This is a genomic window from Actinomadura sp. NBRC 104412, assembly GCF_030269515.1.
Lineage (GTDB): Bacteria > Actinomycetota > Actinomycetes > Streptosporangiales > Streptosporangiaceae > Spirillospora.
This window is the reverse complement of the sequence record NZ_BSTM01000013.1, coordinates 112,636-170,306: the sequence shown is the minus strand read 5'-3', so window position 1 is coordinate 170,306 and position 57,671 is coordinate 112,636. Positions and strand designations below refer to the sequence as shown.

47 protein-coding genes and 2 pseudogenes (2 of these 49 only partly in view) are annotated in these 57,671 nt (G+C 72.0%); 22 read left to right on the top strand and 27 right to left on the bottom strand.

The genetic code is table 11. The features are described from left to right. Nucleotides 1-3,494, top strand: partial view of a tetratricopeptide repeat protein gene (locus tag QSK21_RS18505; RefSeq protein ID WP_285697336.1) — the 3' portion only. 52 nt of this gene lie to the left of the window's left edge; the window shows 3,494 of its 3,546 coding nt (coding positions 53-3,546); its start codon lies off the left edge, out of view; its stop codon occupies nucleotides 3,492-3,494. A 6-nt stretch (nucleotides 3,495-3,500) separates the two neighbouring features. Here QSK21_RS18505 and QSK21_RS18500 read toward each other — a convergent pair whose 3' ends face one another. Next, nucleotides 3,501-4,097, bottom strand: a complete 597-nt coding sequence (locus tag QSK21_RS18500; protein WP_285697333.1) for a helix-turn-helix domain-containing protein — start codon at nucleotides 4,095-4,097, stop codon at nucleotides 3,501-3,503. Nucleotides 4,098-4,332: 235 nt separating this feature from the next. Here QSK21_RS18500 and QSK21_RS18495 point away from each other — a divergent pair, with 235 nt between their 5' ends. Continuing rightward, on the top strand, nucleotides 4,333-4,584 hold the full coding sequence (locus QSK21_RS18495) for a hypothetical protein (protein WP_285697331.1): 252 nt from the start codon (nucleotides 4,333-4,335) through the stop codon (nucleotides 4,582-4,584). A gap of 57 nt (nucleotides 4,585-4,641) precedes the next feature. Here QSK21_RS18495 and QSK21_RS18490 read toward each other — a convergent pair whose 3' ends face one another. Then, nucleotides 4,642-5,655, bottom strand: a complete 1,014-nt coding sequence (locus QSK21_RS18490) for an aldo/keto reductase (protein WP_352231293.1) — start codon at nucleotides 5,653-5,655, stop codon at nucleotides 4,642-4,644. Nucleotides 5,656-5,777: 122 nt separating this feature from the next. Here QSK21_RS18490 and QSK21_RS18485 point away from each other — a divergent pair, with 122 nt between their 5' ends. Then, nucleotides 5,778-6,638, top strand: coding sequence for a helix-turn-helix transcriptional regulator (locus QSK21_RS18485; RefSeq protein WP_285697329.1), 861 nt, complete (start codon nucleotides 5,778-5,780; stop codon nucleotides 6,636-6,638). Nucleotides 6,639-6,650: 12 nt separating this feature from the next. Here QSK21_RS18485 and QSK21_RS18480 read toward each other — a convergent pair whose 3' ends face one another. Next, the gene (locus QSK21_RS18480) at nucleotides 6,651-8,057 is read right to left on the bottom strand and encodes a hypothetical protein (protein WP_285697327.1); all 1,407 of its coding nucleotides are present in this window, start codon (nucleotides 8,055-8,057) and stop codon (nucleotides 6,651-6,653) included. A gap of 146 nt (nucleotides 8,058-8,203) precedes the next feature. Further along, nucleotides 8,204-9,301, bottom strand: a complete 1,098-nt coding sequence (locus tag QSK21_RS18475; RefSeq protein ID WP_285697326.1) for a winged helix DNA-binding domain-containing protein — start codon at nucleotides 9,299-9,301, stop codon at nucleotides 8,204-8,206. A gap of 190 nt (nucleotides 9,302-9,491) precedes the next feature. Between QSK21_RS18475 and QSK21_RS18470 the strand changes: the two genes are divergently transcribed. Next, a complete protein-coding gene (locus QSK21_RS18470; protein WP_285697325.1) occupies nucleotides 9,492-9,731 on the top strand; it encodes a hypothetical protein in 240 nt (79 codons plus the stop codon). Nucleotides 9,732-9,823: 92 nt separating this feature from the next. Here the strand turns inward: QSK21_RS18470 and QSK21_RS18465 are convergent, their stop codons facing one another. Further along, nucleotides 9,824-11,209: a tannase/feruloyl esterase family alpha/beta hydrolase gene (locus QSK21_RS18465; RefSeq protein WP_285697324.1), complete on the bottom strand. Its 1,386-nt coding sequence runs from the start codon at nucleotides 11,207-11,209 to the stop codon at nucleotides 9,824-9,826. 426 nt (nucleotides 11,210-11,635) lie between these two features. On the opposite strand from QSK21_RS18465, the gene QSK21_RS18460 reads away from it, so the two are divergent. Continuing rightward, entirely contained in the window at nucleotides 11,636-13,543 is a 1,908-nt protein-coding gene (locus QSK21_RS18460) for a helix-turn-helix domain-containing protein (RefSeq protein WP_285697323.1), read from the top strand. 39 nt (nucleotides 13,544-13,582) lie between these two features. Beyond that, nucleotides 13,583-14,266, top strand: coding sequence for a DNA alkylation repair protein (locus QSK21_RS18455; protein ID WP_285697322.1), 684 nt, complete (start codon nucleotides 13,583-13,585; stop codon nucleotides 14,264-14,266). Here QSK21_RS18455 and secD read toward each other — a convergent pair. The 12 genes from secD to QSK21_RS18395 form a co-directional block, all read right to left on the bottom strand. After that, nucleotides 14,235-16,517: a protein translocase subunit SecD gene (secD, locus tag QSK21_RS18450; protein WP_285697321.1), complete on the bottom strand. Its 2,283-nt coding sequence runs from the start codon at nucleotides 16,515-16,517 to the stop codon at nucleotides 14,235-14,237. The two genes, QSK21_RS18455 and secD, sit on opposite strands and share 32 nt — an antisense overlap. After that, complete coding sequence (locus QSK21_RS18445; RefSeq protein WP_285697320.1) at nucleotides 16,514-16,972, bottom strand: GreA/GreB family elongation factor; 459 nt, start codon at nucleotides 16,970-16,972, stop codon at nucleotides 16,514-16,516. The genes secD and QSK21_RS18445 overlap by 4 nt, the downstream gene beginning before the upstream one ends. Nucleotides 16,973-17,065: 93 nt before the next feature. Beyond that, nucleotides 17,066-18,343 (bottom strand): NAD(P)/FAD-dependent oxidoreductase, encoded by a 1,278-nt coding sequence (locus QSK21_RS18440; protein ID WP_285697319.1) that lies wholly within the window; start codon nucleotides 18,341-18,343, stop codon nucleotides 17,066-17,068. Nucleotides 18,344-18,460: 117 nt separating this feature from the next. After that, entirely contained in the window at nucleotides 18,461-20,023 is a 1,563-nt protein-coding gene (locus QSK21_RS18435) for a PucR family transcriptional regulator (RefSeq protein WP_285697318.1), read from the bottom strand. Between the two features lie 57 nt (nucleotides 20,024-20,080). Beyond that, the gene (locus QSK21_RS18430; RefSeq protein WP_285697317.1) at nucleotides 20,081-20,860 is read right to left on the bottom strand and encodes an IclR family transcriptional regulator; all 780 of its coding nucleotides are present in this window, start codon (nucleotides 20,858-20,860) and stop codon (nucleotides 20,081-20,083) included. 16 nt (nucleotides 20,861-20,876) lie between these two features. Continuing rightward, the gene (locus QSK21_RS18425; protein ID WP_285697315.1) at nucleotides 20,877-21,833 is read right to left on the bottom strand and encodes a PDR/VanB family oxidoreductase; all 957 of its coding nucleotides are present in this window, start codon (nucleotides 21,831-21,833) and stop codon (nucleotides 20,877-20,879) included. A 214-nt stretch (nucleotides 21,834-22,047) separates the two neighbouring features. Further along, on the bottom strand, nucleotides 22,048-23,103 hold the full coding sequence (locus QSK21_RS18420) for a Rieske 2Fe-2S domain-containing protein (RefSeq protein WP_285697313.1): 1,056 nt from the start codon (nucleotides 23,101-23,103) through the stop codon (nucleotides 22,048-22,050). 142 nt (nucleotides 23,104-23,245) lie between these two features. Continuing rightward, the gene (locus QSK21_RS18415; protein ID WP_285697312.1) at nucleotides 23,246-23,725 is read right to left on the bottom strand and encodes a GyrI-like domain-containing protein; all 480 of its coding nucleotides are present in this window, start codon (nucleotides 23,723-23,725) and stop codon (nucleotides 23,246-23,248) included. A 105-nt stretch (nucleotides 23,726-23,830) separates the two neighbouring features. Next, nucleotides 23,831-24,586: an endonuclease/exonuclease/phosphatase family protein gene (locus QSK21_RS18410; RefSeq protein ID WP_285697311.1), complete on the bottom strand. Its 756-nt coding sequence runs from the start codon at nucleotides 24,584-24,586 to the stop codon at nucleotides 23,831-23,833. Next, a complete protein-coding gene (locus QSK21_RS18405) occupies nucleotides 24,583-25,125 on the bottom strand; it encodes a flavin reductase family protein (protein WP_285697309.1) in 543 nt (180 codons plus the stop codon). The genes QSK21_RS18410 and QSK21_RS18405 overlap by 4 nt, the downstream gene beginning before the upstream one ends. 8 nt (nucleotides 25,126-25,133) lie before the next feature. Beyond that, nucleotides 25,134-26,291 (bottom strand): LLM class flavin-dependent oxidoreductase, encoded by a 1,158-nt coding sequence (locus QSK21_RS18400; RefSeq protein WP_285697307.1) that lies wholly within the window; start codon nucleotides 26,289-26,291, stop codon nucleotides 25,134-25,136. Nucleotides 26,292-26,442: 151 nt separating this feature from the next. Next, the gene (locus QSK21_RS18395; RefSeq protein WP_285697305.1) at nucleotides 26,443-27,594 is read right to left on the bottom strand and encodes a class I tRNA ligase family protein; all 1,152 of its coding nucleotides are present in this window, start codon (nucleotides 27,592-27,594) and stop codon (nucleotides 26,443-26,445) included. 270 nt (nucleotides 27,595-27,864) lie between these two features. Here QSK21_RS18395 and QSK21_RS18390 point away from each other — a divergent pair, with 270 nt between their 5' ends. The 6 genes from QSK21_RS18390 (at nucleotide 27,865) to QSK21_RS18365 (ending at nucleotide 34,173) form a co-directional block, all read left to right on the top strand. Further along, nucleotides 27,865-29,466: an ABC transporter substrate-binding protein gene (locus tag QSK21_RS18390; RefSeq protein WP_285697302.1), complete on the top strand. Its 1,602-nt coding sequence runs from the start codon at nucleotides 27,865-27,867 to the stop codon at nucleotides 29,464-29,466. Nucleotides 29,467-29,492: 26 nt separating this feature from the next. Then, a complete protein-coding gene (locus QSK21_RS18385; protein ID WP_285697299.1) occupies nucleotides 29,493-30,470 on the top strand; it encodes an ABC transporter ATP-binding protein in 978 nt (325 codons plus the stop codon). Continuing rightward, nucleotides 30,467-31,468: an ABC transporter ATP-binding protein gene (locus QSK21_RS18380; RefSeq protein WP_285697297.1), complete on the top strand. Its 1,002-nt coding sequence runs from the start codon at nucleotides 30,467-30,469 to the stop codon at nucleotides 31,466-31,468. The genes QSK21_RS18385 and QSK21_RS18380 overlap by 4 nt, the downstream gene beginning before the upstream one ends. Further along, on the top strand, nucleotides 31,465-32,427 hold the full coding sequence (locus QSK21_RS18375) for an ABC transporter permease (RefSeq protein WP_285697295.1): 963 nt from the start codon (nucleotides 31,465-31,467) through the stop codon (nucleotides 32,425-32,427). Before QSK21_RS18380 ends, QSK21_RS18375 begins: the two co-directional genes overlap by 4 nt. Further along, on the top strand, nucleotides 32,424-33,335 hold the full coding sequence (locus QSK21_RS18370) for an ABC transporter permease (protein ID WP_285697294.1): 912 nt from the start codon (nucleotides 32,424-32,426) through the stop codon (nucleotides 33,333-33,335). Before QSK21_RS18375 ends, QSK21_RS18370 begins: the two co-directional genes overlap by 4 nt. Nucleotides 33,336-33,462: 127 nt before the next feature. Then, a complete protein-coding gene (locus tag QSK21_RS18365) occupies nucleotides 33,463-34,173 on the top strand; it encodes a DUF1275 family protein (RefSeq protein ID WP_285697291.1) in 711 nt (236 codons plus the stop codon). A gap of 134 nt (nucleotides 34,174-34,307) precedes the next feature. On the opposite strand, the gene QSK21_RS18360 is transcribed toward QSK21_RS18365, so the two are convergent. Then, nucleotides 34,308-34,694: a winged helix-turn-helix transcriptional regulator gene (locus QSK21_RS18360; RefSeq protein ID WP_285697289.1), complete on the bottom strand. Its 387-nt coding sequence runs from the start codon at nucleotides 34,692-34,694 to the stop codon at nucleotides 34,308-34,310. Between the two features lie 93 nt (nucleotides 34,695-34,787). On the opposite strand from QSK21_RS18360, the gene QSK21_RS18355 reads away from it, so the two are divergent. The 3 genes from QSK21_RS18355 (at nucleotide 34,788) to QSK21_RS18345 (ending at nucleotide 39,801) form a co-directional block, all read left to right on the top strand. Beyond that, nucleotides 34,788-35,462 carry an NAD(P)-dependent oxidoreductase gene (locus QSK21_RS18355; protein ID WP_285697287.1) on the top strand — a complete coding sequence of 225 codons (675 nt, stop codon included), beginning with the start codon at nucleotides 34,788-34,790 and terminating at the stop codon, nucleotides 35,460-35,462. A gap of 289 nt (nucleotides 35,463-35,751) precedes the next feature. After that, nucleotides 35,752-37,539: an HSP90 family protein gene (locus tag QSK21_RS18350; protein ID WP_285697286.1), complete on the top strand. Its 1,788-nt coding sequence runs from the start codon at nucleotides 35,752-35,754 to the stop codon at nucleotides 37,537-37,539. 3 nt (nucleotides 37,540-37,542) lie between these two features. Next, entirely contained in the window at nucleotides 37,543-39,801 is a 2,259-nt protein-coding gene (locus QSK21_RS18345; protein WP_285697285.1) for a hypothetical protein, read from the top strand. A gap of 97 nt (nucleotides 39,802-39,898) precedes the next feature. Here the strand turns inward: QSK21_RS18345 and QSK21_RS18340 are convergent, their stop codons facing one another. Further along, entirely contained in the window at nucleotides 39,899-40,555 is a 657-nt protein-coding gene (locus QSK21_RS18340) for a TetR/AcrR family transcriptional regulator (RefSeq protein WP_285697284.1), read from the bottom strand. Nucleotides 40,556-40,718: 163 nt separating this feature from the next. Here QSK21_RS18340 and QSK21_RS18335 point away from each other — a divergent pair, with 163 nt between their 5' ends. From QSK21_RS18335 to QSK21_RS18320, 4 genes are all read left to right on the top strand, one after another. Then, a complete protein-coding gene (locus QSK21_RS18335; protein ID WP_285697283.1) occupies nucleotides 40,719-41,975 on the top strand; it encodes an outer membrane protein assembly factor BamB family protein in 1,257 nt (418 codons plus the stop codon). A gap of 141 nt (nucleotides 41,976-42,116) precedes the next feature. Next, nucleotides 42,117-44,294: a BTAD domain-containing putative transcriptional regulator gene (locus tag QSK21_RS18330; protein WP_285697281.1), complete on the top strand. Its 2,178-nt coding sequence runs from the start codon at nucleotides 42,117-42,119 to the stop codon at nucleotides 44,292-44,294. A gap of 105 nt (nucleotides 44,295-44,399) precedes the next feature. Then, nucleotides 44,400-45,785 carry an endo-1,4-beta-xylanase gene (locus QSK21_RS18325; RefSeq protein WP_285697279.1) on the top strand — a complete coding sequence of 462 codons (1,386 nt, stop codon included), beginning with the start codon at nucleotides 44,400-44,402 and terminating at the stop codon, nucleotides 45,783-45,785. A gap of 36 nt (nucleotides 45,786-45,821) precedes the next feature. Further along, nucleotides 45,822-46,634 carry a hypothetical protein gene (locus QSK21_RS18320; RefSeq protein WP_285697278.1) on the top strand — a complete coding sequence of 271 codons (813 nt, stop codon included), beginning with the start codon at nucleotides 45,822-45,824 and terminating at the stop codon, nucleotides 46,632-46,634. A 29-nt stretch (nucleotides 46,635-46,663) separates the two neighbouring features. Here QSK21_RS18320 and narI read toward each other — a convergent pair whose 3' ends face one another. From narI to QSK21_RS18295, 5 genes and pseudogenes are all read right to left on the bottom strand, one after another. Next, nucleotides 46,664-47,425, bottom strand: coding sequence for a respiratory nitrate reductase subunit gamma (narI, locus tag QSK21_RS18315; protein WP_285697276.1), 762 nt, complete (start codon nucleotides 47,423-47,425; stop codon nucleotides 46,664-46,666). After that, on the bottom strand, nucleotides 47,422-48,099 hold the full coding sequence (gene narJ / locus QSK21_RS18310; protein ID WP_285697275.1) for a nitrate reductase molybdenum cofactor assembly chaperone: 678 nt from the start codon (nucleotides 48,097-48,099) through the stop codon (nucleotides 47,422-47,424). Before narJ ends, narI begins: the two co-directional genes overlap by 4 nt. After that, nucleotides 48,096-49,766, bottom strand: coding sequence for a nitrate reductase subunit beta (gene narH / locus QSK21_RS18305; RefSeq protein WP_285697274.1), 1,671 nt, complete (start codon nucleotides 49,764-49,766; stop codon nucleotides 48,096-48,098). The genes narJ and narH overlap by 4 nt, the downstream gene beginning before the upstream one ends. A 2-nt stretch (nucleotides 49,767-49,768) precedes the next feature. Next, nucleotides 49,769-53,440: a nitrate reductase subunit alpha gene (locus QSK21_RS18300; RefSeq protein WP_285697414.1), complete on the bottom strand. Its 3,672-nt coding sequence runs from the start codon at nucleotides 53,438-53,440 to the stop codon at nucleotides 49,769-49,771. Between the two features lie 66 nt (nucleotides 53,441-53,506). Further along, a pseudogene (locus tag QSK21_RS18295) lies at nucleotides 53,507-54,643 on the bottom strand (MFS transporter); the annotation flags it as partial. Between the two features lie 307 nt (nucleotides 54,644-54,950). Between QSK21_RS18295 and QSK21_RS18290 the strand changes: the two are divergent. Beyond that, entirely contained in the window at nucleotides 54,951-55,511 is a 561-nt protein-coding gene (locus QSK21_RS18290; protein ID WP_285697273.1) for a DUF2243 domain-containing protein, read from the top strand. A 14-nt stretch (nucleotides 55,512-55,525) separates the two neighbouring features. Beyond that, nucleotides 55,526-56,332, top strand: a complete 807-nt coding sequence (locus QSK21_RS18285) for a cytochrome c oxidase assembly protein (RefSeq protein ID WP_285697272.1) — start codon at nucleotides 55,526-55,528, stop codon at nucleotides 56,330-56,332. Between the two features lie 50 nt (nucleotides 56,333-56,382). Here QSK21_RS18285 and QSK21_RS18280 read toward each other — a convergent pair whose 3' ends face one another. After that, complete coding sequence (locus QSK21_RS18280) at nucleotides 56,383-56,640, bottom strand: hypothetical protein (protein ID WP_285697418.1); 258 nt, start codon at nucleotides 56,638-56,640, stop codon at nucleotides 56,383-56,385. Here QSK21_RS18280 and QSK21_RS18275 point away from each other — a divergent pair. After that, nucleotides 56,630-56,791: pseudogene (locus QSK21_RS18275) on the top strand (acetyl-CoA C-acyltransferase); the annotation flags it as partial. The gene QSK21_RS18280 and the pseudogene QSK21_RS18275 sit on opposite strands and share 11 nt — an antisense overlap. A 9-nt stretch (nucleotides 56,792-56,800) precedes the next feature. On the opposite strand, the gene QSK21_RS18270 reads toward QSK21_RS18275, so the two are convergent. After that, nucleotides 56,801-57,187, bottom strand: coding sequence for a VOC family protein (locus QSK21_RS18270; RefSeq protein WP_285697269.1), 387 nt, complete (start codon nucleotides 57,185-57,187; stop codon nucleotides 56,801-56,803). An 11-nt stretch (nucleotides 57,188-57,198) separates the two neighbouring features. Beyond that, on the bottom strand, nucleotides 57,199-57,671 hold the 3' portion of the coding sequence (locus QSK21_RS18265) for an arsenate reductase/protein-tyrosine-phosphatase family protein (RefSeq protein WP_285697268.1). 307 nt of this gene lie beyond the right edge of the window; the window shows 473 of its 780 coding nt (coding positions 308-780); the start codon falls outside the window, past its right edge; the stop codon is at nucleotides 57,199-57,201.

Genomic DNA, 57,671 nt, shown 5'->3' with positions numbered 1-57,671 from the left:
CCCGGCACCTGGCGGAATGGGCGGACGGGCAACGGATCCTCCTCGGTCACCGGGGATGGTTCACCGACGGCCGCAGCGGTTCCCCCGTCGCCCGCGCCGTGCGCGTGCGCGAGAACGGCGACACCGACCAGGTGGTCCTGAAGTTCTTCTCGCGCGACGGGCGCACGAAGGCCGACGCCATCCGCCGAGGGTGGGAGGACGCGGGGGACTTCCAGAAGCGGCTGGCCGCCGCGGAGGAGCAGATCGTCCGCCTCGGCACCTGGTCCATGGTCTTCCTGCACATCGCCGGCGGCGACCTCGGTGACATCCGCCCGCTGGGGGACGACTTCGACCATGTCAAGTTCCCCAAGCGATGCGCGGCCATCGTCTGCTCGATCATCTCGCGGTGGAACGAAGGCAGGCTCCGCACCGATCAGCAGGCCCTGGTGATGGTCGGCGAACTGCTGAACGGCATCATGCGGCATCGCAAAGAGGCCGCCGAGCGATGGGCCCGCGATCACATCGACTCCCGCATCCCGCTCGACGGCGCCCTGCCCAGCGTGCGGCGAGCCGGCTGGCCGGCGCCGCTGGCCAATCCCTTCCGGCTCGTCCATGGCGCGGAGGGCGGCCGGGAGGTCGAGGACCTCATCATCGGCAAGGCGCACGGAGACCTCAGCGGGCGCAACATCCTCGTCGTCAACGGGTCGAAGAGGCCGGCCGACGAGTATTTTCTCATCGACTACGACCGCTACTCCGACAAGGCGCCCTTGGCGCGCGACCCGATGCACCTGCTGGTCGCGCTCACCCTGGACAGGTTCCACCAGTTCCATCCGGATTTCCGCCGGGCGCTCGCCGAGGTCGTCGTGGCGCCGGACACGAGGGACACCCCGCAGGCCGTCCGCCACATCAAGAAGCTAAGCGAGGCCCTCCGTACGGAGACCAGAGGACTGGCCCGTGCGAAGGGAATGGGTTCGCAGTGGGAGGAGCAGCGCCTGCTGTCGCTGGTGGGCGCGGGCCTCGTACACCTGGGCCGGGATCTGCGCACCGAGGATGAGGACGCGGCGAAGGAATGGTGCTTCCACGTGGCGGCGCTCGCCGCCACGCACTATCTCGGGGAACGCCCGGAGTCGGACCTCGGTGAGCCTGTCGGGGCACGGCCGCGTGTCGCCGTCCAGGAGATACCGGGGCTGGTGGATCGCCACGGTGATGTACGGAACCTGGTCGCCAGGCTGACCAGAGGCCCTTGGGGCGTCGTCGTGGTCCGCGGGACCCGCGGCATCGGCAAGACGAGGCTGGTCGACGCCGCCCTGGGCGCGCTGCCGGCCGACGCGTCCGGCGGTGCCGCCCCGCGTGTCCACCGGCACGACGTGCGCACGGCCGATCGGCTGGACGTGAGCACGTTGATCCGCTACGTCCGCGACGACGATGCCTCCAGGACCGCTCGGCGGCCACGGCCGGTCGCCGGCGGGCCGCGGGGTTCCTCGCTCGTCCGGTTGGAGCTCGCGCTGCGCGAGAACGGCGGAACGCCTGTGGTCGTCGCCGTGGACTCCGCCGAGAAACTGCTGGACCCGGCCACCGGCACGCTGGCGGACCCGGATCTGGACGACGCGCTGGAACTGATCGCCGGCGAGCGGGGACACCGCGTCGCGGTGCTCCTAGTGAGCCGTCACGAGCCGGCCTCCCCCGCCAACGCGACATGGCCCACCGCCGCGGACCCCATTCACGTCGGCGAACTGCCCGGACGCGAGTTCTTCCGCTACCTCGCGAGCCTGGACCGCGCCCGCCGGACGGATCCGGAGATGCTGTCCGAGAGCGGCCGCGCGGTGCTGTACGGCCGACTGCGGGGCAATCCCCGGCTCGCCGAACTCGTGCACGCGGTGGTCGTGGTCGTGGAAAGCGGTCTCGACCTCCCCGCCCTCACCGAGCGGCTGCGCGGCCGGGACGCCGACGACGTGCCCGCGTTCCTGACCGGGCTCATCGTCGAGCATGCCACCGAACTGCAACGGAGCGTGCTGGAGGCCCTCGCCGCGTTCGACACGCCCGTACCCGAGGAGGCGGTCGTCGGGCTGCTCGAGGAGATCTCACCGGGTCGCCACCGCCCGGGGAAGGTGCGGCAGGCGTTGTCGACCCTCGCGGCCGACCAGGTCGTCCACCGCCTGGAAGGCGACCAGTACGCCATCCCGTCCGAGGACGGCCGGCTGATCCTCGGCCGGATGGCGAGCGAGGAGACGCGGGCCGACCGCTACCTCTTCGCGGCCCACGTCCTGCGGCGGTTCCGGAACGACGACCCGCGAGGTGTCGCGGACCTTCGCGTCCACTTCGCCGAACTCCGGGCGCTGCTGTGCGCCGGTGAGCCGGGCGCGGCCCACAACCAGATCGAACTCCTGCACGAGCTGCTGGCCAGGTGGAACAGTCGGCAGTTGCTCCTCCCGCAACGCGAAGAGATCAGAGGGCGGCTCGCGCACGAACATCAGGAGATGGCCAACGAGAGCGCCCTCGGCTGGATCTACGCGTCACTCGGCGCATTCGGGAAGGCGAACGCGGCCTACGGCAGGGCCATGAAGCTCGCCGACGATCTGAAGGACCCCGGCAGCAAGCTGAAACTCCACGGGAACCTGGCGGGGATGTGCTGGGAGCGCGACGACGTCCTCGGCGCGCTGAGCCACTACGAGTTCGCGCGGGACGAGGCCACGCGGCTGAACCTGATGGACGACAGGATGACCGCGCTGGAGGGCATCGCCGACTGCCACCGGCGTAACGGCGACTACGACGAGGCGGTCCGCTGCGCCGAGGAGGCCCGGTACCTCGCCGGAACTCCCGGCGTCAGGATCGCGCTCAAACTCGCGCGCTGGTCCGCCGAGCGTGGACGGGCGCACCAAGCCGAGACGCTGCTGGAGAGCGCGCGGAGAGGACTCGAATCCGACGACCGGCTGCGCGCCTCCTACCTGGACGTGCGCGCGGACCTGCTCTTCGACCGGGACGACCTCGAAGCGGCCGAGCGGGCGGCGCTGGAGGCCGAGAGCGAGGCGCTCCGGGCGCAGGACCCGGTCACCCTGATGCAGGCGCGGACCACGCTGGCCTTCATCTACCTGAAGTGGGGCGAGCGCAGGGGGGTCCATCAGGCGATCAATGGCGCATGGCGCTACCGGCGCAACCGCCGCTCGCTCGTCGTGCTGGCGTTGCGCGCTCTTGTCGCGCGGCAGAGGCGCGACCCGGAGGCGGAGCGGCTCTTCCAGCGGCTCGGCGACGAGGCGTCCGCTCGCATCGACCACAACGAACGGGACTTCACCGCGTGGCATTACAGGAGCTTCGCCGTTTGCGGGCGGCACCTGCACAGCGAGTACGCCCTGGACGAGGCGGTCGATGAGGCGCTCACGGCGCTGGGCAAGGCGCGCGAGATCGCCCCGCCCGTCCCGGCGCTGGAGAAGCGGCTGAAGGTCCTCTTCACACGGCTCGACCAGTGCGGCAGCCGCCCGGGCGGGCTGAGCGGGGTCATCGACGATCTCCCCGGCTGAGGACGCTCAGAACCAGCCCGCCTCCTTCGCGCGCATGATCGCCTGAAGCCGGGTCTCCACGCCAATCTGCCGGTACGGCGACTGCAACAACCGGAACATCGCGCGCTCGGAGTACCCGGCCTCGTCCGCGAGCTGGGCGACCGTCGAGCCCGCCGCCAGCCGCCGGAGCCAGGACACCTGGTCCGCGGACGGGATCCGCTCCGCCGAGCGCGGATCCGCGGCGAGGGCCACCGGGACGGCCGCGGGCAGCACCGCCTGACCGTCGATCGTCGCGGCCACCGCGCGACGCAGCGTCGCGTCCGGGACGTCCCGGGGCAGCACGGAGCGCGCACCGGCCCGGACCGCACGGGCACCGGCCACCGCGGACGCGTCGTCCATCAGCGTGATGACGGATCCCCCGCCTTCGACGGCGCCGAGCCGCCCCAGCATCTCCCAGTCGCGTTCCGACACCACCGTGAGCAGGACGAGCGCGCCCTCCCAACGGCGGGACCACGCCACCACGTCCGCGGGGGTCTCCACGGTGTGCCCGTCCGCCGCCAGGACGGCGGCGACCCCGCGCCGGAACATCGGCAGGGGGTCGACAACCGCGATGCGTACGGCCACCGGTCCGGCGAGTCCTTCCCTCTCGGCAGTCCTCTCGGCAGCCGAGTCCCGCCGGCGGCCGGTGCTGCGCCCGGTCCCGGCTCCTCAGCGTGCGCCGTGGATCCTGCCATCCCGGGTGGCACGCCGATGGCTTAACGGGCGGTGACACGCCAAGGGTCGGCACGGTCATGCCGTCCATCCGTCGTGGACCCGCGGCGTCCGCCGTTCCTAGCGTCGTGAACGGGAGGCGATGGTCATGGTCCACGACGACGACACCGGCGAGCGCCCCGAGTTCGTCGTGCGGGCGCAGCGGCCGGCGCCTCCGGTGCCGCCGGAACTGCTTCCGCCGCAGTGGATCCAGGAGGAGATCGTCCGGCTGGCGCACGATCCGGGCTACGGTGTGGAGCGCATCCACGCCTATTGCCGTCGCAAGTACAAGGGCTTCGACATAAGCGAGGACGCGATCACGTACATCCTGGCCCAGGCCGGTGTCGGGCGGCAACGCTGACGGCACCCGCCCGCCCCGCCGAGGGCGGGCACCGCCCAGACCGCCTTCCGGGCCGGCTCAGTTCCCCACGCCGAGGCCCGACATGAACGCGGACGGGTACCGGTCGCCGCGCGCCGAGCCCGGCGGCACCGCCTTCTCGATCTCGGCGAGGTCGTCGGCGGTGAGCTCCAGGTCGAGCGCGGGCAGCGCCTCGTCGAGCCGCCGGCGGGTACGGGCGCCGACCAGCGGCACCACGTCCTCGCCCTGCGCGGCCACCCAGGCGATGACGAGCTGGGCGACGGAGCACCCCCTGGCCTCGGCGACCGGGCGCAGCGCGTCCGCGAGGGCGAGGTTGTGCTCCACGTTCCCGCTGGAGAACCGCGGGCTGGAGGCGCGGGCGTCGCCGGGGGCGGCGGCGCGGCCGGGGGTCCAGTGCCCGGAGATCAGGCCGCGGCCCAGGACGCCGTAGGCGGTCAGCCCGATGCCGAGATCCCGGAGCGTCGGCAGCACCTCCGCCTCCATCGCCCGGGAGATCAGCGAGTACTCGATCTGGAGGTCGGCGATCGGGTGCACGGCGTGCGCGCGGCGGATCGTGGCCGCGTCCACCTCCGAGAGGCCGATGTGCCGCACGTATCCGGCCTCCACCATCTCCTTGATCGCGCCCACCGTCTCCTCGATCGGCACCGCCGGGTCCAGCCGGGCGGGACGGTAGATGTCGATGTGATCGACGCCCAGCCGGGTCAGCGAGTAGCCCAGGAAGTTGCGCACCGCCTCGGGACGGCCGTCGTGCCCGCCGAAGTGCGGACCTGGACCGCGCAGCATGCCGAACTTGACGCTCAGCACGTAGTCGTCGCGATTCCGGCCGCGCAGCGCCTCGGCGAGCAGCAGTTCGTTGTGGCCCATGCCGTAGAAGTCGCCGGTGTCGATCAAGGTGACGCCCGCGTCCAGCGCGGCGTGCACGGTGGCGATGCTCTCCGCGCGGTCGGCCGCGCCATAGGCCCCCGACATGCCCATCGCGCCCAGGCCCAGCGCGGAGACGGCCGGCCCGATCCGGCCCAGGTTCCGTATCTGCATCATGCTCTCCTCGTTCACGCTGTCGTCCGTTCTGCTGCCGTTCCACCCTGTGCCCTTGGTGGGGACGCGTGAAAGCGGAGCGTTCATCATGGGAGAGCCGCTCCCTGCCTGGACCGTCAGCCGCGAGGCAGGATGGAGGCATGCAGCGTGACCTGCTCGCCGACTTCCTGCGCCGCCGCCGCGAGGCGATCCGTCCGGCCGAGGTGGGCCTGCCCGACGGCCCGCGGCGCCGGACCGCCGGCCTGCGCCGGGAAGAGGTGGCGATGCTCGCCGGCATGTCGGTGGACTATGTCGTGCGCCTGGAGCAGGGCCGCAGCAGCCAGCCGTCCCCCCACCTGCTGGGCGCGCTGGCCAGGGCGTTGCGCCTGTCCGGCGACCAGCGCGATCACCTGTTCCACCTGGCCGGTCACCGGCCGCCGCCCAGCGACGCGGTGGCCCGCCTGGCCAGGGCCGGGCTGATGCGCATGCTCGACCTGCTCGGCGACACCCCTGCCCTGGTGCTGTCCGACCTGGGGGAGGTCCTCGCCCAGAACCGGGCGTCCGTCCTGCTGATGGGCGACCACACCGGCTTCTCCGGAGACCGGCGGTACGTCGTGTACCGCTGGTTCACCGACCCCGCCGCCCGCGCCGTCTCCCCGCGCGAGGATCATGATCATCACTCCCGTGAGCTCGTGGCCGGCCTGCGCGCGGTCGCCGGCCGGCGGGCCGGCGACCGCACGGTCGCGGGGCTCGTCGACCGCCTGCGGGCCGCGAGCGCGGAGTTCCGCGGGCTGTGGGCCGAGCACGAGGTCGCGATCCGGCGCGCGGACCGCAAGACCCTGCTGCACCCGCGAGTGGGCACCCTGGTGCTGGACTGCGAGACCCTGGTCACTCCCGACCAGGCCCAGCAACTTCTGGTGCTGACCCCGGCCGACGCCGAGACCCGCGAACGGCTGGAACTGCTGCGGGTCCTCGGCATCGAGGAGTTCCCCGCAGGGAGCGCGGACACGCCCGTACGGTGAGGCGGGCGCCGCTCATGCCCGGGGCCGGTTCTCGGGGACGTACAGGCGGATGTCGTCGACGTACGCCGAGCCCTCGTAGTAGTTCAGGTGCGGGTCGCCGATGATGAACGAGTCCGGGTAGGCCGAGCCCTTGGGCCAGGTGTGCTCGGTCGTGTAGGTCCCTGCCGGGCCGGTGTGGGTGAGCCTGCGGTCGAAGCGGCCGTCGTACTCGCCGGGGGTCTGGTTGTAGTGCCAGATCGGACGGCCGTCCTCCACGAAGTCGTGGTGGACGCGCAGTGTGGCCTGCCCGATGTGCAGGAACGGCCCGCTCATCTCGAGCGTGTAGCCGGTGCGGTCGCGTTCGACGGCGAAGCGGTAGGCGGCCTTCGGCAGGAGTTCCGGGCGCAGTTCGGCGCTGGTGAGGTGCCCTCGGAAACGCCCGCCCGGTCCGTACGGCCCGTCCATGGAGACGTTCCCGCAGCGGGTCTTGATGTAGTACTCGTTGCTGACGTTGTTGTTGGCGGTCTCGCGGAACCTGTCGCCGCGTGCGAACAGCGCGTTGACGCCGTTGAAGGTGCCCTCGAAGGTCCGGTAGATCCGCCCGGTCCTCGGGTCGCAGGTCCCGGCGTTCTTCCAGCGGTCGTCGTCGCTGTAGTAGCCGTCCATGATGACCTTGCGCCGGTAGTGGATCCCGGGGTTGCCGTGCGGTGCGGGGGTCGCGTAGTCGAGGATCGTCAGGTAGTAGAACCCGTTCTCCCGTGTCACGTCGGGGTACTCGCAGCGCGTCTTGCCGGGAAGCGCGCCTTGGAACGTCCACGGGTACCGGGTCTTGCACGGCTCCCTCGTGTAGCCGTTGTGCTTGCCGTCGTAGTCGAAGGTGCCGCCCCGCTTGCCGCCGAAGTCGATGCCGCGCAGCGTCATCTCCACGCGGTAGCGGGGAGGCAGCGGGCGGGTGGGCCGGATCAGCACCCCGGCGTCCCAGCTCGGCTCGTGGATCCTCGCGACCCGCTGCCCGTCCGGCAGGGTCGCGGCCGACAGGCCGGGCCGCGAGTCGGGACGGCCGTCGCGGTCCTTGTCCACGGCGGCGACCTCGGCGGTCAGCCACCCGTCGCGGCCGAACGCGACCCGCTTGCGGAACACCCCGAACCGGCCGAGCTGCCGTGCGAACAGCGGCCCGCTGATCGCCTTCCACGCCTCACCGTCGTCGTCGAACGCGTCGACGTGCCACGGGCTGCGAGGTCCGTGAGGGTCCCGCCGCCACGGGGCGCGGTCCACCCCCGGCGACCGGTCGAAGCCCTCGTGCCGGACGAGGACCCAGCGCTCGCCACCGTCCGCCCGCCCGCTGGTGCCGGACGCGGCGGTTCCGGCGGCGACAGGCCAGGCCGTCACGGCGGCGATCGATCCGGCCGCCGCGAGGGCGGCCTTCCAGCGTCGGCTCAAGACGTCCCCCCACCTCGTCGTCGCGCCCGCATGGGCCACGCCAGCGGACCCTACGGACGACGGGTCGCAGGGTGGAGGGACTTGCCCATTCCTTGGGCGGCTCTAAGACGACGCCTTCCTGACAGCGCACGGCGGATGCTCGCCGCTCAGTGGGGAGACGCGTCGATCCGTACGCGGTCGCTCTCCCCGTTGGAGAGGAACGACGCGAGCGCCCGTCCCTCCTCCTCCACGGCGGCGCAGTCGGCCAGGGAGAAGCGCCGCAGCGGGGCGACCACGACGGTACCGGCCTCGACGCTCCAGGTCGCGGCGACCCGGCCGTCGACCAGGACGACGCGGGCCCCGGCGACCGACAGGCCGCGATGGGCGTCGTCGATGATCCGGCCGCGGTCGTGATAGCCGAGGATCGCGTTGTCGAACGCCGGCAGGAACCGCACGGGGGCGGGTGTGTCGGGGTCGGGGCGGGGCGCGTCCGGAAGGTCCAGCAGCTCCCTGCCGCGCTCGTCCTTGAAGGTGACGAGCTCCCCTCGTACGGCGGCGACCGCGGCCGGCAGCCCCGCGAGCCCGCACCAGGCGCGCAGGTCGGCCGACGCGGCGGGGCCGTACGCCGCCAGATAGCGCCGTACCAGCGCCTGGCCGACCGGGTCGGAGCCGTCCGGCGCCGGCGGGTCGGCCTCGCGCCCCAGCCAGCGGGAGATCGCGACGTTGCGCACGCCCGCGCTCGTGCGCCACAGCCCGCGCGGCGGCGCCTGCGCCATCGGGACGAGGGCGAGCAGCATCTCCCCGAGGGCGCGCGGCCCCGGCTCCGGCCAGCGGTCGGCGAGCTCCCGCGCGAGCTCGCTCACGGAGCGTGGCTCGCCGTCGGCCACGACCGCGCGTCCGGCCGCCGCGAGCTCGTCGAGGTCCACTCCGGCGAGTTCGCGTCGGTAGACCCCGAGCACGCGCTGCCGCAGCATGGCGTCGTGCCGCGACCGCCAGGCCAGGACGTCCTCGGCGGTGACCAGGTGGACGGTGCGCCGCATGAGGTGGGTCCGTACCACGCGCCGCTCGACCAGCAGGTCGGACAGCGCCGACGGGTCGAAGGCGCGCAGCCGTGACCAGAGCCCCACGAACGGTTCCTGCGGCTCCTGCGCCTGGAGCCCGCCGAGGTGCGCGACGGTGTCGAGGACCGGCAGGGCGGCGCGGTCGAGGAGCAACTGACGGGCGAGCGTCGCGCGGTTGAGCGCCCGTGAGTCCAGAACGGTCACCGCGCCTCGCCCATCGGCCGATCATCGGGCATCGTGACCCCTTTCTCCCGATCGTCTCGGTCACGACCAGGGTCGCAGGAGAAGCGGTCAGAATTTGACCGCTTCAGCCCGGGATACGGCGATGCCTCAACGGGACGTGACCCGGAAGGAGCCGCCCAGGCCCGCCGTGGAGCTGTCGCCGACGTAGACGTTGAACGTCCCCGGCTCCACCAGGAAGCGGCCCCGGCTGGTGCGCAGCGGCTACGGCGCGGGCGCCGACAAGCTGCACGGGCTCGCCGACGTCGTCTCCTTCGACGTCGGCGAGGGCGGCGTCGTGATCGCCGGGACGCAGGTCACGTATCGCACCTGGTCGCGTGGCACCATCACCATGCTGTTCAACGCCATGTACCACGGGCCGTCAGAGGAGGTGGACGCCCCGAAGTTCGGCTGACGGCCTTGGGAGGGACGCACCACTGACGGCGGCGTGCCCGGCGACCATCACCTGGCGCCGGGTACGCCGCCGTTGTCGTCGTACCGGTCGGGTCAGCCCAGGGAGCAGCTGTTCACCACGTCGCCCGAGGTCTGGCGCGGGATGGTGGCGCTGCGCGGCGGCGCCTGGCCGCCGCCCGGTGCCGTCCAGCGTTCGAGGGCCTCGAAGGCGGTCCGCATGCAGGGCAGCAACGGCCGCATCCTGTCGGGGAACATGTCGTACTCCAGGTCCAGGTGCGACGCCCCTTCGATGCGGTAGTAGCGATGCCGCGCCCCCGCCCCCCGTGAACGGATCAACGCGGCGTACGCGTCCCCATGGACCTTGATCGGCAGCAGGGCGTCCAGCGTCCCCTGCACCGTGATCAGCGGCTTGCCGATGCGGCCCGACATGGACGCGCGCTTCACGGCCTGATGCACGCTCCTGGGACGCGAGTGGTAGTCGTAGTCGGCGTCGCAGTTCGGCGTGCCGCTCTGGCAGAACGGGATGCCCGCCTCCAGGTCGCCGTCGTAGGCCGGGTCGACCTCCTCGCGGTAGATGCGCTGCGTGCCGTCCCAGAGGAGCTGGTAGTTGAAGTCCCACAGGAACTCCGACCCCGGCGCGAAGCCCGCCCTGATCATCGCCGCGTGCGCCGCCGGATCGCCGGTCGCCTTGTACTTGGGGTAGTTGCGCAGCGCCACCGGCAGGTAGACCAGCGCGTTCGACACGCCGTGGCGCGGCCAGAACGTGCCTTCGGAGTCGACGCCGCCGTCGTACAGCTCGGGATGGTTCTCCAGGGCCCAGCGCACCAACTGGCCGCCGTTGGAGATGCCCGCCGCGTACGTCCTGCGCGGGGACCTGCCGTAGTGGCGGGCGACGGTCGCCTTGGCGGCGACGGTGAGCTGGGTCATCCGGTGGTACCACTCCAGGACGGCGTCACCGGGGCGCCTGCCGTCCTTGAAGAACTCGGCGCCGTTGTTGCCCTTGTCGGTGGACGCGAACGCGTACCCCTTGGCCAGGACCCAGTCGGAGATGGTCGCGTCGTTGGCGTACTGGCGTCGCGTCCCCGGCGCGCCCGAGACCACCAGCCCGCCGTTCCAGCGCTTCGGCAGCCGGATCACGAACTGGGAGTCGTGGTTCCAGCCGTGGGTGGTGTTGAACGTGGAGGTGTCGGGGAAGTAGCCGTCGATCTGGACACCCGGGACGCCGCTGGGGTTCCGGGTGCCGGCGGCGTGCAGCCCGTCCCATTGGGTGCGATCGGTGTGCCCGGAGGCGACCGTGCCGGCGGTGGTGAGGTCGTCCAGGCAGGCGGCGACCTGCCGCTCGGCGCCTGGGACGCGGACCTTGTGCGGGTTGGCGCAACGGGAGTCGGCGTGCGCGGGCGGGACCGCCGTGACCAGAGGGACCGCGAGGAGCGACCCGAGCAAGGCCGAGACGACGGATGATCTGCGAAGCGTCGGCATGTGCAGCTCCCAGGGGGGTGGGACACCGGACTGGTGGATCAAGCCCGTGTTGGACGCCACGCTGCTCGACCGGGACGGGCGCGGCTACGTGGTGGGGGCCACTCTTCGCCGTCGTCCTGTGGTTCCGTTCGGCGCCCGGGCCTGGGCGCGAGGCTGCACGGTATCGAGCTTCTCCCTCCACAGCTCGCGGGAGTGGTCCCGAAGCCGGGGGTCCACCGCCAGCTCCTGCGGGGTGAACCGGGCCTTCCGTCTGGCCATCCGCGACCCTCGCCTCCCTTGAGCCCGATGCGCCTCCCAAGAAATGGAGGCATGGTGGGGATGCCGCCGCTCGCGATGAGCCTTGACAAAAGCATCCTCACCAGTGACTATGCGCTCAGTCATTGCTGGCGGGGGGCGACGAGCCCGCGTTGGCAGGAGCGAGGGGTTGTGAACGGGCGCAGTTTTCTCCGGCTTCTCGTTGAGGGGGCGCCGCTTCCCCTCTATGACGAGGTCCTCCGCGACGCGGTGGCGGAAGCCGCCTCACCCGAGGAGGCGGAGGAGCTGCAGGCCGAGCACACGCTCGCGCTCCAGCTCCACGACACGCTGGAGAAGCAGCGTGCCCGCCATGAGCAGCAGCGCGCGCTGGTCGAGTGCGCGAAGGAGCTCGCGGAGGACCGCGATGACCCCGACGCCGTCCTGACCCTGATCGTCGGGCAGGCGCAGCGGCTGCTCGGCTGCGACATGGCCTATCTCAGCCTGAACGACGACGAGGACCGGGCGACCCGCATGCGGGTGATGGTCGGCGCGACGTCCTCGGCGTGGAAGGACGTCCGGATCCCGTTCGGGGTCGGCATCGGGGGCAGGGTCGCCGCGACGGGAACGCCGTTCTGGACGCCCGACTACTTCAAGGACGAGCGGCTGACGCACGATCCGGTGGTCGACGCGTCGGTCAGGGCGGAGCGGCAGGTGTCGATCGTCGGCGTGCCGCTGCGCAACGGCAAGGTCATCGGGGTGCTCTTCGCCTCGAACCGCACACCGGGCCGGTTCTCCCACGACGCCATCGCGCTCCTGGGGTCGTTCGCCGAGCTCGCGGCGGCGGCCATCGAGCGGGCGCGGTCGAGGCAGGAGCAGAACCGGGCGCTGGCGGCGCTGCGGCAGGAGAACGAGGACCTCCTCCGGCGCACGGCCGACCAGGACCGGGCGGTCGCGGCGCACGACCAGAGCATGGACATCGTGCTGCGCGGCGGCGGCCTCCAGGAGGTCGTGACCGCCGTGAGCGACCGGCTCGGCGGCGCCCTCGCCGTCTTCGACGAGTTCGAGACGCCCGTCGCCTGGACGCCCGGGGCGTCCGAGGAGGCCCTGAAGGAGATGTCCGTCGCGGCGGTGGACTCCGGCGGAACGGTCGGCGGCGTCCACGACGGGACGCACTGGGTCACCGGCCTCGCGGCCGGCACCGAGACACTGGGCACCCTGGTCTGGGCGCCGCCCGCCACGTCCAGCGAGGTCGGCGACCTGGACAGGCGGCTGCTGGAACGGGCGGCCGTCGTCGCGTCCCTCCTCCAGCTGTTCCGCCGCAACCTCGCCGCCGCGGAGGCCAGGGTGCGCGGCGAGCTGCTCGACGACCTCCTCATGCCCAACCCCGGCACGTACTCCTCGCTCGCCGAGCGGGCCCTGCGGATCGGTTACCGGCCGCGGCGGCGGCACGCCGTCGTCGTCGCGCACGTCCGGGTGGAGAACCGGCGGAGCCTCGCCTCGGCCGCCGCCGACCTGGCGGCCGCCAGCGACGGTCTCAGCACGGTACGGGACGGCCGGGCGGTGCTGGTCGTCCCCTCGGACGACCCGTCCATGACGGGCCGCCGGATCGCGCGCTCGATGACCACGCGCCTGGGGGCGCCGGTCACCGTCGGCGCCGCGGGACCCGTCGACGACCCCGCCGACCTGCCCGCCGCCTACGAGGAGGCGCTGGCCTGCGCGCACGCCCTCCTCAGGCTGGAACGGGTGGGCACCGCCGCCACCGCCGCCGACCTCGGGTACGCGGGGCTGCTCCTGAGCGGCGGCGCGTCCGCCTCCGAGTTCGTCACCCGGACGCTGGGCCCGGTCATCCAGCACGATCGGCAGCGCTCGACCATGCTGGTGGAGACCCTCGAAACGTACTTCGCGACCGGGCAGAGCCTCGCCGCCAGCGCCAAGAGGCTGCACATCCACCCCAACACCGTCACCCAGCGCCTCGACCGCGTGAAACGCCTCCTGGGCGTGGACTGGAACAGCCCGGACCGCACCCTGGAAGTGCAACTGGCCCTGCGCCTGCACCGCCTCAGCCGCGAACTCGAAACCAGCACCGCCGCCCGCCCGTAGGTTTACGCTGTTGGCTCCGGCGACGGATGGGAGGCTGAGATGGCCGAGACGACGTTGACCGAGACGACGGTCGCCGAGGTGATGGCCGAGCTGGCCGCGCTGGAGGACCCGAAGGTCCGCGCGGTGAACGAGAGGCACGGCGACGATCACGGTGTGAACCTCGGCAAGCTGCGGGCGCTCGCGAAGCGGCTGAAGACGCGGCCGGACCTGGCGCGCGGGCTCTGGGAGACCGAGGACACCGCCGCGCGGCTGCTCGCGATCCTGATCTGCCGCCCGAAGGCGTTCGAGCGCGACGAGCTGGACGCCATGCTGCGCCAGGCGCACGCGCCCAAGGTGCACGACTGGCTCGTGAACTACGTGGTGAAGAAGAACCGGCACGCCGAAGAGCTGCGCGTGGCGTGGCTCGCCGATCCGGATCCGGCGGTCGCGAGCGCCGGCTGGGCGCTGACCACCGAACGCGTGGCGAAGAAACCCGAGGGCCTCGACCTGGCGGGACTGCTCGACGTCATCGAGGCGGAGATGAAGGACGCCCCGGAGCGCCTGCAATGGGCGATGAACCACTGCCTGGCGCAGATCGGGATCGAGCATGCCGAGCACCGCGCCCGCGCGATGGACATCGGCGAGCGCCTGGAAGTGCTCAAGGACTACCCGACGCCCCCGGGCTGCACGTCCCCGTACGCACCCATCTGGATCACCGAGATGGTCCGCCGGCAAGGCGGGTAGAGGCCCGCGGGGCGGGCTCCGGGACGTCCCCTCCCGGCCCTGGCCGATGGCGTGAGGCCCGGTTCTGGAGGACGACTGCCAGCGGGGTCGCGGTGAAGACGCTGGAATACGTGCCGACGACGATGCCGATCAGCAGGGCCACGGCGAAGTCGGTGAGCGAGTCGCCGCCCAGCACGGCCAGCGCCGTCAGGATGAAGAGCGCGCCCATGCCGGTGTTGACGGTGCGCGGAGCGGTCTGGAGCGCGCCGCGCCCGGCGATCCGGGCGAACGGCGCCGCGGGATCGGCCCGTCGCAGCTCCCGGACGCGGTCGAACACGACGACCGAGTCGTTCACCGAGTACCCGATGATCGTCAGCAGCGCGGCCAGGATGATCCCGTCGATCGGCTTGCCGAGCCAGGCGAACACGCCGGTGACGATGGCGATGTCGTGCAGCATCGCCAGCACCGCGCCCGCCGCGTACGTCCAGCGGAACCGGATCGCCAGGTAGGCGAGCTGCGCCGCGAGCGCCACGGCCAGGGCGATCACCGCCTGGCGGCGCAGGTCGGCGCCGAGGGTGGGGCCGATCAGCTCATCGCGCTGCTTGGTGACCGTGCCGCCCGGTCCGGACAGCGCGTCGTGGATGCGTCTCTCCTCGGCGTTGGTGAGCTCCTGGGTGCGCACCGTGATCTCGGCGGTGCCGGAGGTCTGCACCACCGCCCGCGGGAACCCGGCCGAGGACACCGCGGCGCGGGCGTCGTCGATGTCGACCGGACGGCTGGTCGAGTACTCCACCAGCCGCCCGCCGGTGAACTCCACGCCGAGGTCCAGGCCGCGCACGGCGATCCCGGAGACCGCCGTCACCGCGACCAGCGCGGAGATCGCCAGCCAGAGCCGCCGGTGGCGCATCAGGTCGGGGTCGCGGCGGTCCAGCCAGGCGCGCAGCCGTCCGGGCCCGCCCAGTCCGGTCGCCGCGAGACGGCGCGCCACGGCACGGCGGCCGATGACGGTCTCGGTGAGGGCGCGGCCGAGCACCATGGCCGAGATCATCGAGGCGATGACGCCGATGGTCAGCGTGACGCCGAAGCCGCGCACCGGCCCGGAGGCCAGGAAGAACAGCAGCGCGGCGGCCAGCAGGGTCGTGACGTTGGAGTCGGCGATCGCCGACCATGCCCTGTCGAACCCGGTGACCAGGGCCGCGCGCACGCCGCGGCGTGGCCGCGCCCGGTACTCCTCCCGTGCCCGCTCGAACGCCAGCACGTTGGCGTCGATCGCCATGCCGACGGCCAGGACGAACCCGGCCAGCCCCGGAAGCGTCAGCGTGGCGCCCAGCATGACCAGCGCCGCGTACGAGATCAGCGCGTAGCAGGCCAGGGCGACGGTGGCGAGCAGTCCCGCCAGCCGGTACACGGCGACGATGAACAGGCCGGTCAGCGCGACGCCGATGACCGCTGCCCGCCAGCTCGCCTCGATCGCCTCCGCGCCGAGCGTGGGGCCCACCACCCGCTGCTCGATGATCTTCACCGGGACGGGCAGCGAGCCGCCCTGGATGAGCGCGGCCAGATCGCGCGCCCGCGCGGCGGTGAAGTCCCCGGTGATCCGGGTGCTGCCGCCCGTGATCCCGACCCGGCACGGCACGTCCTCCGCGACCTGCGGGGACGAGATGACCTGGTCGTCGAGGACGAAGGCGATGCGCCGTTCGTCCCCCGAGGCGCAGGCGGCGCGTGCGGTGAGCCGCTCCCAGGCGCGGCCGCCGTCGCCGCGGAACTTCACGGTGACGTACCAGCCCGCCAGGTCCTGCGGGTCCGATCCGGCGTCGGCCGAACCGATGCCGTCGCCGGTGAGGGCGGCCGGGCCGAGCAGCACCGGCCGCCCCTGCTCGTCCGGCAGGACCCGTTCCCCCGCGCGGGGCGCGCCGCCGTCGTGGGCGCGAAGGGGGTGGGCGGTGAGCTGGGCGGTCCGGCCGAGCGTCTCGGCGGCGCGGGCGGGATCCTGGACGTCGGGCAGTTCCACGATGATGCGCCGCTCACCGGAACGGGTGAGCGACGACTCCGCCACGCCCAGGGCGTTGACCCGGCGCTCCAGCACCTCGCGGGCGCGATCGGTGGACGCCGCGTCCGCCTTGGCGCGTGGCGTGTCCTGCGTCTCCAGCACGATCTGCGTGCCGCCGCGCAGGTCGAGGCCCAGCTTGGCGGGCTCGGTCAGCGCGAAGAGCACCGACAGGGCGAGCACCGCCACCGCCAGCAGGCCGCGCACGATGTTGGCGCGGGTCAACGAGCCGGCCTCGGAGCTTCCCCGGACCGGTGCCGCCCGTAGGGCACGGCCCTGAGCAGGGTGACCGACAGGACCGCGCCGCTGGGGACGTGGAAGGTGCGCCGATCGCCCTGGCGCGCCCCGGTCAGCGCGGCGCCCAGCGGCGAGTCGGGGGAGTAGACCTCCAGGTCGCCGTTCTCGGCCCCGCGGATGCCGAGCAGGAACGTCTCGGTGTCACCGGTGTCGTCGTATCGGACCGTGAGCACCATCCCGGGCTTGGCCACCCCGTCGTCCGGCGGCTCCTGGCCGATCACCGCGTCGTCCAGCAGATCGCGGATCTGCTGGATGCGGGTTTCGCGTTCGTGCCGCCAGGTGAGGTCCTCCTCAGCGGAGTCCGGCGTCCGGCCGGGGGTGGTCAGCGCCGCCAGCTCGTTCCGCAGCCGGTCGGCGGCCTCCGGTGTCAACCATGCGGGCATGAGCCCTCCTCTTCGGATCAAAGACGTACGGGAACGCTCCCGGAACCGGATGGACCGGGGGTGTGCGGGTGTTGGGTGCGGCTTACCGCTCGCTCAGCGGAGGCGCTCCAGCAGGTGCAGGGCCGGTGGGCGCTCACCGGTGACGATCTGTTCGGCGAGCAGGCGTCCCGTGGCGGGGCCCTGCGTGACGCCCCACATGCCGTGGCCGCCCGCGACGTAGACGCCCGGCCGGGGCAGCGCCCCGATCAGGGGACGGCCGTCCGGGGTGACCGGACGCGGCCCCACCCACAGATCGTGCCGTTCGTCCCAGCGCACGCCGTCCAGCAGCGGGCGGGCCGACGCGACGATCGCGTCCACCCGCGCCCGGTCCAGCGGCGCGTCCGGGCCGCGGAACTCCATCGTGCCCGCGACGCGCAGCGCTCCCCGGTACGGCGTGCAGGCCACCCGTTCGGCCGGCAGGTACACCGGCGCGGGGACGGGACGGTCGACCGGCACGGTGAAGGAGTAGCCGCGTCCCGCCCGTACCGGCACGCGCATGCCCAGCGGCGCCAGCAGCCGGGAGATCCACGCCCCCGTCGCGATCACCACGGCGTCGGCGCTCAGCACCGTGTCCTCGCGCGAGCGCACCCGCGCCCGGCCCTGGCCGTCGTGACCGCGGACGTCCACGACGTCCATCCGGTCGATGCGCCCGCCCCGGGCGGCGACCGAGTCGGCGAGGGCGTTGACGAAGGCCCCGGGGTCGAGGCGGCGCTGCCCGTCGATGCGTACGCCCGCGGTCACCTCCCGGGAGGCGAGCGGCGCGAGCTCGCGCAGGTCCCGCTCCGGCACCGCGTCGTACTCGACCGGCTGCCCGGCCTCCCGCATCCGGGACAGCTCCGCCAGCAGCTCCCCGGCCTGCTCGGACGTGCGGAACGCCGCGATGATCGGTTCCTGGACGGTCGTGGCGCGCACGCCGCCGGCCGTCATCGTGTCGTAGGCGGCCAGCGCGTCCGCGTTGAGCTGGAGGCCGGCCTGGACGGCCCGCGTCCAGGCCGACTTGCGGCAGTGCGCCGCGAACCGGGCCAGGAACCTCCACAGCCCGGGGTCCGCGGTCAAGGGGATGTGCAGGGGAGCGGCGGGGCGCAGCATCGAGCGCAGCCCGTACCGCAGGGTCGCGGGCTCGTTCAGCGGGATGGTCAGGCCAGGCGCGAGCCAGCCCGCGTTGCCCCAGGACGCGCCCGCGGCCACGCCGGTGCGGTCGACGACGGTCACCTCGACCCCGTGCTCCTGGAGGAACCACGCGGTCGACAGGCCCACGACGCCCGCGCCGACCACGATGGCCGAACGGGGCGCCCCGCCGGTACGTCCGCCGGCCTGTCCGTCGCCGACCATTCCGAGACCTCCACGACCTTCACCGCGAGCGATGCCCTACTCAACGAGTGTCGTCCAGACACGGCCCAACGTGGCTGTGGAAGTCCCACAATCGAGGACCCTGCCGGTGTGGGATCTCTACTCCTCCGGCGGCCCGCCCTCGTCCGCGATGGCGAGCTCGACCATCATGGCCAGGCGCTTGCGGGCGTCCCGCAGATCGAGGGAGGTCACCGCCTCCATCTTGCGGAGCCGGTTGCGCACCGTGTTCTCGTGCACGCCGAGCCGCGCCGCCGCCTGCGCATGGTCGCCCTGGGCCTCCAGCCACGCCCGCAGCGTCGGCAGGTATCGCGTCGCGTGCTCCTCGTCGTACCGCCGCAGCTCGGCCACCGGTCCCCGGGCCGGGACGCGGCCGGTACGCGCGGCGGTGCGGAGCCGTTGCAGCAGGATGTCGTTCCACGCCTCGTCATAGGCGGGGGGCGCCGCGTCCGGCGAGCGGCGCTCGTGCAGGGCGAGGCACTCGTCGGCCTCCTGCCGGGCCGCGGGCAGGTCGGGGGTCGCCGCCGTGGCGCTGATCCCGGCCGACACCGTCACCTGCGCCGGCAGCGTGGCGCGCAACTGGGCCACCCAGCGCCGTCCGGCGGCGGCGTCCTCCCCGGGCAGCAGCGTGTACAGGGTGTTCCCCGCCAGGGCGCTCCGCCCCGGCCGCGACCAGCCGAAGCCCGTCGTCGCCCGCTCGAACGCCAGCAGCAGCGCCGCGTGGTCGTCATCCGGGCGCGTGGCGTGCCGCTCGGCCGCCATCCGCGGGCGGACGGCGATCGCGCGCACCGGTCCCGGTGGCAGCCCGAGCCTGCTGACCACGGTCGCCGCGTCGGCCGTCCCCTCCAGCAGGCGGATCACCAGGTCGGATTCGACCTGCCGCTCCAGGTCCGCGCTGGCCCGCGACCGCAGCAGATGCAGCGCCACCGTCCGCGCCCCCTCGACCAGCGCCCGGCGCCGCGGGCCGTCCAGTGGCTCGTCGCACGCCACCCACACCGATCCCAGCAGTTCCCGCCCGGCCCGCGCCGCGACCGCCATCCGGCCCGTCAGCCCGTACTTCGCGTCCGCGGCCACGAACAACGGCTCGTCCGACACCTCCAGGTGCGCGAACACGCCACGTGCCTCGAACTCCGCGCGCAACCGCTCCGGGACCTGCCGTCCCAGGATCGTCTCCACGCGCGCGGGGTCCGCGTGCTGCTGGAGGCTCGAATAGGCCAGGACGCGCGACAGCCGGTCCTCGATGGTCACCGCGCCGTCGACCGCGTCCGCCAGGCTGTCGGCCAGCGCGAACAGGTCGGTCGGCCCACGCCCGGACTCGGTCTCGCGTCCCTCCAGCACCAGCCCGTACACGACCCCGGCGAGCTCGCTCCAGGAGACCTCCGAGTCGACCACCATCACCGCGACGCCTTCCGCCTCCCCGGCGGACGCGTCGCCCTCCCCGGCCCGTACCAGCACCACGACGGCCTTCGCCGCGACCCCCCAGCGCACCGCCTCCTCCACGGACCCGGCGCCCACGGCCAGCAGGACGTCGCCGACGACGACCCGGCCGGCCGGTCCTTCGGGGATCACCACCCCGCGCAGCTCGGTGGCTCGGGGGACCGGGCAGCAGACCAGCCGGACCCCGTAACCGCCCAGCACGTTCACCAGGCGATCCAACCTGACCACGCACGCACCCCCCGTTCCGGCCTCATCCCATCCTGGCACCCGCCGGGCGGGCGGAGGTCACGCGCGGGAGATGGCCCGGGAGATCGCGCGGGCGCTGGTGCGCAGCAGAGGGGCCAGGGTGCGGGGCTGGGCGGTGCCGTGGCGGACGACCAGGGACAGCGCCGCGATGACCTCGCCTTGAGTGTCATGGATGGGGACGGCGACGGAGAGGGCGTCCATGGTGACCTGGCGGTCGCTGACGGCGTACCCGCGGGCGCGGGCCTCGGCGAGCGCCGCGCGGATCCGGTGCGGATCGGTCATCGTCAGGGCGGTGTACCGCGTGATCGGCCGGGCCAGGACCTCCTCCTGCACGTCCGCGGGCGCGTGCGCCAGCAGGACGAGCCCGACCCCGGTCGCGGTCAGCGCGAAACGGCCGCCGACGCGGGTCAGCACCGGCACCGCCCGGCTGCCGGCGATCCGCTCGACGAACACCAGCTCGATGCCCTCGCGCACGGCGAGCTGCACGTTCTCGCGGGTGACCTGGGACAGGTCCTCCAGGTAGGGGAGGGCGCGCTCGCGCAGGCCCAGGCCGCGCGGAGCGAGTGAGCCGATCTCCCACAGGCGCAGCCCGATGGTGTACCGGCCGGCCTGGTCGCGTTCCAGGGCGCCCCAGGCCACCAGCTTCGTGGCCATGCGGTGGACGGTGGAGACCGGCAGCCCGGTATGCCGGGCCAGGTCGCTGAGCGTCAGCGCGCGCCGGTCCGTGGTGAACGCGCCGATGATCTGCAGCGCGCGGTCCAGGACGGGCCCGGGCCGTTCGGCGCGTACGGCCGCGCCCTGCGGAGCGGATACCGGCATGGGGGCTCCCGGAGGGTCACAGCTCCAGCAGGAGCTTCGGGCAGGTGGCGCGGGAGACGCAGATGAACATGGTGTCGTTGGCGTCCCGTTCCTGCGGGGTGAGGAGGGAGTCGCGGTGGTCCACCGTCCCGCCGAGGACGGTGGTCTCGCAGGTGCCGCAGGTGCCCTCCCGGCAGGACGACAGGACCTGGACGCCCGCCTCCTCCACGACCTCCAGGATCGATCTTCCCGGCGGCACGGTCAGCGTACGCCCGGTGAGGGTGAGCTCGACCTCGAAGGACTCGGCCCGCACCGGATCGCCCGCGTCCTTGGGGACGAAGCGCTCCATGTGCACGGTGCCGGACGGCCTTCGGGCGCACCGCTGCTCGACGGCCTGCAACAGGGGTTCGGGTCCGCAGCAGTAAATGAGCGTGTCCTCCGCGGCGTCGGCCAAAAGGGCGTCCAGGTCGAGCAGCCCGTATCTGTCTTGGGGACGCAGCTCGACCCGATCGCCGTAAGCGGTCGCGAGTTCTCCGGCGAACGCCATGGACGCGGCCGTACGCCCCCCGTAGACCAGCCGCCACTCCGCGCCCGCCGCGTCCGCGGCGCGCAGCATCGGCAGGAGCGGGGTGATGCCGATGCCCCCGGCGATGAACAGGTAGCCGGACGCCGGGTGAAGCGGGAAATGGTTGCGGGGGCCGCGGCCGATGGCCGCCGTCCCGGGATGGAGCTCGTCGTGAACGGCCGCCGAGCCGCCCCGGCCGTCCGGTTCGCGCAGGACGGCGATACGCCACGCCGTGCGGTCGGCGGGGTCCCCGCACAGCGAGTACTGGCGCACCAGGCCGTCACCGAGGACCAGGTCGATGTGCGCGCCCGGTGTCCAGGCGGGCAGCTCGGCGCCGTCCGGATCGGCCAGGTCGAGCGCCACGACCCCGTCGGCGACCCGCTCCCGGCCGAGGACCACGAGCTTGCGATCGGGAGCCTCCAGGCTCATCGGACGGCTCCAGCGCCCACGGGTTCCGGCAGGCCGGAGTCCCGCGCGTGATGTCCGTCCGGGTGGCCCAACAGCCACGCCCACACGTCGAGGGGACCTTCCGCGACGTACGAGGCCCCGCAATGACAGGTGCCCTCCAGGAGGTCGCTGCCGGGCAGCCACACCACGCGCATCACGGCGCGTCCGGACAGCATGCGGACCGGGTCCATCGCCGTCACGTCGGCCGCGCGGCGGGTGCCGCGTCCCGCCCGGCCATCCTGGCCAGCATCCTGCGGGCGGCCAGGCCGCCGGTGTCGATGTTGATCGACAGCTCCTGGTACCCCTCCGGCTCGTTCGCGATCACCTGTTCCAGGACGTCGAGCGCCTCCACGTCCTGGAGGACGACCGTCCGGTTGCTGTCCTCGAGGAAGTCGGACACGGCCTGGTCGTCGAGGGCGAAGTCGCGGGCGACGGCCCAGAAGTCGTGGGTGGAGTGCTCGGTCTCGGGGGTGATCGCGTACACGACCTCGACGTGGAAGGCGTCGGGGTCGCCGTCGGGGCCGGGCAGCACCCCGAGAGGCGCGATGCGCGAGTGCAGCTTGTACAGGCAGGGCGGGGTGTACTCGATGTCCTGCCAGCGCATGATGCGCCCGGTCAGGCCGGTGGACTTGGCGTAGAAGGGCGGGCACTCCGCGTCGTCCATGTGCCGGGAGACGTGGACGATGCCGGCCTCCTCGTCCACCTCCGTGGTGATCGGGGTGGCGGCGACCTCCGGGGTGCCGATGTAGCCCCCGTGCAGGTACGTTTCGTGCGAGAGGTCGAGCAGGTTGTCCACCAGAAGCCCGAACCGCGCCTTGAGCGGCTCCATGCCGGACACCGTGGTGTAGTCGGGCGAGTCCAGCCAGGGCGCCCGCGGGATGCGCGCCGGGTCCGCCTTGGCCGGGTCGCCGATCCAGACCCACACGAAGCCGTCCTGCTCCACGATGGGATACGTCTTCAGCCGGGCCGTCCGGGGCACCCGCGTCTGGCCGGGAACGGCGACGCAGACGCCATCGGCCCCGTAGGTGAAGCCGTGGTAGCCGCACACCACCTGGTCGTCCACCAAGCGGCTGGGCGCCTGCGACAGCGGGAAGCGGCGATGCACGCATCGGTCGGACACGGCGGTGACCGTCCCGGCCCGGGTACGCCAGAACAGCAGCGACTCGCCACAGATCGTCCGGCTGAACAGCTCGTTCCCGATCTCGTACCCGAACGCGGCCACGTACCACTGGTCCCGCGGAATACTCGACACAAGCGCTCCTTCCGATTCGGCAGGAACGATCGTGACCCCGCGCACCGACCAGGCGGAACACCCCTTCCCACATGCTGGAAAACCGGAGCGCGCACCCCACCGCCGGCGTCCACCGCCGCGTGGGCCGCCGGACGGGTCCGGCCTACTTGATGGGCTGGACGATGTCGGTGCGCCAGTCGTCCGGCGCGGGCCAGGAGGGGATGTCCGGCTCCCGCGTCAGGTCGATCCAGTGGTAGACCTCCCAGGCCGGCCCGCCGGCCTCGCCGTTGGCGGCCAGCCACTCCTCGATGCGCTGGTACGCCTCGCCGAGGCGGTCGTGACCGCCCAGATGCTCGGTCACCACGGCACGTCCGCCGGGCAGCTCGCCCGCGGTGACCGGCCCCTCCCCGGTGATCTCCGCGTCCACCGGCACGCCGGTCTCGACGTCGGTGTGCGTGTCGCCGAAGGTGTGGTAGCGGACGAAGGGCGGACCGGCGGGCGTCACCCCACGGTCGCGCAGCAGGCGCCACAGCCGATGCAGGCTGTCGCCCTGCTCCTTGGTCAGGTCGGCGATCGGTATCGTCTTCCGGACGCTGATCACCCGTTGCGGTCTGCGCTCCTCGACCTGGACGTCCGTCATCATCCGGCCCCTTCTCCTCGGTTCGACGGCCGTGACCATCCTCCGGCCACGCGGCCTCGCGCGGGTACGGAATGATGAGAAACGACCAGGGGCGCCGGAGAAAAGCGTTCAGGCGAAGGTCGCCGCTATTCCGAAGTGGTCGGACAGGTACATGGACCGGCCGTCGGGAAGCGGAACCTCGTCTTGGAAGACCAGGCGTGTGGTCGCCGCCATGGCGGGCCGGGTGAAGATCTGGTCCAGGGGCTTGGTGTCGGGGTATTCGGGGGTCGGGCGGAAGGTGGGCTCGGTGTCGCCCATCAGAACGTCATGGAGCCCGGCGGAGCGGGCGAAATCCCGGAGGAGACCGGATCCGCGGGGGACGTTGAAGTCGCCCAGGACGACCAGAGGGTCGGCGGGGCCGAGCCGGGCGATGAGGGCCGCCAGCTCGTCCAGTTCGGAGCGCTGCGCCTTGGCGTAGGAGTTGGACGGGGACCAATCGTCGTTCATGTTCGCCGACAGATGCGTATTGAGGATCGTGACGGTCCGGTCCGCGAATTGGACGCGGGCCACGAGCATCCCCTTGCGCATGACCCACTCCTTGCGGGCCGGACCGGCGAAGGTGAAGGCCCGGAACCGATGTTGGACGACCGGCAGCCGGGACAGGATCACCAGACCTCCCCTGACCAGCGGAAACGATGTGCCGTGAGCGACATGCGTGAAGGACCTCGCCGTGCGGCGCAGCAAGGCGAGGTTGGCGGGCGACATCACCTCCTGCAGGCAGACGACATCGTAAGAGGAGTCCTCAAGAAGGCGCCCCAGAGCGCCGATGCGGGCTCGGGAATGGCCACGGAAAAGCGTGTTGAACGTCAGGATCCGGGCTTTCATGGCCGCTCTTTCGTGGGGAGGAAACGGCCGTACCTGCCCCGATGGTAGAGGAGGGGAAGGTCGTTTTCGTGGGCCTCGACCGCGGTGACCAGGCCGACGACCAGAATGTGGTCGCCCACGTCCAGGGTGGTGTGCAGGCGGCACACGATCTGGGCGCAGGTGCCGTCCAGGAACGGGAGGCCGTGCGCCTCGTCCAGGTGCCAGGCGGTCGGCGCCGCGAAACGGTCGATGCCCCGGCGCGCGAAGCGGTCGGCCAGCACGGACTGGTCGCCCGCCAGGATGTTGACGGCGAAACGGTCCGCGGTGCGCAGGGACGGCCAGGTCGTGGACGAGCGGTCCACGTAGAACGACACCAGGGGCGGGTCCAGGCTGGCGGAGGAGAACGACGTCGCGGTCAGCCCGACCGGCGCGCCGTCGCCGGAACGGGACGCGGTGATGACGACGACGCCCGCCGCGTGCCGGGCCAGCGCCCCGCGGAAGCTGTCCGCGTCCACGGCCTGGCCGGGCAGGATCCGCGAGTTCACGGTCTCCGATGTCATGCGGCGGCTCAGGAGGCTGCGAAGGGGACGGCGGCGGGGGCGGTGTCCTCCGTGTTCCGGGCGGGGTGCTTCCACAGGCCGCGGCGGCGCAGGATGGGCAGGACGCCCTCACCGAACCAGTACGCCTCCTCCAGGTGCGGATGGCCGGACAGGATGAACTCCTCCAGCCCGAGTTCGGCGTACTCGGCGATCCGGTCGGCGACCTCCTCGTGGCTGCCCACCAGCGCGGTCCCGGCGCCGCCGCGGACCAGGCCGACGCCCGCCCACAGGTTCGGCGCGACCTCCAGCTCGCGCAGGCCCTTGGCGGTGCCGCCGTGCAGTTCGAGCATCCGGCGCTGACCCTCGGACTCGCTGCGGCGCAGGTTCGCCTGCACCTGCTCGATGGCCTCGTCCGAGATGCCCGACAGCAGGCGCCCGGCCTGCGCCCACGCCTCCTCGGCGGTGTCGCGGGAGATGACGTGCAGCCGGATGCCGAACCGCGGCTCGCGTCCGTGCTCGGCGGCGAGGCGGCGGATCCAGGCGATCTTCTCGGCGACGGCGGCGGGCGGCTCGCCCCAGGTCAGGTAGACCTCGGCGTGCCGGGCCGCGACCTGACCGGCCTCCGGGGACGAGCCGCCGAAGTAGATCGGCGGGACCGGGTCGGGGACCCGGACGAGCCGGGCGTTCTCGACCCGCAGGTGGGCGCCCTCGAAGTCGACCTGCTCGCCCCGCCACAGCGACCGGACGATGTGCAGGAACTCGTCCGTGCGCGCGTAACGTTCCGCCTTGTTCAGGAAGTCGCCGTAGGCGCGCTGCTCGTGCCCTTCGCCGCCGGTGACCACGTTCAGCAGCAGCCGCCCGCCCGAATGCCACTGGTAGGTGGCGGCCATCTGCGCGGCCAGCGTCGGGCTGAGCAGCCCGGGACGGAACGCGACCAGGAACTTCAGCCGTTCCGACGCCTCCACCAGCAGCGCGGTGGTCAGCCAGGCGTCCTCGCACCACGCCCCGGTCGGGGTCAGCGCCCCCTCGAATCCGACCTCCTCGGCCGCGCGCACCAGTTGCGTGAGATAGCCCAGCGACGCCGGGCGGTCGCCGCCGGCCGTGCCCGCCGGCAGGCCGTGCCCGCCGCCGACGATGTAACGGCTGTCGCCGTAGGTGGGCAGGAACCAGTGGAAGGTCAGGGTCACGGGGGTCTCCCTCTCGGCGAACGGTCAATCCCTATCAAATCAGTAGATTATAGGGAAAATCGGCAGGCAGGGAGCGCCCGGGTCGTGGGAGCGGCGAAGATCACTCCGGTGCGCCCGCGTGCCGACCTCGGACGACCCCGGCGGACCGGGCTCAGCCGAGGGCGAGCACGTTCATGACCAGCCGGGCCGTGCGGCCCCCTTCCTCCTCGGCGATCGCGAGGCCGGTGGCGACGTCCAGGTCGTCCAGGAGCGCGCGGGTCACGGCCGCCTCCGCGGCCGTCGAGGATCCGGGACGCCCCGCGGCGCGGTGCAGCCGGTCCAGCCGTGCCGCGGCCGAGACGAGCAGGCCCGGCGAGTAGTCCCAGTCCTCCGACCAGGCGGCGCCCGTGAGGAGCATGAGCCGCACGGCCGTGGCCGGATGGTCCTGGATCAGATCGCCGACCAGGATCAGGTTGCCGTCGGACTTGGCCATCTTGGCGCCGTCCCTGCGGACGACGCCCACGTGGAACCAGGTGCGGGCGAACGGCCGCACGCCCGTGAGCGCCTCCGCCATCGCGGCCTCGTACGCGTGGTGGGGGAACCGCAGGTCGGCTCCTCCGGCGTGCAGGTCGAGGGCGGGACCGAAGGTCGTCATGGCCATCGCGGCGCACTCGGCGTGCCAGCCCGGACGTCCCGAGCTCCAGGGACTGGGCCAGGCGGGCTCCCCCGAGGTGGAGGGACGCCACAGGGCGACGTCCAGCGGGTCGTCCTTGCCGGGGTCCTCCGGGGCGTCGTCGAATTCGGCCAGGAGGCGAAGCGCGCCCTCGGTGTCGATGCCCGCGCGTGACGGCACGTCGGCGCCGCGGAAGTACACCGTCCCGTCGCGGACGTAGGCGCGGTCCAGGGCCAGCAGCCCTTGCGTGAGCGCGATGACCTCGCGGATGTGGTTGTGCGCGCGTGGCTGGTGATCGACGGCGTGGACGCCCAGGGCGGCCAGGTCGCGTTCGAAGTAGAACTGCTGGACGGCGGCGAAGCTGTCGTACGGGCTGCCGGAGCGGTGCGCGGCGCGGTTGAGCACGTCGTCGACGTCGGTCACGTTCCGGCACACCCGCACCTTGCCGCCCACGTGCCGCAGCACCCGGGCCACGACGTCGGCCCACACGAAGGTGCGCGCGTGCCCGAGGTGGGTGGCGTCGTACGGGGTGATCCCGCAGACGTACATGCGGGCCGGGCCGACGACCGGGATCGGGCGCCCGGCGATGCCGAGAGTGACGGCGCCGGTCGCGAAGGCGCCGTCCGCGTTGGTGTCAGGGAATCCGGACATCGCCGTGGCGGGCCTTCCTGAGCTGGTCTTTCGCAATAGCGATCATGACTTTCCGCTTGTGTTCGTCGGGTCGCGCACGGTCACGCGAACGAAAAAATCCATGGGGCGGCGGAGCCATCGTATGCACGCCGGCGGGCCCGGCACGCCGGCGCTTCCCGCCTCCGGGGGCGCGGTGGTTGTCTTCCGCCTCCCGGGAAGCGGGGTAGGAGATGTCCGATTTTCGTGGTGCTCTCCGACAGACAGCTCAGCGTGATCCGGAGGGAGCCGCTCGTGACCACTGGTGTGTGGAGGCCCGATCTCAGCCGGCGTGAGGCCCTGCTCTTGGGCGGCGGTCTCGTGTCCACCTCGTTGCTGAGCGCATGCGGGGGCGGTTCCGGTGACAGGACGGACGGCGGCGGCGCTCCCCAGAGAGGTGGCACGCTCACGTTCGCGTGGAACACGCCGGTGTACGAGAGCCTCGACCCCCACAAGACCCAGGACCCGGCGACGTACCGATATATCACCCCGCTCTACAGCAAGCTGCTGGAGATCAAGACCGGGCCGAACGTGACCGGCTACCAGCTCACGCCGGACCTGGCGCGCGAGTGGACGGTCTCCAAGGACGGGCTCACCTACACCTTCCACCTGCGCGACGACGTGGTGTGGCACGACCTTCCGCCGGTGAACGGGCGCGGCTTCACCTCCGACGACGTCGTGGCCACGTTCCAGCGGATCATGAGGCTCCCCGGCGACAACGCGTGGATGTTCGAGCGGGTCGCGTCGGTGGAGGCGCCGGACAAGTACACGGTCGTCGTCAAGCTGAAGAAGCGGTACGGGCCGTTCCTGGAGTACATGGCCCACCCGTGGAACGTCATCATCCCGCGTGAGGGCGCCGAGGGACGCTATGACCTGGGCAAACAGGTCATCGGGACCGGGCCGTTCGTGCTGAAGTCCTGGTCGCGCGAAGAGGAGATGACCCGGGTCCGCAACCCGCGCTACTTCATCAAGGGCCGCCCCTACCTGGACGAGCTCAACCACGTCGTCCTGGCCGAGCCCGCCGCGGTCGCCGCCGCCCTGCGCAGCGGGCGCGTCGACATGGGCGTCCTCGACCACCGCCTCGCCGCCGAGCTGACCCGCGGTGGACGGCACCGGACCTACAGCGTCCTGAATTATCCGCAGCAGCTCAACCTCAACACGCAGCGTCCCCCCTTCGACGACCTGCGGGTGCGCCGTGCCGTCGCGCTGGCGGTCGACTGGGACGGCGTGGGCAAGACGATCTTCGGCAAGTACCAGCTGTCGTCGATCGTGACCCCCGCCTCCGGGCCGTACGCGCTGCCGCCCGACCAGATCAGGAAGGTCAGGCCGTACGACCCGGCGCAGGCCAGGCGGCTGCTCGCGGAGGCCGGCCTCGGCTCGGGATTCGGCACCGAGATGATCGTGCAGAAGCTCTCCCCGTCCGACGTGCAGGTCGCCGAGTACATGGCGCAGGACCTGAAGAAGGTCGGCATCAACGTCACGCTCCGCATCCTGGACACCGCGACCGCCGTGCAGCGCCGCCTGAACGGGCAGTTCACGATGGCCAAGTCCATGCGCGGGCTCATCCACTACGACATCTTCCTCAGCGACCTGGAGCCGGACGCCCGGCTGAACGTCTCCAGGATCAAGGACCCGAGGCTGGGGGAGATGATCGAGGCGTCCCGGGACATCGTGGACGACGCCAAGCGCGCGAAGGCCGTCCAGGACATCGCCCGCTACGCGGAGCAGAACAACTCCGCGGCCATCTATCCGCTCTGCACCTACCAGCACTACGTCCACGGGGCGCATGTGCACGACCTGTATCCCAGCCCCGAGATCACCGGGCGGTACTGGGCCGACGTCTGGGTCTCCAAGTGATGGACCGCCACGCGGATCTTCTCGAGGTGAAGGATCTCCGGGTCCGGTTCGGCACGCCGCAGGGCCGGGTCGAGGCGGTCCGGGACGTCTCGTTCAGCGTCGGGGAGGGCGAGACGGTCGCGCTGGTGGGCGAGTCCGGGTGCGGGAAGTCGGTGACGGCGCTGTCGGTCATGCGGCTGCTGGACACGGCCGCCGAACCGGACGGCGCCGTGCTGTTCCGCGGCCGCGACCTGCTGAAGTGCTCCGCCGCGGAGATGCGCGCCGTCCGCGGCAGGGACATCGCGATGGTCTTCCAGGACCCGATGACCTCGCTGGACCCGCTGTACACGGTGGGGGAACAGATCGGGGAGGCGCTGCGCGCGCACGAGCCCGTGTCCCGCCGCCAGGCGCGGAGCCGGGCGATCGACCTGCTGCGGGAGGTCCGGCTGCCGGACGCCGAACGCCTCGTCCGCGCCTACCCGCACGAGCTGTCGGGGGGCCAGCGGCAACGCGTCATGATCGCGATCGCCCTGGCCTGCGAGCCGGCACTGCTGGTCGCGGACGAGCCGACCACCGCCCTGGACGTGACCGTCGAGGCGGAGATCCTCCAGTTGCTGCGCCGGCTCCAGGAGAAGTACCGGATGGCGCTGCTCCTGATCACCCACGACATGGGCGTGGTCGCGGAGATGGCCGACCGGCTGGTGGTCATGTACGCGGGCCGGATCGTCGAGCAGGGGCGGCCCGGCCAGGCGTTCGCCGACGCCCGGCACCCGTACACGCAGGCCCTGTTCCGGTCCATCCCCCAGCCCGGCACCGACCGTGACCGGCCGTTGCCGGCGATCCCCGGCGCGGTGCCGCGCCTTCAGGAGATGCCGGACGGATGCCGCTTCCACCCCCGATGCCCGCACGCCGAGGACCGCTGCCGCACCGCCGAGCCGCCCCTGCTGGACCTCGGCGGCGGGCGGCGGAGCCGGTGCTGGCTGCGCGAACCCGTCCTGGTCGAGACCGGAGGAGAGAACGCATGACGCTCCTGGAGGTGCGCGACCTGACCAAGCACTTCCCGATCACCAAGTGGGGACGGAACGTGGGGGCCGTCCGCGCGGTCGACGGCGTGTCGTTCACGGTGCCCCGCGGCCGGACCGTCGGCCTGGTCGGGGAGTCCGGGTCGGGGAAGTCGACGACGGCCCGGCTGGTGCTGCGGCTGCTGCGGCCGACGTCCGGCGGGCTCCGCTTCGACGGCACCGACCTGATCGCGAAGGGGCCAAGAGAGCTCAAGCCGCTGCGGCGCCGCATGCAGATCGTCTTCCAGGACCCGTTCGCGGCGCTGAACCCGAGGATGCGCATCGTGGACGCGGTCGGCGAACCGCTGGAGGTGCACGGCCTCGCCACCGGCAGGCGGAAGAGGAACAGGGTCGGGGAACTCCTGGAACACGTCGGTCTTCCGCCCGGCGATATGGACAAGTACCCGCACCAGTTCTCCGGTGGCCAGGCGCAGCGCATCGGGATCGCCAGGGCCCTCGCCACCGGCCCGGATCTCATCGTCTGCGATGAGGCGGTGTCGGCCGTGGACGTGTCCGTCCAGGCGCAGGTGCTGAACCTGCTGAAACGGCTGCAACGCGAGCTCGGCCTGGCGTACCTGTTCATCGCGCACGACCTCAACGTGGTCCGCTACGTGTCGGACGAGATCTGCGTGATGTACCTCGGGGAGATCGTGGAGCGGGGCGAGGCCGAGACGGTCTTCTCCGCCCCGGCCCACCCGTACACCGAGGCGCTGCTGGCCGCCGTCCCCTCGCCCGACCCGGCGAAGGCGCGGAGCCATGCCAGGGTCATCGCGCCCGGTGACCCGCCCAGCCCGCGCCGCCCGCCTCCAGGGTGCCGCTTCCACACCCGCTGCCCGCACGCCTTCGACCGCTGCCGTACGGAACGGCCCGTGCTCCAAGAGGTGTCGCCGGGCCACCACGCGGCCTGCCATCTGCGCGACCCCCTGGGCGGGTCACCGCGCGGACGGGAGGAGGCGTCATGATCGAGTACGCCCTCCGCAGGCTCGGGTACGGCGTCATGGTCATCCTGCTGGTCACCGTGCTGGTGTTCCTGCTGATGCGGCTGCTCCCCGGGGACGTCGTCGCGATCCTCATGCAGAACGGCGCCAACGTCACCGCCGAGCAGGCCAGGCGGATGGAGGCCGAGTTCGGGCTGGACGACCCCGTGTGGGTGCAGTTCACCGACTGGCTCGCGCACGCCGTCCGGGGCGATCTGGGCCGGTCGTTCTACACCGACGAGCCGGTCACGGGCATGTTCGCCGAACGGGTGCCGGTGACCCTGGAGCTGACCCTGCTCAGCTTCGCGGTCGCCACCGTCGTCGGCATCGCGTTCGGCGTCGTCTCGGCGGTCAAGCGGGGGAGGTCCGTGGACGCGGCCGTCCGGATCACCGCGGTCGCCGGCCTGTCGGTGCCGAACTTCGTGGTGGCGACGCTGTTCCTCACCTTCTTCGCCCTCTGGTTCTCGTGGTCCCCACCCCTGGTCTACAAGGGCCCGACCGAGGATCTGCGCAGCCACCTGGAGCAGATGGCCATGCCCGCGATCGCCCTCGGCATCGCGTCCCTGGCGGGCCTGACCCGGCTCACCCGCTCGGCGATGCTGGAGGCGCTGGGCTCGAACTTCATCCGCGCGGTGCGGGCACGCGGGGTGCGCGAGAGCGTCGTCCACGTCAAGCACGCGCTGCGCAACGCGAGCATCCCCGTGCTGACCCTCGTGGGCGGCTACCTGGCCACCATCCTGGGCGGGACGGTGATCCTGGAGTCGATGTTCTCCATCGACGGGACCGGCCAACTGCTCTACAAGGCCGTCCAGCAGCGCGACTACCCGGTCGTCGTCTCGTGCACGATCTTCTACGCCGCCGTCTACGTCTTCGTGATCGTCCTTGTGGATTTGATGTACGCGGTGCTCGACCCGCGGATCCGCTACGGGAGGAGCAAGGCATGAGCCGGGAAGCCGTCGCCGACCCCCGTCCCGTCCCCAAGACAGGTGAGGCGGCGCACGCCGCCACCCGGCGCCGCTCGGTCGCCGCGATCGTCGCGTTCGCCCGCGCGCAGCCGACCGGCGCGGTCTGCCTCGTCCTCATCCTGCTGTTCGTCCTCGCCGCGATCGCCGCCCCGCTCGCCGCGCCGTACGACCCGCTGCAACAGCATCGCGCCGACCTGCTCGCCTCGCCGGGAGCCCGCTACCCGCTGGGCACCGACGCCCTGGGGCGGGACGTGCTCAGCCGGATCCTGTACGGCGCCCGCACGTCCCTGCTCATCGGCGTCGCCACGATCCTGCTCAGCGTGGTGATCGGCACGTTCTTCGGCATCCTGTCCGGCCTGCTCGGCCGCGGGGTGGACATCGTCGTCCAGCGCGTCATGGACGCGGTGCACGCGATCCCGCCGATCGTGCTCCTGCTGTTCATCTCGGCGACCCTTGGCCCGAGCCTGCCCAACGTCATCATCGCCCTGGTCGTGGTCATCACGCCGGGCTTCAACCGGCTGGCGCGCGGTGAGACCCTCCGCATCCGCGAGGAGACCTATGTCGAGGCGGCCCGCGCGACCGGTGCCGGGCTGCTGCGGATCATGGGGAGGCATGTGCTCCCGAACCTGCTCGCGTCCATGTTCACCCTCGCCACCGTCTCCTTCGCCGGCGTGATCATCGCCGAGTCGGCGCTGAGCTTCCTCGGCCTGGGCGCCCCGCCGCCCACCCCGTCCTGGGGCGGCATGCTCTCCGACGGCCTTCAGTACGTGACGGAGGCACCGTGGCTCGTCCTGGTCCCCGCCATCGTCCTGTCCCTGGCCGTCTTCGCCTTCAACCTGGTGGGCGACGCCCTGCGCGACCACCTCGACCCCCGGATGAAACGCTGAACAGGAGGACATGCACACGAGGCGAATATCGGCATTACCCATGGGCGGCCACCCATGGTAAAAGAAAGGAAATCCCAGGCCGTGGAAATCGCATTCCATGGTGGCCGCCCGCATATGATCTCCGCTCATGGGCCGCACGAGCGGGGACGGGCGCGCCGACGCCGGGGCCCTGCGAACGGCGTGCATGCTCGCACTGACCTTCTCGGCGGGCGTCGCCGACGCCGCCGGGTTCCTCGCCCTCGACCGGGTGTTCGTCGGCAACATGACCGGCAACCTCCTCATCCTGGGCATGGCGGTCGGCCGCCCGGACGGCCTGCCCGTCGCCGGGCCGCTCGCCGCGCTCGCCGCCTTCATGGCGGGCGTCGCGATCGGCGGGCGCGTGCTGCGGACGGCCGCGGGCGGATGGACGAGCCGGGTGACCGCCCTCCTGGGCGTGGTCGCGGGCATCATGGCGGCCTGCGCGACCGTGGACCTGGTGCGGCCCGTCGCCGGCGGCTCGCCCGAGGGCGTCCTGCTCGCGGCGATGCTGGCGTGCGCGCTGGGCATCCAGGCCGCGACCGCCCACCGGGTGGCGGTCCCCGACGTCACCACCGTGGTCATCACGTCCACCATCACCGTCCTGGCCTCCGCGTCGCGCTCGGCCGCCGGGAGCGGTCAGGCGTGGGTCCGGCGGTCATCGGCCATCGCCGCGCTCGCCCTCGGCGCCGTGGCAGGCGCTCTCCTCCTGCGCGTCGGCCTCGCGGCGTGCGTCGGGCTCGCGGTGCTGGTCACCGTGCTCAGCACGGCCGCCGGCCACGCCACGCGCGCGCGTCGGGCGATGCCGCCCCCGGCCGGATGACCGGCCGGGGCACGACCCGGGCGCGGCCCACCGCGACGTCCAGCGGAACGCCCGCCGGAACCCGGGCATGGCCCGGCCCCTCGAAGCCAGCTCATGAGGATGAGATCGATCGCCGGGCCGCGGAGGCGCAGTGGTCATCCTGGGGGTGACCGGTCTGGTGTGGAGTCGTGCGCCGCGCGGGCCTGAAGGAGAGCTGGGAGATGCTCCCTGCTCCATGCGCGGGTGGCCTCGATGAGGGTCAGCAGGCTTCGCCCGAGCGGGGTCAATTCGTATTCGACCCGCGGTGGATTCTCGTCGTGGGCGGTACGCGTCACCAGTCCGTCGCGTTCCATGGCTCGCAGGGTCTGCGTGAGAACCTTCGGCGTGATACCGCGGAGCGGGCCTTTGATCTCGTTGAATCGCCGGCGGCCTCCTTCGAGGCAGAGCACGACCATCGCCGTCCACTTGTCGCCGATCTGGATGGGCATGGCGCTGGACGGGCACACCGGATCGAACATCTCCGGGTCCAAGGGCTCGGCCATGGGGGGAGGCTATCCCAGTATCGTTGAAGTAACCAGTATCCGCTGGATACCGTCCTGGTCGGGCGGCGAGATACGCGGCCGGGCGGGAGCGGGATGAGCGGCATCGTCATCTTCGGGGCGGGCGGTCGGGCCGGGCGGGCCATCACGGGCGAGGCTCGTGAACGCGGGCATCTCGTCACGGCGGTCGTCCGTGACCCGGCTCAATACGGTGATATCGAGGCGGAAGGCGTCACGCTGATCCGGGGCGATATCACCGCGGCGGAAGGCATTTCCTCGATCGTGCGCGGTCATGACGCGGTGGTCCATGCGGTGACTCCTTTCAAAGGCCCGGAACAGGGTTTCGCCGACCTCGATCCCGATTTCTTCGTCCGTGCCGCCGAAGGTCTGCTCCATGGCCTGGCGGAAACGGGCGTCCCCAGGCTCGTGGTGGTGGGGCTCTTCGCGAACCTGATAGGCGCCGACGGGCGCCCGGTGATGGACGATCCCTCGGCCTTCCCAGCGGAGATCCGGCCGTTCGCGGCCGCGCACATGGCCGGCTTGGACACGCTCAGGACGCGGGGCGCGGCGATCGACTGGCTCATGCTCAGCCCGCCCGCGCGACTGGAGGTGGACGGCCCGAGAACGGGCCGCTATCGGATAGGGGGCGACACCGCCCCGGCCGAGTCGGCTCGGTTGTCGTACGCGGACCTCGCGGTGGCGGTGATCGACGAGATCGAAGCACCACGGCACCACCGCACCCGGGTGTCCGTCTTCAACGACTCCCCCTGACGAAGGCGCCGGCCGCGAAAGTCGAGCTGCCGCGGCGGCGCTCCGCCGTCCTCCATGGCCGCCGGAACCGGGGCGTGGCCCGGCCCGTCGAAGCAAGGTCATGACGAGATCGATCACCGCGGGCGCGACGGTGGGAACCACCGTCACGATCACCCTGGCCGCGTGCGCGCACGACGCGGGCCTTCCGCTCGGCTCCGCTCTCGGCCATGGCCGCGGGTGACGGAGTGCTCGTCGTCCAGATCGCCAACCTTCTCATGGCCTTCGACCTGCCGCGGATAGGGTAATTCGGGTGCAGCACAACTTCAGCGTCGATCTGCGGGGGATCGTCGATCTGCTCGGCCGCCACCTGTACAGCAGTCCCCGCGTTTACGTACGGGAACTGCTGCAGAACTCGGTCGACGCGATCACCGCCCGGCGCGCGTCCGGCGACGAGGCCGAGGCCCTCATCCGGATCGAGCCGATCGAGGCGACCGGGGACGGGACGCTGCGGATCCACGACACCGGCATCGGGCTGACCGGGCCGCAGGTGCACGAGCTGCTCGCGACGATCGGCAACTCGTCCAAGAGGGACGAGCTCGGGCTGGCGCGGCACGACTTCCTCGGGCAGTTCGGCATCGGGCTGCTGTCGTGCTTCCTGGTCGCCGACGAGATCGAGGTGATCACCCGCAGCGGGGACGCGCCGACGGTGAGGTGGCGCGGGCACGCCGACGGCCACTACACGCTGGAGGAGACGGCGCCCCGGGACGGGCCGGGCACCACCGTCGTCCTGCGGGCGCGCAGGGACTTCGAGCACTGGCTCGCCACGTCCACCGTCACGGAACTGGCGCGGCACTACGGGTCGCTGCTGCCCTACGAGGTGCGGGTCGGCGACGAGCGGATCACCGAGGGCACGCCGCCGTGGCGGGCGGCGCATCCGAGCCCGGGGGCACGCCGGGACGCCCTGCTGCGCTACGGCCGGCGCCTCATCGGCGCCGAGCCGTTCGACGTGATCGACCTCGCGGTGCCCGAGGCGGGGCTGAGCGGGGTCGCGTTCGTCCTGCCGCACGAGACCGGACCCGGCGAGCGGGCGGCGCACCGCGTCTACCTGAAGCGGATGCTGCTGGGCGAACGGGTCGAGAAGATCATGCCGGACTGGGCGTTCTTCGTCCGCTGTGTGATCGACACCGATGAGCTGCGTCCCACCGCGAGCCGTGAGCAGCTGCACGAGGACGACCTGCTGACCAGCACGAGGGAGGCGCTGGGCGAGTCGCTGCGCGCGTGGCTGGTCCGCCTCGCGTCGACCTCCCCGGAACGGCTGGCGGCGTTCCTGCGCGTCCACAGGCTCGGGGTGCTGGCGCTGGCCCGGCACGACACCGAGATGCTGCGGATCGTGGACGAGTGGCTCCCGTTCGAGACCAGCGAGGGCAGGGTCACGCTCCGCGAGTTCCGGCGGCGCCACCGCACCCTCCACTACACGCCGAGCGTCGAGGAGTTCCGGCAGCTCGCGGGCATCGCCGTCGCCCAGGGCATGGGGCTGGTCAACGTCGGCTACACCCATCACCTGGAGGTCCTGCGGCGGCTGCCCCGGCTCGATCCCGGCCTGCTCGTGCGGCGGCTCGACCCGGGTGAGCTCGCCACCCGGTTCGAGTCCCTCGACCCCGTCCGCGAGCCGGCCATCCGCGACTTCCTCGCGACCGCCGCCGCCGTCCTGGAGCCCAAGGGGTGCGAGCCGATCGTGCGTTCCTTCGAGCCGGTGTCGGTGCCGGTGCTGCTTCTGGAAGGCGCCGGCGCCCGGTCCGCGGTCCGCGGCTCCGCCGGCCTCCAGGGGGCGGACGGGATCTGGGGCGAGCTGGTCTCGGGCGGGGCGGAGCCGGGCGAGCCGCCCCGGCCGCAGCTCGTGTTCAACCACCGCAACCCGCTCATCGCGCGCCTGACCTCCACCGTGGACGCCCGCATCGTGGAGTTGTCGGTCGAGGCCCTCTACGGCTACGCGATGCTGGCGGGCAACCGTCCGCTGCGTCCCGAGGACATGGCGGGCGTGAACCGGGCGTTCCTCGGCCTGGTGGAGCAGGCCGTCCACCCAGGCGGCCAGGGGTAGCCGATGCTGCTCGGCCGCGACGAGGTCCTCGCCAGGCTCGCCGCCGCGGACCGCCTGGACGACGCCGACGGCGGGCCCGGAGGGGAGGTCTACCTGGAGGCGGTGCGGGAGGTCGTCCCGCACGCCGAGGCCCTCGGCGACCCGGAGGTCCTCTTCAGGACCAAGGTGACGTTCGCCTGGGCGCTGCGGGGCAAGCCGCTGAACGGCGAGCCGCTGGCCTTCTTCTCCGAGGCCCTTCCCGTCCTGCACGAGTGCCTGCGGATGTGGCATGCCGAACCGCACCTGTATCCCGAGGACCTCGTCCACTGGATGTGGTGCCAGCTCTTCCTCGTCGTCGACGCCTACGTCTGGCTCTATCCCGAGCCCGCTCAGCGGATCCACCGGCTGCTGGACGATCTGGAACGCCACTGCCCGCCCACCCGGACCGGAACCCGTTACGCCATCGACCACTACCGGATGACGGTCGAGGCCCGCAGGGGTGACCTTGAGGCCGTCGAGCGGATCTGGCGGGGCCTGCGCTGGCGCGCCGGGGCGGAGACGCACTTCGTGATGCCCGGCGTGGTCTGCCACGAGGCGCTCATGTGGCGGCGGCTGGGCCGGGCCGACCGTGCCGTCGAGGTGCTCGCGCCCCTGATGGCCGGGCACGTCGGTGCGTCCGAGGACAGCGAGGTCGGCGATGACCTGATCATGTCGTACCTGTGCACGGGGCGCCTTGAGGAGGCCGTGGCGGCGCATCAGCGCACCTACACGCGGCCGGGCAAGAAGCTGGAGGACATCGCGGCCCACCTGGAGTTCTGCGCGCGCACCGGGAACGAGGAGCGCGGACTGGACGTCCTGCACCGCCACCTCTTCAAGGCCGCGGGGGAGGTCACCTCGGTCGAGGGCATGTGGACGGCGGCCGCTGCGGCCCTGCTGTGCCGCCGCGTCCTGGAGAAGGACATGGACCGGGAGTGGTTCTGGCCCTGTGACTGCGACGATCCCGGCTGCGACGCCTTCACGGTGTGGTCCTACTCCGCCCTGTTCTCCGACCTGCGCTGGCAGGTGGTGAACTTCGCGCTCAAGCTGGACGAGCTGAACGGCACGACCTTCCAGAGCGAGAAGGTCACCGAGTTCCTGCACGCCGGGCCGATCGCCGAGCACCTGCCCCTTCCGCCCGGCACCGCCGAGCCGCGTCACCGCGCGGCGCCCGGTCCGGCGCCGCATCTCTCCACCGCGACCCGCGACGATCTGCGGGCCGGCCTCCGGGACGCCCTGGCCCTGGAGCGGGAGCGGGACATCAGCGTCCGCCTGCAACGGCTCCTCCAGAACGCGGTCGCGATGGACGAGCCTGAAGCGGCCCTGGAGATCCGCCTCGCCTTCCTCAGCGCGCTGGCGTCCTGGAAGAGCGGTCGCGTGCGCCTGTTCACAATGCTCGCCGAACTGGCCCGCCTCCACTCCGCCCACCCGTCCCTCATGACGACCGACCAGCTCGACCGCATGTGGGACGCTGTGCCCATCGCACTGGACCGCGTCCTGACCTACCCCACCGTTCACGCCGCCCAGATCCAGGGCCTTCTCCGCATGCTGGAGCCGCACTGCCGTCCCGGCACGGAGGACCTTCATCACCTGCGCTGGTTCCGCGTGGAGCTGGAGTCGTGCCGCGGGGACGTGGACGCGGCCAAGGCCGCATGGGCGGCGTTCAGCGAACTGCCTTCCATCCCCATCTACGAGACCCGTTCCAACATCCTCCGCCGCACGCGGTGGTGGCTGCGTCTCGGCCTCGACGAGCAGGCCATGGAATCGATGGCCCCGCTCCTGGACGAGTCACGTCCGGGCGTCGAGGAGAGAGAGGACTACCTTCTCCTGCCCTACCTGCGTACCGGACGCCTCGACCGGGCACACGCCGTCCACGAGCGCACCTACCGCACCGCCCAGGACCCACCCGAGGTGGCGGCGCACCTGGAGTTCTGCACGAGGACGGGCCTGCTGGAGCACGGCCGCGAGATCATCCAGCGCAACCTGGACCTCTACCACATGTACTACGACGACACCGAGTGCTCCTTCGACCGGGTACGGGCCTACGGCCCTCTGGTACGGCTGAGCGAAAGCATCGTGGCCGACGGCCTTGACCACCCGTGGACCTGGCCCGCCCACGAATGCTGCCCCGCCTCCGAAGGTTGGAGCTACGCCAGGCTCGCCAAGGAGTGCCGCCCCGAAGGCGCCCTCTTCGCCGCCCGCTGGGCCGAGCTGATGGGCACCATCGGGCGGCCGATGCCGGGCTAGGGCAGGAGGCGCCGAAGCTGGGCTTCAGCAGATCACGCACCTGGGTGCTCCTCCATGCCCGGTAGCCGCACGACCGCGACGGCGGTGGCGCGGCGCCCTAGTGGTCCGGGTTCTCGCCGCTGACGAGCTTGTATCGGCCGACGGCCATGTGCAGGAGCTCGTCGGCGATCTCGTCCAGGGAGGCGTCGACCCAGCCGACGACCCAGTCGTGCATGAGGCCGTTGACGGCGCCGATGAAGGCGGCGGCGGCGATCCGGTAGTTCCCGGGCGGGACCTCGCCGCGCCGGATGGCCTCGTCGACGGTCTGGGCGATGAAGTCGATCCAGACGGCGCGGCGTTCCAGGCGCTGACGGTCCATGCGGCGGCTGACGCCGATGATCTCGACGTAGGCGATGCGGGCGTGGCGCGGGTCGGACGCGGCGCCTTCGACGTAGGCGCGCAGGAGGCGCGTGAAGCGTTCGGTCACGGGCTTGTCCTGGACGTGGGGCAGCGCGTCGAGGACGGCCTGCTGGGCGACGTCGTTCACGTACAGATGCAGTTCGGCCAGGACGTCTTCGAGGGTGTCGAACTCCTCGTAGAACTGGCGGGTGGACAGCCCGGCGGCCTTGCAGATGTCGACGACCCTGGTGTCGCGGTAGCCGGGGCCGGCGCCGAACAGGTCCAGGGCCGCGGTCAGGAAGCGCCGCCGGCGTTCGGCCCGGCGCTCGCCGACCGGCCTGCCCTTGTACCGGCCGGCCGGGTTCCGGTTGGCCACCGTGCCCCCTTCGCCTGGTCCGCCGATCGTTCCGCATCGGGTCTTGTCGCGGCTCTCACCCAAGCTTACTATCCAGTAACCAAGAGTTGAAAACGGCCGTTTCCACTCTATGGGCATGTGCGTTCATCACGTGTCCCGCCCCTCACCCCCCAGGAGGACGACCATGCGAGCTCCGACCGCCGCGCGCCTGCGCAGATCCCTGCTCGGCGGCGCCCTGGCGATCGTGACGGCCGCCGCGACCGTCACGGCCGGAACCGTCCCCGCGAACGCCGTGCCGCTGCAGGAGGTGATGCTGGTCGGCAACAACTGGGAAGGCACCGCCGACGTCATCAGGTCCAGCGGCGACTTCGCCAAGATCGGCCGGATCAACCTCATCCCCGACAAGGACGAGCGGCTCCTCGAGATCTATCTCAATCCCATCCGGCTGGCCTTCTTCCTCGGCATCCGCGAGACCGTCGGCGAGGGCCACGACCAGTTCACCGACGACCTGTACAGCACGCCCGACGGCTCGGCCATCGTCGTCTCGCGTCCCAGCTTCGCCGACGTGGTCTCCATCGACACCGCCACCGGCAGGGTGCGGTGGCGCTTCCCGGTCTCCGGTTTCCGCTCCGACCACATGGCCGTCTCGCCCGACGGCTCCCGGGTGGCGGTGTCGGCGTCCACCGGCAACACCGTGCACGTGCTGGACATCAACACCGGCCGGGAGCTCGGGTCGTTCCGCACCGGCGACAAGCCCCACGAGAACGTCTTCACCCGCGACGGCAAGATCTGGAACATGTCGATCGGCGAGGTGAACAACGACTTCGACGCGCCCTGGCAGGACTTCCTCAAGGGCGACCGCAAGATCACCATCGCCGACGCCACCACCTACGACGTCGTCAGGACCGTCGACATGCGGCAGCGGCTCGACGCCTTCGGCCGCCGCGACATGTCCGACGCCGTGCGCCCGGTGGCCTTCACCCCCGACGAGTCCAAGCTGTACTTCCAGGTCTCGTTCTTCAACGGCTTCTTCGAGTACGACGTGGCCACCGACGCCATCACCCGGATGAAGACCCTCCCGGAGAACCCCGACACCTCCGATGACCGCACCACCTTCGTCAACGACTCCCGCCACCACGGCATGTCCATGAACCCCGCCGGGACCAAGCTGTGCATCGCCGGGACCATGGACGACTACGCCACCATCGTCGACCGCTCCACCCTCCAGGAAGGCCCCCTGGTCCCGGCCGCCAAGCCGTACTGGGCCACCGTCAGCGGCGACGGCCGCGCCTGCGTGATCTCCGAGAGCGACGCCGACCAGGTCACGGCCATCGACTTCGCCACCGGACGCAAGATCACGTCCGTTCCCGTCGGCGACCATCCGCAGCGGGTCCGGGTCGCTCGCCTGCCCGTCGGCTGGACCGGCCCGTCCACCGGCTGACGCCGCCCTGACAGGGTCGCCGGCAGGCCCGCGGCCGTTGCCCGCATCGGGCCTGCCGGCTACCCACCCTCGCCCCCCGACGGCATCATGAACGCGGCGCCGCCTGTGCGTCCCCACGGTGCGGTTGGGCGGGAGGAGTGCATGCTGGACGTCGGCTTCTCATTGCTGGGCCCGGTGGAGGTGCGGAGGGACGGCCGTCCGGTGCCGCTCGGCGGTGGCAGGCAGCGTGCGCTGCTGGCCGCGCTGCTGCTGAACGCGGATCTCGTGGTCTCCGTCGACCGGCTGGTGGACGAGCTGTGGGGGGACCGGCCGCCCGCTTCCGCCCGCGCCCAGGTCCACACGCTCGTGCACCGGGTACGGCGGTCGCTGGGCGCCGCCGGTGCGGTGATCGAGACCAGGCCGCCCGGCTATGTCCTCCGTACGGGCTGGGCGGGGATCTTCGTGGCGCTGGACGTCTCGGAGTTCACGGGTCGGATCGAGCGTGCTCGCGACCACGCCGCCCAGGGGAGGCCGGACGAAGCCGTCGCGGAGTTCCGCGCGGCGCTCGCGCTCTGGCGCGGGCAGCCCTTGGAAGGCGCCAGCGCGGTGTTCGTCCCACGCGAGGCGGCACGGCTGGACGAGCTGCGCCTGACGGCGATCGAGGAGTGCCTCGGCCTTGAGCTGGCTCTGGGGCGGCATGCGGCCGTGGTGGCGGAACTGGCGGCGCTGGTCGACGAGCATCCACTCCGGGAGGAACTCCGCGCCCGGCTGATGCTGGCCCTCTACCGTTGCGGACGGCGTACGGAGGCGCTGGAGGTCTACCGCAGCGGGCGCGCACTGCTCGTGGAGGAGACGGGCCTGGAGCCGACGGCCCGGTTGCGCGAGTTGCACGAGGTGATCCTGAGGGGCGATCGCGACCCCGAACCGCTCATCCCCGTCCCGGAACGCCCGCGCGCATCGCCTCCCACCGGCACCTCGGTACCCGCCGCCTCCGCCGCCAAGCCGGCCGGGCCCGCCGCGACCGGTAGCGGGCGGGTCAGGGCCATCGGCGTGGCCGTGGTGATGGCCTTGATGGTCTGTGCCGGCGGATCGGCTGCGGCGGGCGGGTTCACCACAGGGGTGTCCGCGCAAGCGCCGCCGGTGCAGTTCGTCCCCGGGCCCGCATGGAGGGAGTCGCCGCCGAAGCCGGTGCCGGCGGCCTTCTTCGGTACGACCATCGGAACCAAGAGCGGCGCCATGCCGGGGTTCCGCATCGGGGCGGCCCGGTTCTGGGACAGCCGTACGCGCTGGGCGAACGTCCAACCCGAGCCCGGCAGGTTCGACTGGAGCAACCTCGACCGGATGGTGGCGGGAGCGGAACGCGAGCACCTTCCGATGCTCTACACCATGGGCATCACCCCATCCTGGGCGGCGGCACCGGACGCTCCCCGCAGTGCGTACGACGACGGCTCTAGGACGGCGCCGCCCCGCGACCTGTCCGACTGGGACAAGTACGTACACGCGGTGGTGTCCCGTTACAAGGGACGTATCGGCGCTTACGAGATCTGGGATTTCGCCAACACCCCCGAGCATTACACGGGTGACTTGGCGACTCTGGTGGAGATGACGCACCGGGCCGCCGCCATCATCAAGGAGGAGGACCCACGTGCCACGGTGGTGTGCCCTTCCTTCGGGAAACTGTGGACGTCCCAGGGACGCCGGTCCCTCGCGACCTTCGCGACCCTGGGCGGCTACCGCTCCTGTGACGCCGCCGCGGTCAAGCTGCATCCGCGCAGGAACATCGGCCGTCCCGAGGAAATGACGGAACTGGCCGTCCTCATCTACAACACGCTGCACAACGCCGGAGTGCACCTGCCCATGTACGCCACAGGGCCGGGTCATTCCGTTCCCACGGACAAGCCACTGCGCGAGCGCGACGCCAACAACTACGCGGTGCGCTTCTACCTGGCGGGCCTCTACGCCCGTTACACCCGCATGTACTTCTACAGCTGGGGCGTCCAGGGCCTGCCTCTCGTGCTCCAGGTGGAGGGCAGCGCGCCGACCCGGGCGGCGCTGTTCATCGACAGGCTCCAGGACTGGCTGGACGGCGCGTCGGTCCGGTCGTGCGGGCAGGGGCGGGCCAACGGCCTGCCGGACGGGGTGTGGCAGTGCCGGTTCACGTTGCCCCGTGTGCGGGGCGGCGGGGAGGTGGCCGTGCGCTGGACGGCCGAGGGCGCTGCCGCCATGAGCCTCGAACGCGGCGCGCGGCGCGTCGACCATCTCGACGGGCGGTCCGTGCCCGTCCGCGCCGGGCGGCCCGTGGTGATCGGCGAGCGTCCCGTCCTGATCCGTTTCGGCTGACCGCCCGGAGCGTCCTGAACAGCGGGGACAGGCGCCTGATAGCGATCGGATAGGCGCGGCGCGCTACCCATTGGTGCGGATCCGTGAACGGGTGGCATGGATCCCGTGCTCGGCGCACGAGTCACCAGCGGCATCACGAAGGAACGAACGGGGGACGTCGCCATGCTCCGGAACGTCATCGGCGTCATCGCAACGGTCGCGGCTCTGGCCGCGTTCACCGCGATCGCCGCGCCGGATCCGGGCGGCGGCGCGTCGGCCGGTGCCGCTCATACGGCTCGCGCGGCGGGCGCGGCATCGCGGTCGTCGGGCGGCTGGTCGGCGGATCCGCCGGTTCCCGTCGGCAAGGTCGGCTTCGGCGTCGACATCGTGGGGGTCGGCGACGGGAGCATGCCGACCATCGATGTCGGCGCGGTCCGGCTCTGGGACGACGCGACGCGCTGGTCGACCATCGAACCGCAGCAGGACGTGTACAACTGGTCGACACTCGACGCCCTGGTGGACGGGGCGCGGTCCAAGGGGCTGCCGGTCCTCTACACGATGGGTCAGACCCCGCTGTGGGCCAACCCGCAGGGCGACCCCTGCAAGTACAGCGAGCCCTGCACCATCGAACCGCCTGAAGATTTGAGCGATTGGGACGACTACGTCCACCGCGTCGTGACCCGTTACAAGGGCCGCATCGAGGCGTACGAACTGTGGAACGAGGCCACGCACCCCGGCTACTACGGCGGCACCGTGGAGCAGATGCGGGACATGGCGCGCCGGGCCTACCAGATCATCAAGTCGGTGGACCCGTCCGCACTGGTCGTCAGCCCGAGCGCGACCATGCTGCACCGGACGGAGGTGCGGGATTGGATGCGCCGGTTCGCCGAACTCGGCGGTTACACCTACGCCGACCGGGTCGCCGTCCACCTCTACACGGACGGCACCGATCACGCGATCGTCTGGCCGGAGCGCGCCGAGGACATGGTCGCCACGGCACGTTCGGTGCTGGCCGGCCGGGGCGTCACCAAGCCGATCTGGGACACCGAGACCACCGAGGAGCCCGAGGCCGATCCGTTCCCCGGCACCGACCGCCAGGCCGCGGACTGGGTGACCCGCTATTTCCTCATGGGCCTCTACAACCGGCTCGGCAGGTCCTACTACTACGGCTGGGGCGAGGACGGCCTCGGACTCAAGCTCCAGGACGCGGGACGGGAACCGACGATCGCCGGGCACGCGGTGACGCAGCTCGTCGGCTGGATGAAGGGCGCGTCCATCCGGTATTGCGGCCACGGCACCGCCTACGGGCTGCCTCCCGACATGTGGCAGTGCGGTTTCGCCTATCAGACCGGTGAGTACGCCGTCATCCGCTGGACCGGGCAAGGGTCGGTCAGCTATCCCACCGGACCGACCACCTACGAGGCCGAGCGCATCGGCGCATCGCCGCAGCCCGTACAGCCGGGCCAGTCCGTGCAGGTCACCGGCACCCCGGTCATCATCCGCTACCGGTGAGCGGCGCGCTCAAAAGCAACCATGAGGGAGAACGCGATGAATTGGCGTGCCGCGTGCGCCGTAGCGGGAGTCGTGGCGCTGGTCCTGACCGGCTGCGGGCAGAACGCGAAGGATCCTCGGCAGGATGACTACCAGCACCTGAAAAGGGCCATCAGCGGTTTGGAACAGCCGCACCGGGCCGATGTCGAGGTCAAGGTGTTCGTCAACGGCATGGGTTTCCCGCCGATCAAGATGAACGCGGAGATGCGGGGCGTCCAGCGCTCCGATCCGGGTCACCCCGCCACCGACCTGGACCTGCGGTCGGTCACCACCACGATCGAACGGGAGTACAACGAGGACCTCGTCCGCAACGGGGCCGTCCGCGTGATCGTCGTGGGAGACCGCACGTACGTCCGTAACACTCTGCAATCGTCCAAATGGCGAACCCTCCCCGCGCCGGCGGCGGTGGTGGGGGATCGCGGGCTCGACCCTGCCGCCACCGGGGCGATGCTGCGAACGACCATGGTCGCGGCGATGTTCCGGAGCAAGGGCACCCTGGCCGGACCGCCGTCCCCGACCACAACGGCGGGTATGAAGACGCGCAGATACTGGATCTCCTGCACGGTGGACGATTGCCTCGAAGACGTCCCGGATCTCCGCGACATCGCACGCAAGGTCTACCCGCGCGATGCGGTGATCCAGCTCAGGCTCTTCGTGGACGATCAGGACCGCCCCCGGCTCCTGGAGGTCGAGAGCGAATTCCCTGTGGGAAACAAGGACATGACCCGGGGGGTGCTCGTGACCTTCAAGGCGAAGCTCACGCTGCATGAGCACGGCAAGCCGCAGCAGATCAGCGTCCCGGCGCATTGACCCGTGACTACGCAGCCTCTGTCACAGACCTAGGGGGTGCGTTCCCAGCCGCGGACGGGTGCGCGTGCCCCCAGCCGTGCGTCCCGGCTCCGGTAGACGATGTAGGGGCGGGTCAGATAGCCGACCGGCGCGGTGAGCATGTGCACCAGCCGGGTGAACGGCCAGATGCAGAACAGCAGCAGCGCGCTGAGCGCGTGCAGCCGGAACAGGATCGGGACGCCCGTCATGAGGTCCGGGTCGGGACGCAGGTAGAAGATCGACCTGAACCAGGGGGAGACGGTGTGGCGGTAGTCGTAGCCGCCGCCGGCGAGGTTGGCCGCGACCGTGGCGGCCAGGCCCAGCACGATCACCAGCGTGAGGACGGCGTACATCAGCTTGTCGTTGCGGGTGGTGGCGGAGAAGACCGGCCCCACGGTGCGGCGGCGGTAGATCAGGATGCCCAGTCCCGCGAGGGTGCAGAAGCCGGCGATGGTGCCGAGCGTCACGGCGGTCACGTGGTAGGCGTGCTCGCCGATGCCGGCGGCCTCCGTCCAGGTGTCGGGGATGACCAGCCCGCCGACGTGGCCGAGCAGGACGACCAGGATGCCGAAGTGGAACAGCGGGCTGCCGGCGCGCAGCAGCCGGTTCTCGTAGAGCTGGGACGAGCGGGTCGTCCAGCCGAACTTGTCGTAGCGGTAACGCCACACATGCCCGAGGACGAAGATCGCAAGAGTGACGTAGGGCAGCGCGACCCACAGCAGGACGTCCGCGGGGCCCGCCTGGCCGCCCTCCGCCGGCGCGCTGCCGATCACGGGAAGCCTCCGAGGTGTGGCGTGGGAAGGAAGACCCTGCCCTCGTCCGGATCGCCTTCCGGATCGCCGTAGGGGGCGAGACCGACCTCCTCCTCGGGCGGGCCTTCGGCGATCAGACGGGTGAGAGCGTCGCGGTCGCGCCCGCTCAGCGGCGGCAGGGTCGCCGACACCGCGTCCAGGACGTGGGCCCATGGGGACCCCGTGTCGTTCAGATCCAGGCGCAGCAGCTCCAGCCCGGCGCGGTGTTCGAGCAGGAGCCGCCGCCCCTCGCGGAGGTCGCCGGTGGCGGCGAACTCCAGGACGACGGCCAGGTGGTCGGGCAGTTCGCCGTCGTTTAGGACGAGGCCGGACGAGCGGTAGGCATGCTTGAACCGCAGCAGCGCCATGCCTCGCTTGCGGGTGTCGCCGTAGGCGTAATAGGTGAGGTAGAGGCAGCCGCGTTTGCGGTGGTCGAAGGTGGCGACGTAGTCGGCGGCCAGTTCCTGGGGCGGCGTGCCGTCCAGATGGTCGAGGAAACGGCTGAGCGGCACACCGGCCGCGGGCGGCAGCGTGGCGACGGCCCGGCGCAGCAGAGGTCTGCGGGCCAGCAGTTCCGTGTCGGGGTAGCCGAGCATGAGGGACGCCGCCTGCCACGCGGTGGTGAGAGCGGTGTCGTCGAAGGCGGCGCGATTCATGGCTCGGGCTCCGTCTCGTCATGACGCGGTGGGAACAGGCCCGCGGGGTGACCCCTGCCGTCCCAGTTCAGGAGGTTGACCCGGGTACGCCCGCCTGTGGGTGAGGCGGGATGGCCGGCGGTCTGGCGCTGCCGAAGCATGTGGAAGTTCTCCATCGCGATCGGCGGGGCGCCGCCGGACGCCTCGCCGAACGGCCCGGACCCGCCCATGCCGGGGCCGCCCTCGTAGTCCAGGGCGCACTCGGTGGCAAGTTCTTCCAGGCCGTGGGCCTGCTCGGCGTGCGCGGGCGGGATGACGTAGCGCTCGTCGTACTTGGCCAGCGCCAGCAGCCGGTACATGTCGTACATCCGCTCCCCGCTCATGCCGACGCGCTCAGGGATGGTCTCGTCGGGCTCGCGGCCGAGGTTGATGTCGCGCATGTACGAGCGCATCGCGGCCAGCCGCCGCAGCACCGCGTCCACGGGCGCCGGATCGCCCGCCGTGAACAACTGGGCGAGGTAGTCCACGGGGATGCGCAGCGCCTCGATCGCGGCGAACAGGTTGCCGGGGTCCTCGGCGTCGTGACCGGTGTCGCGCACCACGTCCACGACCGGCGACAGCGGCGGGATGTACCAGACCATCGGCATCGTCCGGTACTCCGGGTGCAGCGGCAGCGCGACCTCATAGGTGTTGATCAGCGCGTGGACGGGGGACCGCTGGGCGGCCTCGATCCAGTCCCCGGGGATCCCGGCGCGCCGCGCCTCGGCGATGACCTCCGGGTCGTGGGGGTCGAGGAACACCCGCCGCTGCGCCTCGTACAGGCCCGTGTCGTCGGGGGTGGACGCGGCCTCCAGCACCTTGTCCGCGTCGTAGAGCATCAGGCCGATGTAGCGCAGGCGGCCCACGCAGGTCTCCGAGCAGACGGTCGGGATGCCGACCTCGACACGCGGGAAGCAGAAGGTGCACTTCTCGGCCTTGCCGGTGCGGTGGTTGAAGTACACCTTCTTGTACGGGCAGCCGGACACGCACATCCGCCAGCCGCGGCAGCGGTCCTGGTCGACCAGCACGATGCCGTCCTCGGTGCGCTTGTAGATCGCGCCGGACGGGCAGGACGCCGCGCACGAGGGGTTCAGGCAGTGCTCGCAGATCCGCGGCAGGTAGAACATGAAGGTGTTCTCGAAGTCCAGCCTGACCTTCTCGGAGACCCGCCCGAGCAGGACGTCGCGGTCGCCCAGGCCGGGCGAGCCGCCCAGGTCGTCGTCCCAGTTGGCCGACCAGGTGATCTTCATGTTCCGGCCGGAGACCAGCGAGCGGGGCCGGGCGACGGGGGTGTGCTCCTGCAACGGCGCGCTGGTCAGCGTCTCGTAGTCGTACGTCCAGGGCTCGTAGTAGTCGTCCAGGGCGGGGAGCTTGGGGTTGGCGAAGATGGTCAGCAGCTTGCGGAGCCGCCCGCCGCCCTTGAGCGCCAGACGTCCGCGCCGGTTGAGCGTCCAGCCGCCGCGCCACCGCTCCTGGTCCTCGTACCGGCGCGGGTAGCCCTCGCCCGGACGGGTCTCGACGTTGTTGAACCACACGTACTCGACACCGGAGCGGTTGGTCCACGCCTGCTTGCAGGTGACCGAGCAGGTGTGGCAGCCGATGCACTTGTCGAGGTTCATCACCATCGCCATCTGGCCCATGACGCGCATCGCTAGTACGTCACCTCCTGGGAGCGGCGGCGGATGACGGTGACCTCGTCGCGCTGGTTGCCGGTCGGCCCGAGGTAGTTGAACGCGAACGACAGTTGCGCGTACCCGCCGATCAGGTGACTCGGCTTGATCAGCAGCCGGGTCAGCGAGTTGTGGATCCCGCCGCGGCGGCCGCCGGTCTCGGTACGGGGCACGTCGATGAGCCGGTCCTGCGCGTGGTGCATGTAGACGGTGCCCTCGGGCATGCGGTGCGAGACGATCGCGCGGGCCACCACCACGCCGTTGCGGTTGACCGCCTCGATCCAGTCGTTGTCGGCCACGCCGATCCTGGCGGCGTCCTTGTCGCTGATCCAGACGGTGGGGCCGCCGCGCGACAGCGACAGCATGAACAGGTTGTCCTGGTACTCGGAGTGGATGGACCACTTGTTGTGCGGCGTCAGGTACCGCACCGTCACGCCCAGCTCGCCCCGCTCGCCGATCTCCGGCTCGCCGAACAGCCCGTGCATGTCCAGCGGTGGACGGTAGACCGGCAGCCGCTCGCCCAGCTCGGCGATCCAGTCGTGGTCGAGGTAGAAGTGCTGGCGGCCGGTGAGGGTGTGCCAGGGCTTGAGCCGTTCGACGTTGATGGTGAACGGGGAGTAGCGGCGGCCGCCGGTCTCCGAGCCCGACCACTCCGGTGAGGTGATGACGGGGGTGGGCCGCGCCTGGGTGTCGGCGAAGGTGATCCGCTCGCCCTCGTGCTCCGCCGCCAGATCGGCCAGCCGGGTGCCGGTGCGCCGCTCCAGGGCGCGGAACCCCTGGACGGCCAGGTGCCCGTTGGTGGTGCCCGACAGCGCCAGGATCGCCTCGCAGGCGTGCACGTCCCGCAGCAGCGACGGGCGCCCGTCGGCCGGGCCGCCCCGGATCACCCCGTTCTTGCGCCGCAGGTAGTCCACCTCGCGGTCCAGCTCGAAGGTCACCGCCTTGGTGGTGGCGCCGAGGGTGTCGGCCAGCGGGCCGAGCGCGCCCATCTTCGCCGCCAGCGCGGGGTAGTCGCGTTCCACCACGACCAGCTTCGGCATGGTGCGGCCCGGCACCGGCTCGCACTCACCGGCCGCCCAGTCGGTCACGCGGCCGTGCGGGGTGGCCAGTTCGTCCGGGGTGTCGTGCGTCAGCGGGGCGGCCACGAGGTCCTTGCGCACGCCCAGGTGCTCGCGGGCCAGGCGGCTGAACGCGGCGGCGATGGCCTGGAAGGCGTCCCAGTCCGTGCGCGTCTGCCACGGCGGGGGGATCGCCGGGTTGAACGAGTGGACGAACGGGTGCATGTCCGTGGTGTTCAGGTCGTGCTTCTCGTACCAGGTCGCCGCGGGCAGCACGATGTCGGAGTAGAGCGTCGTGCTGGTCATCCGGAAGTCGAGGGAGAGCAGCAGATCGAGCTTCCCCGTTGGGGCGTCCTCGCGCCAGACGACGTCCTTGGGCCGCTTGCCGGGGGGCGCCTCGGCGGCGCGCGATTGCGAGTCGGCGCCGAGCAGGTGCTTGAGGAAGTACTCGTTGCCCTTGGCGGACGAGCCGAGCAGGTTGGCCCGCCACACGGTCAGGATCCTGGGGACGTTCTCCGGGGCGTCCGGGTCCTGGCAGGCGAATCGCAGCCGTCCCGCCTTCAGCTCCTCCACCACGTACTCTCCGGGCGCCTTCCCGGCGGCGTCGGCCTCGTCGGCCAGGTCGAGCGGGTTGCGGTCGAAGGTCGGGTACGAGGGCATCCAGCCCAGCCGGGCGGCCTGCGCGATGAGGTCGGCGGTGGTCCTGCCGGAGAGCCGGCCGCCCGGCACCGCCGAGAACGTGTCGGCGCCGAACGGGTCGTAGCGGAACTGGTCGGTGTGCAGGTACCAGTACGCGGTCTGGATCATCTGCCGGGGCGGCCGGGACCAGTCCAGCCCGAACGCGAGCTGCGCCCATCCGGTGAACGGGCGGCATTTCTCCTGGCCCACGTAGTGCGCCCAGCCGCCGCCGTTCACGCCCTGGCAGCCGGTCAGCGTCGTCAGCGCCAGGAACGCCCGGTAGATGGTGTCGGAATGGAACCAGTGGTTGGTGCCCGCGCCCATGACGATCATCGAGCGGCCGCGGGTCTGCTCGGCGTTGGCGGCGAACTCCCGTCCGATCCGGACCGCGGCCTGCGCCGCCACCCCGGTGATCGGCTCCTGCCAGGCCGGGGTGCACGGCTCGGCGGCGTCGTCGTACCCCGACGGCCAGGTGCCGGGCAGGCCCTCGCGCCGCACCCCGTACTGGGCGAGCAGCAGGTCGTACACGGTCGTGACCAGATGCCCGGCGACCCGCCGCACCGGCACGCCGCGGCGCATGACCCCGGCCGATCCGCCCGGCGCGTCGAAGCGCGGCAGCTCCACCGTGACCGCGGGCTCGTCCCCGCCCTCCGCCGACAGCAGCGGATCGGCGCCGCCGAGATCGAGGTTCCAGCGGCCGGCGCCCTGCTCCCCGTACCGGAACCCCAGCGACCCGTTCGGCACCAGCGGGCGGCCGGTGGCCGCGTCCAGCAGCACGGTCTTGAACGCGGCGTGCTCCGACCGCGCCTCGGCGCCGGGCAGGTCGGCGGCGGTCAGGAACTTGCCCGGTACCCACGCGCCGTCATCCGCCGGCTCCAGCCTGACCAGGAACGGCAGGTCGGTGTAGCGCTTGACGTAGTCGGTGAAGTAGGGCACCCGCCGGTCGACGAAGAACTCCTTCAGCACCACATGGCCCATCGCCATCGCCAGCGCCCCGTCGGTGCCCGGCCGCGCGGGCAGCCACTCGTCGGCGAACTTGACGTTGTCGGCGTAGTCGGGGGAGACCGCCACCACCTTCTGGCCGCGGTAGCGCGCCTCGGCCATCCAGTGCGCGTCCGGGGTACGGGTCACCGGCAGGTTCGACCCCCACATGATCAGGTAGCCGGCGTCCCACCAGTCCCCGGACTCGGGCACGTCGGTCTGGTCGCCGAACACCTGCGGGGACGCCACCGGCAGGTCGGCGTACCAGTCGTAGAACGACAGCATCGTCCCGCCCAGCAGCGACACGAACCGGGCGCCCGAGGCGTGCGACACCATCGACATCGCCGGGATCGGGGAGAACCCCGCCACCCGGTCGGGCCCGAACTCCTTCACCGTGTGGACGTGCGCGGCGGCGATCATCTCGGTGGCCTCGTCCCACGACGCCCGCACCAGCCCGCCGCGTCCCCTGGCCGACTTGTACCGGCGCGACCGCTCCGGATCGGACACGATCTCCGCCCAGGCCGCCACCGGGTCGCCCGTCCGCGCCCGCGCCTCCCGGTACAGCTCCAGCAGGACGCCGCGCACGTACGGGTACCGGACGCGGGTGGGCGAGTAGGTGTACCAGGAGAACGCCGCCCCGCGAGGGCACCCGCGCGGCTCGTACTCCGGGCGGTCCGGGCCGACCGAGGGATAGTCGGTCTGCTGCGCCTCCCAGGTGATGATCCCGTCCTTGACGTACACCTTCCACGAGCACGAGCCGGTGCAGTTCACCCCGTGCGTGGACCGCACCACCTTGTCGTGCGACCACCGGTCCCGGTAGAACGCGTCCGCCTGCCGGCCGCCGTTCCTGTGCAGCGTCCGCCGGTCGGCCGACACCTCCGCGCGCGTGAAGAACCGGCGCGTCCCCACCAGCGCCTCGGTCACCGGGCCGTCCATGCCCACGCGGCCCGCCCGCTCACGTCCCCGGCCGTCACCCGCCATACCCTCTGATTCCTCCCGTGCCTTCGCGGCCTGCCGTACCACCGAGACGGTGAACACCGCGGTGGCCGCCGCCACCACGGCGAGCAGGACCAACCCGATCGCGTACGAGCCGTAGGCGCCGTAGATGGAGCCCATCACCAGCGGCGGCACGAAGCCGCCCAGACCACCGGCGGCGCCCACCACACCGGTCACCCCGCCGACCTTGGACGCCGGGACCAGCCGTGCCACCAGCGCGAACGTCGCGCCGCTGCCCGCGCCCAGGGCCGCCGCCATCGCCAGGAACGCGACCGTCCCCAGCGGCATCAGGCCGGGGGTGAAGGACTGCGCCGCGGCCCCCACGGTGACCACGCCCAGCGTGGCGGCCAGCACCCGCACCGGCCCGAGCCGGTCCGACAACCAGCCGCCGGCCGGGCGCGCCAGCACCGCCAGGACCACGAACCCGGCCATCCGGTTGGCGGCGTCCGCCTGCGTCAGCCCGTAAGCGGTCTTGAGATAGGTCGGCAGGTACACCGAGAACGCCACATAACCGCCGAAGGTCACCGCGTACAGCGCCGACGCGTGCCAGGTGACCGCCATCCGCGCCGGCGCGGCCGGCCTCCGTCCCAGCGGCTCGGGCGGGACCGTGCGGCCGGGCGCCTCCCGCAGCACCACCAGCGCCGCCACCGCGTACACCGCCAGCAGCGCCGCGGTCACCAGGAACGGCGTGCCCATCCCCGCGGCGTCCACCAGCCGCACCGTGGTCAGGGCGCTGATGGCGGTGCCGCCCATGCCTGCGCCGAACACCCCGATCGCCAGGCCGCGCCGCTCGGGCGGGAACCACCCGTTGACGAACGGCACCCCGACGGCGAAGGCCGTGCCGCCGATCCCCAGAAAGAACCCGCCCACCAGCAGCGCCGCCAGCGACGAGTGCCCGGCCCACCCCAGGTACAGCACGGGGACGATCGTCGCGGCCGAGACCAGCGGGAACATCACCCGGCCGCCGAACCGGTCGGTCAGCGCCCCCGCCGGGATCCGGCCCAGCGACCCGACCAGCACCGGAACGGCCACCAGCAGCGCCTGCTGGAACGCCGACAACCCCAGCGACTCCTTCAGCCGGGGCGCCAGCGGGCTCAGCAGGGCCCACGCCCAGAAGTTCAACGCGAACCCCAGCGTGGCCATGGCGAGCATCACCGCAGGGCGTCCGCCGGGCGCTCGCCGCGTCCCGCCCAACTCACCCGCCATCGCGCCGCGCCCCTCACCGGGTCGTCTCTCCGTTCTTCCCGACCTCGAAGCGGCGAACCGCGCCGAGCGATCCCAGCATGGCCGCCCACGGCACCCGGCGTCGGCGGCCATCCGGCCCTCGTTGAGGGGAGATCGGCCCGAAGAACCCGGGACCAAAGTCCCTTGCGGCCCCGGGCGGTGAGGGCGATTACCCCGCGTGATGCCGGGTAGCGCCCCATGCACATGCGCCCGGAGAGGAGGGTCCATGGCCGTCGCCACCGACCGGGCCGGCGCACGGGCCAGGCCGGTGAGCCTGCGGCTGCCGGGGATCGTGCTGGGGGTCGGAGTCGGCGGTTTCGTCGACGGGATCCTGCTGCATCAGCTCCTGCAGTGGCATCACCTGCTCACCAGCACCGACACCGACAACATCGGCGTGAAGTACTACAACCCCCGCACCGTCTCCGGGCTGGAGATGAACACGGTGTGGGACGGGGCGTTCCACGTGGTGTGCTGGCTTGCGGTGCTGACCGGGCTGGCGGTCCTGTACTCGCGGATCACCCGCCGCCGGGGCCGGGTGTGGACCTCCCCGGTGCTGTGGGGGTGGATGCTGACCGGCTGGGGACTGTTCAACCTTGTCGAAGGTCTCCTCGACCACCAGATCCTGGGCATCCACCACGTGCACGGCGGCCCGCATCAGATCTGGTGGGACACCGGTTTCCTGGTGCTGGGCGCGGTGCTGGTGGCCGCCGGATGGCTGCTGCGGCGCACCGGTACCCCGTTCGACCCCGAGGGCGATGACGCCGCCACCCGGCCACGATCCGCATGATGCACGATCACCCGATGCCCGCCCACAGCGACGTCGGATGGGACACCGTACTGGCCGTGGCCGGTGTGGCTGGTCTTGCGCTCGCCTACCTGCTGATGGCGCACCGCGGGACCGGCCGGGCCCACCGGCCGACCCGGGACCGGTGGCGCACGGCGTTCTTCCTGACGGGATGCGCTCTGGTGGCGGTGGCGTTGCTGCCGCCGATCGCGCCGTTCGCGCACGAGGACTTCCGTGGCCACATGCTCCAGCACCTGCTGCTGGGGATGTACGCGCCACTGGCCCTGGTACTGGGCGCCCCGATCACCGTGCTGCTGCGCGCACAGCCGGCGCAGCGGGCGCGGGACCTGACCGGTGTGCTGCGCAGCAAGCCGATGGGCGTGCTGGCCCACCCGCTCACCGCGCTGACGCTCGGCACCGGCAGCCTGGTCGTGCTGTACTGCACCCCGCTGTACAACGCCACGGCCACCCGGCCCGCCCTGCACTGGCTGCTGCACGCGCACTTCGTGCTGTCGGGATGCCTGTTCGCATGGGTCATCGCCGGACCCGATCCCGCGCCATCGCGACCCGGCGTCAAGGCGCGGCTGTTCGTCCTCGGCGCGGCCATCGCCGTGCACGCCGCCGTCGCGCAGCTCATGTACGGCGGGTTTCTCATCGACGTGCACGCGCCCATCGCCCAGGTCCGCGGCGGCGCCGAGATCATGTACTACGGCGGCGACATCGCCGAACTCCTGCTCGCCGCCGCCCTCGTCGCCACCTGGCGTCCCGCCCGGCGCGGCCCTTCTCGCCGGCCCGGCCTGGAGCGCGTCGCCTCTGCCCGATGAGCCGAGGAACGCGATCACCGGCGCCGGCCGCGGGCCGTCGGGGACGTGTGTCAGCCGTTTCGCCGCCCTTCGTCCGGCCCGGACGCCACGGGCACCTTCCGGACCTCCTGGACGAGGGCCGTCGCCGCCTTGGCCAGGAGGGTGGTGTCGTTGCCGGCCACCACGAAGCCGAAACCCTGCGCGATCGCCTCGGCGGCGGCGGTCGCGCCTCCTACCGCGGTACCGCACGGCCGCCCCGCGGCCCGTGCGGCGCTCAGCCCCGCCATCACCAGGTCGGCGTGCCGGGGGTCACCGGCCGGGTCCGGCATCTCCCTCGGCCACCCCGTCGGCGCGACCGGCGCGCGGATTCTGGCGACGCTGCTGCGCGAGATGGACCGCAGGGAGGCGCGCTACGGGCTGGAGACCATGTGCATCGGCGGAGGCCAGGGCCTCGCCGCCGTCTTCGAGCGGATCGGCTGAGCCGCCCGCTCAGCCCGGCCGGTCCGCGGGCTCGAACAGTTCGACGAGGTTGCCGGCGGGGTCGGTGAGCAGGATCTGGCGGCCGCCGGGCCCGGATACCAGGTCGCCGTGGAAGGTCAACCCGGCGCGGCGGAGCCGGTCGATCTCGGTGTCGAGGTCGTCGCAGACGAGGTGGATGCGGTTGCGGCCCGGGACGGCCGGTTCGGGCGTGGCGCGGGCGCCGGAACTGGCCGGGCCCGACAGCAGCAGCCGCAGCGGACCGCGGAGCACCTCGGCGAACGCCGGCGCGGCGCTGAAACCGAGGGTGAAGCCCAGGTGGGCGGTGTAGAAGTCGACGGCGGCCTGCACGTCGTCGACGAGGTAGCGGACGCTGGCGAACCGGTCGGTCGCGGTCATGGCCGGGCCTTTCATGCCGGAAGGGCGAGTTGGGGCAGCAGATGGCGGACGCGGAGGTCGATCTCGGCGGCCGTCCGGGCGAAGACCGAGGGGTCGGCGCCTTCGGCCGCGGCCGGGTCGGGAAGGCTCCAGTGCACCTTCCGGGAGTGGTCGCCGAAGTCGGGGCACACTTCGCGGACCTTGTCGCACAGGCTGATCACGTAGTCGAAGCGGCGGCCGGTGAGGGTGTCCAGGTGGCGTGGCCGCCGGTCGGCGATGTCGATGCCGTACCGCTCGCGCAGCACCGTCACCGCGCCGGGGTGCAGCCGCGGCCGGGGATGGCTGCCGGCGCTGGTGACGGCGACGCGCCCGCCGGTGTGGTGACGCAGCAGGGACTCGGCGATCGGTGAGCGGGCGCTGTTGCCGGTGCAGGTGAACAGCACCGTGGGCAGCACCGTGGGCACGGTGTCCGTCGCGGTGCCGGTGGACGCGGTCAGCGGTGGGG

Coding starts and splice junctions, on each gene's coding strand:
- QSK21_RS18455 (WP_285697322.1), top strand. CDS start 13,583: ATGGCCGAGACGACGTTGACCGAGACGACGGTCGCCGAGGTGATGGCC.
- QSK21_RS18380 (WP_285697297.1), top strand. CDS start 30,467: ATGACGCTCCTGGAGGTGCGCGACCTGACCAAGCACTTCCCGATCACC.
- QSK21_RS18410 (WP_285697311.1), bottom strand. CDS start 24,586: ATGAAAGCCCGGATCCTGACGTTCAACACGCTTTTCCGTGGCCATTCC.
- QSK21_RS18355 (WP_285697287.1), top strand. CDS start 34,788: ATGAGCGGCATCGTCATCTTCGGGGCGGGCGGTCGGGCCGGGCGGGCC.
- QSK21_RS18485 (WP_285697329.1), top strand. CDS start 5,778: ATGCAGCGTGACCTGCTCGCCGACTTCCTGCGCCGCCGCCGCGAGGCG.
- QSK21_RS18395 (WP_285697305.1), bottom strand. CDS start 27,594: ATGTCCGGATTCCCTGACACCAACGCGGACGGCGCCTTCGCGACCGGC.
- QSK21_RS18345 (WP_285697285.1), top strand. CDS start 37,543: ATGCTGCTCGGCCGCGACGAGGTCCTCGCCAGGCTCGCCGCCGCGGAC.
- QSK21_RS18285 (WP_285697272.1), top strand. CDS start 55,526: ATGCCCGCCCACAGCGACGTCGGATGGGACACCGTACTGGCCGTGGCC.
- QSK21_RS18300 (WP_285697414.1), bottom strand. CDS start 53,440: ATGGACGGCCCGGTGACCGAGGCGCTGGTGGGGACGCGCCGGTTCTTC.
- narH (WP_285697274.1), bottom strand. CDS start 49,766: ATGCGCGTCATGGGCCAGATGGCGATGGTGATGAACCTCGACAAGTGC.
- QSK21_RS18365 (WP_285697291.1), top strand. CDS start 33,463: ATGGGCCGCACGAGCGGGGACGGGCGCGCCGACGCCGGGGCCCTGCGA.
- QSK21_RS18465 (WP_285697324.1), bottom strand. CDS start 11,209: ATGCCGACGCTTCGCAGATCATCCGTCGTCTCGGCCTTGCTCGGGTCG.
- QSK21_RS18440 (WP_285697319.1), bottom strand. CDS start 18,343: ATGGTCGGCGACGGACAGGCCGGCGGACGTACCGGCGGGGCGCCCCGT.
- QSK21_RS18425 (WP_285697315.1), bottom strand. CDS start 21,833: ATGAGCCTGGAGGCTCCCGATCGCAAGCTCGTGGTCCTCGGCCGGGAG.
- QSK21_RS18445 (WP_285697320.1), bottom strand. CDS start 16,972: ATGCCCGCATGGTTGACACCGGAGGCCGCCGACCGGCTGCGGAACGAG.
- QSK21_RS18270 (WP_285697269.1), bottom strand. CDS start 57,187: ATGACCGCGACCGACCGGTTCGCCAGCGTCCGCTACCTCGTCGACGAC.
- QSK21_RS18370 (WP_285697294.1), top strand. CDS start 32,424: ATGAGCCGGGAAGCCGTCGCCGACCCCCGTCCCGTCCCCAAGACAGGT.
- QSK21_RS18335 (WP_285697283.1), top strand. CDS start 40,719: ATGCGAGCTCCGACCGCCGCGCGCCTGCGCAGATCCCTGCTCGGCGGC.
- QSK21_RS18280 (WP_285697418.1), bottom strand. CDS start 56,640: ATGCCGGACCCGGCCGGTGACCCCCGGCACGCCGACCTGGTGATGGCG.
- QSK21_RS18375 (WP_285697295.1), top strand. CDS start 31,465: ATGATCGAGTACGCCCTCCGCAGGCTCGGGTACGGCGTCATGGTCATC.
- QSK21_RS18330 (WP_285697281.1), top strand. CDS start 42,117: ATGCTGGACGTCGGCTTCTCATTGCTGGGCCCGGTGGAGGTGCGGAGG.
- narJ (WP_285697275.1), bottom strand. CDS start 48,099: ATGAATCGCGCCGCCTTCGACGACACCGCTCTCACCACCGCGTGGCAG.
- QSK21_RS18320 (WP_285697278.1), top strand. CDS start 45,822: ATGAATTGGCGTGCCGCGTGCGCCGTAGCGGGAGTCGTGGCGCTGGTC.
- QSK21_RS18430 (WP_285697317.1), bottom strand. CDS start 20,860: ATGCCGGTATCCGCTCCGCAGGGCGCGGCCGTACGCGCCGAACGGCCC.
- QSK21_RS18360 (WP_285697289.1), bottom strand. CDS start 34,694: ATGGCCGAGCCCTTGGACCCGGAGATGTTCGATCCGGTGTGCCCGTCC.
- QSK21_RS18290 (WP_285697273.1), top strand. CDS start 54,951: ATGGCCGTCGCCACCGACCGGGCCGGCGCACGGGCCAGGCCGGTGAGC.
- QSK21_RS18415 (WP_285697312.1), bottom strand. CDS start 23,725: ATGATGACGGACGTCCAGGTCGAGGAGCGCAGACCGCAACGGGTGATC.
- QSK21_RS18495 (WP_285697331.1), top strand. CDS start 4,333: ATGGTCCACGACGACGACACCGGCGAGCGCCCCGAGTTCGTCGTGCGG.
- QSK21_RS18405 (WP_285697309.1), bottom strand. CDS start 25,125: ATGACATCGGAGACCGTGAACTCGCGGATCCTGCCCGGCCAGGCCGTG.